Here is a 50195-nt window from a genome sequence, read left to right on the forward strand (position 1 = left end):
GCTGGCGATTGCGATGGAGATTTCGCAGCGGGTGTACGTGATGGGGCATGGCTCGATCGTGTTCGAGGGTACGCCCGACGATCTGCGGGGCAATGCGGCCATTCGCAAGGAATGGCTGGAAGTCTGAGGTAAGAAGTACAGGGAAGGGTGGCTATGTCCACCCTTTCTTTTTGTCCTTCCATTTAATCCAAACAACGAAGCGAGCTCCTTTCATGCCCTTCATCGGACCTGATGTCACTCTGAACAACCCTGCCTATGTCCACGACAGTGCTCTCCTGTACGGAAAGGTCACTGTGGGCAACCATGCGTCGATCTGGATGAACGTCGTTGCCCGCGCCGAACACAAGGAGATCGTGATCGGCGAATACACCAATATCCAGGACTTTGTGATGCTGCACATCGGGGATAAAACGTCGACCGTTATCGGCAGCCATTGTTCTATCACGCACCACTGCACCATCCATGGCTGCACGATCGGTGATAACTGCCTGATCGGTATCACCACGACAATCATGGACGGCTGCGTGATTGGCGAGAACAGCATCGTTGCAGGACACAGTTTTCTGAAAGAAGGCACAGTCATTCCACCCAATTCGATCGTGATGGGAACACCAGGCAAGGTGATACGCACACAAAACAACTTCGTACGTAACCGCCTGAATTCCTACATGTATTACCGTAACGCGCTCGCCTACGCGTCCGGCGATTATCGGGCATGGTCGACTGAGTCGTTTCCACATGAAGTAGCTGAAGAAGTCCGCCGCCTGTCAGCCTTGGCGGAAGCCGGGGCTAGCTAAAATAGCTTTGATCTTTTAGTGGCTATCCAGGTGACAATTGTCACTGAAGAGCGTTACCAGAAGAAAGGCGCGCAACTGCAGATGAAAGCGCACGAAACCTAGCAGGCGCGAAGGTAAAGTGCTTGTCATACCAGGCGAATGGTAGCTGCGCCAGTGCTGCAACTCGCTTCACCGAACCGGGTCTACTGACGACCCGGTTTTTTTTCTTGAAAATAATACGGCCGTGCTTTTTTGCGGTATAGTTGTGGCGTCAAAAAATAAGAAAGTGGTTCCGAGCTTGGGTATAGCTTGCGATTCATCGAAGCCGATGCTGTGAGGTTGCAGTACGGTCGGTGGATCGGCAATCTCGTAGACATCTAATTTAAAAAGGAAGAGATATGACTGCCGAATACAAGGTCAATGGCGCGGTTGCCGTCATTACGCTCAACAATCCCCCGGTGAACGGCCTTGGCCATTCCACCCGCAGCGCCATCGTCGACGGCATGAAGCAAGCTTTGAACGACGACGCTGTCAAGGCGATTGTGATCACCGGCGCCGGCAAGGCATTTTCTGGCGGCGCGGACATCAAGGAATTCAATTCGCCAAAGGCGCTTGCGGAACCCACGCTGCACACGGTCATCAACGTCGTAGAAAGCTCAACTAAGCCGGTTGTCGCCGCAATCCACACCGTCTGCATGGGCGGCGGCCTTGAACTGGCCCTCGGCTGTAACTACCGTCTCGTGTCGCCTGGTGCGCAAATCGCGCTGCCGGAAGTCAAGCTCGGTATTCTGCCGGGTGCTGGCGGCACACAGCGCCTGCCGCGCGTACTTGGCCTCGAAATGGCCCTCAACATGATCGTCTCCGGCAACCCGGTTCCTTCCGACAAGCTGGCAAAGACCGGCCTGTTCAATGAACTGGTGCAAGGTGACCTGATGGAAGCCGCTATTGCGTTCGCCAACAAGGTTGCCGAAGTGCGTCCGTTGCCGAAAGTACGTGATATCAAGATCGACTATCCGAATTACGAAGGCTTCCTGCAGTTTTCGCGCAATACCGTGCGCGCAATGGCCGGTCCGTTCCCGGCACCGCTCAAGTGCGTCGACGCTGTCGGTGCCGCTGTCACGATGAAGTTTGAAGACGGCTTGAAGTATGAGCGCGAACTGTTCCTCGACCTGGTCCAGACCACCGAATCCAAAGCACTACGTCACGCCTTCTTCGGCGAGCGCGCAGCGAGCAAGGTGCCTGACGTTCCGGAAGACACCCCAACCCGTCCGATCAAGTCGGCCGCAGTAGTTGGCGCGGGCACCATGGGCGGTGGCATTGCAATGAACTTCGCCAATGCCGGCATCCCGGTCAAGATTCTGGAAATGAAACAGGAAGCGCTCGACAAGGGCCTCGCGACCATCCGCAAGAACTACGAGAACACGCTGAAGAAGGGCAAGCTGACCCAGGAAAAATTCGACCAGCGCGTCGGCCTGATCACCGGCACACTGTCCTATGATGAGATCGGCCAGGCCGACATCGTTGTCGAAGCGGTGTTTGAAGAAATCGGCGTCAAGGAACAGGTCTTCAAGAAGCTCGACGAAGTCATGAAGCCCGGCGCAATCCTCGCGTCGAACACTTCGACACTCGACGTCAACAAGATCGCCAGCTTCACCAAGCGCCCACAGGACGTGATCGGTCTGCACTTCTTCAGCCCGGCCAACGTCATGAAGCTGCTGGAAATCGTTCGTGGCGAAAAGACTGGCAAGGATGTGCTCGCCACATCGCTGCAACTATCCAAGAAGATCAAGAAGACCGGCGTTGTTTCCGGCGTCTGCGATGGCTTCATTGGTAACCGCATGATCGAGCAGTACAGCCGCCAGGCAGGCTTCCTGCTGGAAGAGGGCGCACTGCCGGAACAGGTCGACAAGGCTATCGAGAAGTTCGGTTTTGCGATGGGTCCGTTCCGCATGGGCGACCTCGCGGGCAACGACATCGGCTGGGCCATCCGCAAGCGTCGCTATGTCGAAAAGCCGGAAGTCACTTACTCCAAGACGGCCGACCTGTTGTGCGAGATGGGCCGCTACGGTCAGAAGACCAGTGCAGGCTGGTACGACTACAAGCCGGGCGACCGCAAGCCATATCCGTCGCAAGTCGTCAATGACATGATCGTCAAGCATTCGGCTGACCTCGGTATCGAGCGTCGCAAGATCAGCGACCAGGAAATCGTTGAGCGCCTAGTGTACGCACTGGTCAATGAAGCTGCCTACATCCTGGAAGAAGGCATCGCCCAGCGCGCATCCGACATCGACATGGTTTATCTGACCGGCTACGGCTTCCCGCTGTTCCGTGGCGGCCCGATGTTCTATGCTGATACGGTAGGCCTGCCAAACGTCGTCATGGCGATGGAGAAGTACGCAAAGGGTCGCCATGGCGAGGCATGGAAGCCGGCGCCGCTGCTGGCCAGGCTTGCTGCCGAAGGCAAAACTTTCAACTGATGTTCTGATGCGTTGATATTTACAAGCTGCTGGCCGAATCCTTCAGTCAGCGAAGTATCAAGAGAAAAGCCCGGACCGGCATGGTCCGGGCTTTTTGTTTTCTATCCTCTTGTGCTCACAATCTCGGGAGGCGCACCCGAATAGTCCTTCGCTTGACGAATATCAAAACAGATAAGTTGTCTTGGAGCAACATTGAGCCAAGAAGGATTTTCCTTCCATGGATATGGGATACCGGATGCGCCTTGTCCCGGTTATAGTCAAAACGTTGCGCGGGCCGAATTTTTGAAGCTTGCATTCTTGAGCGGAAGCGCGCGCAAGACGGTAATTGAAAGCAGTGTCATGGAACATCCCCGTAAATCGACGATTCTCATCGTCGATGATGAAGAACGCAATCGCAAGCTTCTTGAAGTATTTGCGCAAGCCGACGGTTACCACACCCTTGTGGCGGCAAGCGGCGAAGCCGGATTGGCCATCGCCATCGAACAGCAGCCTGATTTGGTCTTGCTGGACCTGATGATGCCTGTAATGGACGGATTTGAAGTCGCACGCGCATTGAAAAGCAATATGAGGACGCAGCATATTCCGGTCCTGATCGTGTCTTCACTCGATGATCCGGCATCACGCAACAGGCTGCTTGCATCGGGCGCCGATAAACTGATCGTCAAACCAATCGATCGCTGGCAACTCTCTCGCGGTATTGCAGATCTGATGAAGGGCAATAGCGGCGGATGAAGAAAAAAAACATCGCCAGCCTGGATCGCGCCAACCGTGTGCTGACCATGCTCAGTCGCATCAATCGCACCATCATTCGTGCCGAGTCCCCCGATACCCTATACCGCGAAGCATGCCGGATCGCGGTGGAATGTGGCATGTTTCGTTTTGCCTGGATCGGGATGGTGGATTCAGTCAGCGGCGATATTCGCCTCATGACTTCCCATGGCGATCCCTGTGGCGACGAAGCCAGTCTTGTGGCCAGTGGCGGCCTGGCGGATGTCGTCCGTCAGAGCGGTCGCCTGTGCATTTACAACGATCTCATGACGCTGCCAGACCACATGGGGCGTATGGAACTGTTCAAACGTGGCTTCCATGCGATGGCCGGTCTTCCGCTATCCGAGGACGGCAAGGCTATCGGCGTTTTCCTGCTCTATACAGACCAGACGGAATGCTTTGATGACACTGTGGTTGAGTTGATGCACGAGGTCGCCGACGATATTGGTTTTTCGCTTAGCCATATTTTGAATGACCAGCGCAGGCTGGCCGCCGAATCGAAGCTGTATTATCTCGCATTCTACGACGCGCAAACCGGCATGCCGAACCGGGCGCTGCTCGATGAGCGTCTGCCGGTCCTTGCGCGACGCCTCGGTGACATGCTCGTTCTCGATATCCGCGTGCACCGTGTCGATAAGGTGGCCGAGGCGTTCAGCCGCCCGATAGCGGAAGGTGTGTTGCGCTCCTTAGCCTCAAGGTTGGACGCCTTTCGCGGCAACGAAGGCTTTCTGGCCACGCTCGCGCAGGATGAATTTGTTCTGGTGGTTCCAACCCCGGCTGGAGATGCCGGCGTTGACGTCCTTGCACAGGATATCTTGCATCTGGTGGAACAGCCGCTGACCTTCAGTGGCGGAGAGATCTTCCTGCATGCGTCGGTTGGCGTGGTGCGATATCCGGATCAGGAAACGAACCCGGCGCAGCTTTTACGGCGTGCGCGTGTCGCTGCGGACAGTACCGGCGCCGGCTACGGCTACCGCTTGTACAGTTCCGAACTGGACCATGGATCCGAGCAGCGCGTACAGATGGAGATTGAGCTGCACAAGGCACTCGAACGGGGGGAGTTCCGCTTGTATTATCAACCGCAGCTCAACATCAATTCCGGTCACATGGTTGGCATGGAAGCGCTATTGCAATGGCAGCATCCCGAGCGCGGCATGTTGTCGCCCGGCGTCTTCATCCCCTTGCTGGAAGAATGCGGCCTGATGCCCCAGGTCGGCACATGGGTATTGCAAACGGCCTGCGCCCAAGCCAGGGAGTGGCAAGACAGTGGCCTGCCATCGGTGCGGATGGCGGTGAATGTGTCAGCCTTGCAGTTCAGGATGGCGAACCTGACATCCGTAGTGTGCTCGGCGTTGAAGTCGACCGGACTTGATGCCCGATGGCTGGAACTCGAACTGACCGAAAGCCTCATCCTGGAAAATGCCGAAGCCACGATTGGTGCGATGCATGAACTCAAGGCGCTTGGCGTCACCCTGTCACTGGATGATTTTGGGACCGGCTATTGTTCGCTCAGCTATTTGCGCCGCTATCCAATGGACCGGCTCAAGATTGATCGCTCATTTGTCAATGACATGATCGAGCACGCAGGGAGCGCCGAGCTGGTGCGTGCGATACTTGCCATGGCCAAGGCATTGCGACTCAATACCATCGCGGAAGGAGTGGAGACCGAAGAGCAGTTACACTATCTGCTTGAGCAGGGTTGCGACGAGATGCAGGGTTATTTTTTCAGCAAGCCCGTTCCGCCGGAAGATGTGCGCATTCTGCTGTCGAATAGCGCAGCCCTGCCAGTGACAAGGAAGTCGCCGGGCGACTGAAGGCATTAGGACGGCCGTCTGGACGTCAGCGCTTGCCGCATCGCAGGCGGGCACCAAACAGGAAAACGATCAGTCAGTAGCAAAGTAGGCGGGTAGGCAGGTAAGCAGTAAACTGACATTACATGAATACGACGGCATGCACGAAGAATTGACTGAGATACTCATTGCGGAAGACAGTCCCACACAGGCGGGGAAATTAAGGTATTTGCTGGAGGGCAAGGGATATGTGGCGCGGGTGGCAGGTAATGGACGCCTCGCCCTTGAGGCAATCCGACAGCGAAAGCCCCATCTGGTGCTGTCCGATATAGTCATGCCCGAACTTGATGGCTACGGCTTGTGCCATGCACTCAAGTCCGACCCGGCATTGCGTGATATCCCTGTTATTCTCGTTACCTCGCTGATCGATCCCGAAGATATCATGCGCGGTCTGGAATGTGGCGCCGACAACTTCATACGCAAGCCGTATGCCGATGACTACCTGCTGGCGCGGATCGAACAGGTCCTGATGAACCGAAGGTTGCGTCAGAACCGCGAGGCAGGCGAGGGCATAGTCGTCTACCTGAATGGTGCACAACACCACATCACCGCGGAAAAGCAGCAGATCCTGGATTTGCTGGTATCCACTTATGAGCAAGCCGTACTGGTCAATGAGCAATTGCAGGCGCGCGAGCGCCAGGTCAATGAATTGAACGTACGCCTGGCACAACATGCCGCTCAACTCGAAGCCACCAACCGGGAAATCGCCCACCAGAATCTGCAGCTGGAGCAAGCGAGCCGCATGAAGTCGGAGTTCCTCGCCAACATGTCGCATGAGTTACGCACGCCGCTCAACGCGATCATCGGTTTTTCCGAGGCGCTGAAAACGGGACTGCTGGGACCGCTCGAATCCGCCCAGGAAGAGGCTGTGGGTGATGTCTTTGACAGCGGGAAACACTTGCTCTCGCTGATCAATGACATTCTCGACCTGTCGAAAATCGAGGCCGGAAAAATGGAACTCGAACTGGAGCCGACCGATATCCAGCGATTGTTGCAAGGAACGATGACGGTCTTCAGGGAAAAGGCGGCGATCGGACAGATTCACTTGCGGCTCGAACTGGAAAACCTCGGATGGACCATGCTCGACCAGCGCAAGACGCGTCAGATTGTCTTCAATCTTGTTTCGAACGCGGTCAAGTTCACTCCGGCCAGCGGAAGCGTCACGTTGCGCATGTGTCGCATGGACCGCGAACACCTGGCGGGTCGGCGCCTCGTCGGCGACGAATCCACCATCGCGCCCGATGCAAGGCAATTCATTACGATTTGTGTGATCGACACCGGCATCGGCATCAACGATGAGGATCTCGGCCGCTTGTTCCAGCCCTTCGTGCAACTGGACAGTGGGATGGCCCGTAAGTACGAAGGCACTGGACTTGGGCTGGCACTCGTCAAGCAATTAGTCGATTTGCACGGCGGGGCAATGACGGTCGCCAGCGTGCCTGGGCGCGGTTCAGAATTCATGGTGTGGATACCCTATCTTGAGGCAAACGCACCGGCACTGCTGGCAACGAGCTAACGCGATGTCGAGTTGGCGCGAACCCTATCTGTTCTTGTATTGCTGCTACGCAGGTAAACAAATTTCGCTGTTCTACCAATAGTTCTCGGTCACAAACTGTCCTGGCGTCGCACGGCGGTCCGGTCGCATGCCACGCTGGTGCAAAAGGGCGCGCATGTCGTCGATCATCTCCGGATTGCCACACATCATGATACGGGAGGTTTCTGCAGAGAGTGGCAGTCCCGCCGCCTTTTCCAGCCTCCCATCCTCGAGCAGGGTCGTGATTCGACCTTGCAGATAAGCTGCATTTGCCGGAAGATCCGCTTCTCGTGTCACCGAACGAACTACGTGGAGTTGCGCCGAGGCCCGAAAAGCTGGTTCACGGCACAGGCGTTCAAGTTCTTCCGTATAAGCAAATTCATCGGCATGTCGCACGCAGTGTACGAGAACCAGATTGCGGAAATGCTGCCAGACATAGGGATCGCGCAGCATTGAGATATACGGGCCGATCCCTGTTCCGGTCGACAGCATCCACAGATCGCTTCCGTCTTTGAACCGGTCCGGGGTCATGAAGCCGTAACGCTGTTTTTCTACGAGAATAGGGGCGCCCGTACGTAGACCCTTCAGTCGCGTAGTGAACAAGCCATTGGCAACAATGATGCCGTAGAACTCCAGGGTCGCTGTCTCCGCAGGCGCGGAGACCATTGAAAAAGCACGCCATATGATTCCGTTTTCGTCACGCAGGCCAAGGCGTGCATACTGGCCTGCGACGAAGGAATAATTTGCAGGACGTGTGGTCGTAAAGGTGAGCAGCCTGTCGTTCCACCATTTCATCCCGGTGATCGATTCGGTCGTCGCTTTCGAGGCAATGAGTTCTTCATTCAGCATTTGTATCTGGCGTGACAGGCAACGCGACAAGAATATTTAAGATATATTGTACGTGAATCTTTATGCAAGGGCAGGCAATGGCAAAAATCGTCTTACTCGAAAAAATCCATCAAAGCGCAGTGGAACATCTTCAAGCGGAAGGCTTCACGGATATCGTCCAGATGCCCACTGCACTCAAGCCGGATGAACTCAAAAGGGTACTTGCCGACGTCGATGTGGTTGGCATCCGTTCGGCTACCCACGTGTCGGCCGATACCTTGCAACAGTTGCCGCGTCTGAAAGCGATCGGGTGCTTTTGTATCGGTACCAATCAGGTCGACCTGACGGCTGCTGCCGCGCAAGGTATTCCGGTCTTTAACGCACCATTTTCCAATACCCGTTCAGTCGCCGAGCTGATTATCGCCCAGGCGATTCTCCTGCTGCGTCGCATCCCTGAAAAGAATGCAAAGACCCATCGCGGCCAATGGGATAAAAGCGCACAGGGCGCCTATGAAGTACGGAACAAGGTGCTCGGCATCATTGGCTATGGCAACATCGGCGCCCAGGTCGGCATCCTCGCGGAAAGCGTCGGCATGCGGGTCAACTATTACGACGTGGAGAGCAAGCTGCCTCTGGGTAACGCTCGTCCGATGCCTACACTTGATGACTTGCTGGCAACGGCCGACGTCGTCACTTTGCATGTGCCGGGCGGCAGCACAACGGAAAACCTGATGACAGCGGAGCGCATTGGCCGAATGAAACCGACCGCGGTACTGATCAATGCGTCACGCGGTGGTGTGGTCGACATTGATGGCCTGAATACAGCCTTGCGCGAAAAGCGATTAGCGGGCGCAGCGCTCGATGTTTTTCCGGCAGAACCGAAAAATGAAAAGGAGGAGTTTATTTCTCCTTTACGTGGGCTGGACAATGTCATCCTGACGCCACATATCGGTGGCAGTACCGAAGAAGCTCAGGAAAACATTGGCCGGGAGGTAGCGGACAAGCTGGCGCGTTTCCTCAAGGCGGGCACGACGCGCTGGGCTGTTAATTTCCCGGAAATTCGCCATCTTGTAAAAGAAGCCAAGAGCCGCGTACTTCACGTGCACAGAAATGAGCCGGGTGTCATCGCTCGCATGAACGCCGATTTTGCAGCGAGTGGAATGAACATTGTCGCGCAGCACCTGCAGACACGTGGACCGATTGGTTATGTGATGACGGACGTTGATGCGGTGATTCCCGCTGACTTACTGCAAAAGTTGCGCAGCGAACCGGCGACGATCCGCTGTGAGCTGATCTGAAGTTTGCCTATTGCGAAAGACTGGTCAGTGGCAGCGAGGGCCGCGGCTCAGGCCGTGGCCTTTTCTTTTTCCCGACTATGAAACTGGATAATCTGGCGCTTGCGCAGGCTGCTGCTGCCCTTGAGTATGTCGGCGAGCGTCAATTCGCTGAGCACCATCAGATAGGCCTTTGTCGCCTTGGCCAGTGCGCTCTGCAACTGGCACGAAGGTGAAAGCACGCATGCGTTGGCATCCGTGTCGAAGCATTCCACCATTTTGAAATCCGGCTCGGTCAGTGTCACGACGTCGCCGATATTGATTGCTGCCGGTTCTTTGCCCAGACGCAATCCGCCACTACGGCCGCGGGTCGTTTCGACCAGTCCCGCAAGACCAAGTTGATGAACGATTTTCATCAGGTGGCTCTTGGAGATATCGTAGGCATCTGCAATGTCCTGAATTGTGACCACGCGATCACGATGCATGCCGAGATACATCAGCACGCGCAGGGAATAGTCGGTGTAATCGGTAAGACGCATTGGAAAGGCCAATCGTGCAAGGCAGGATTGGCCCATTATATATGCGATGTTCTTCGCAGAACCAGCCATCCCGGCGCTGCTGCTCAACTGCCAATATATCGTCTTTATTTAACGTCTTTCAGATGCGCTTGCTGGTCACTACCCGTGCCTCGCCGCGATCGCCAATGGTGTGGAGCGTGACCGGCCGACGCCAGATGCGCCCGATGTATTCGAGTACCCGTTCCGCACGCGCAAGATCGATACCGCGTCCGTCGCTCTGGTGATCATGCAGCAATTGCAGACTGCCATCCACGTGGAGGTTGTTGGCCGCGATACGTGGGGCGCCGTAGTTGAATTTCGGCGACAGGATGGCTTCATGCACGGCATGGACTTCATTGTCCGCGATACGAATGTCGCCATCGTTACGTGCCTCGTAAACAAACAGCTCCAGTTTTTCAATCAGTTCCTTGGTCAGGTAGTTACGTACGAAGCCGAAGTCATCTTCTTCTTTCATGATGCGGCGCGCATTGTCCAGCCCATGCTTTTCAATAATGTCTTCCCACATCGAAAAGCCGAGGTGATACGGATTGACCGCCAAGGCGAGCTGCCGCTCTGCTGCATACGGGCGCACGACGTCGGAGTGCGCCTTGATCGCCGACAGGTACAGGTCATGCGGCAGGAAGTCCGCTTCCCGTAACAACCGCGCGTGCCAGTACGATGCCCAGCCTTCGTTCATGATCTGGCAGGCAAATACTGGGTAGAAATAAAACGACTCTTCCCTGACCGCAAGGAAAATATCGCGCTCCCAGCCTTCCAGATCCGGCGCGTAGTTGGCGATGAACCATAGCAAGTCGTATTCCGGCTGCGGTGGAATAGTTGCACGTTTGCCAGTTGCATGATGATCCGTCGGTGCCTTCTCGCCGGGCAAGCTGCGAAAACGCTTCAGGAAGGGATCTACTTGCGGTTGCGGTTCGACCTTGTGTCCCGGGGTCGTATAGAGCGGGCGATGCAGCTCACGGTTGATGTCGATGTGCGGCTCCAGCGCAAGCGCCGCATCCAGCACCGCTTCGACGCGTTCCTGTCCGTGTTCTTGAATCGCCGTTTCGATCCGGTGCGCGCGGGCTGCGGCTTGCTCGAGAATGTGACCACCGGCCATTTCCATGAACTTGGCGAACAGATGGTTATTCTTGGAAAAATCGGCATGCCCGAGCACATGAGCGGTGACCAGCGTGTTTTCCGGCAGCGTATTGCCATTGACCAGATAGGCGCGACATGGATCGCCGGGAAACATCACTTCAAAAATGCGCGAGTGGCCCATCCCCTGGCGGATCAGCTGGTGGATGTAGCGCACACCGAATGACCAGTGATGCATGCGTACAGGCAAGCCGTACACCGCAATTTCCATCATGAAATTATTCGGTACCAGTTCAAAGTCGACCGGGTAATAATCCAGTCCAAGATCCCGTGCAAGTTGCTCGATCTGGCCCGAGTATTTCTTCAGCGCCTCGATGGTTTCAGGCGAGTTCGTCGTTGTGCACATGTGTCCGCCTATCCTTATTCACTTTTGCGCTTATTCCGATTCCTGTTGCACGAAGAACTTACGAATTGCTTTCCATACGTCTTCGTGGCGAGTCAGAATGCTGCTACCGATCGGCGCGCCGGTACGCTCGATTTCCCCGCAAAGCATTTTCATTTCCGTTTCGCTGGTTCGCGGCGAACCTGGCACCGTTTCGACATACCCGATGAAATTAAGCAACTTGCCCAGCTTCGCCAGGTACTCGGTCGCCGCAGCACGATCTTCAGTGAAGTTTTCGCCATCCGACGCGTAGAACATGTAACCGTTATATTGCGACGGGTCGTATTCAGCCTCCACCATTTCATGGACCAATTTGAACGCTGTGGAAGCGCCTGTACCGCCGGTACCGGTGACATTGAAGAATTCGCTTTCCGAGAATTCCCACGCCTGCGTCGTATGAGCAACAAATCGTGTTTCTACCTTTGCGTAACGACGCCGGATGCCCTGCAGCACGAAGAAGAAGAAGCTTTTCGCCAATTTGCGTTCAGCGTCGGTCATGCTGGCCGAGACATCAAGCGCAAAAATCACCACGGCGTTGGTGGCCGGCTTGCGCCGGTGCACCAATTGCTTGAAACGCAAGTCTTCGTTGGTGAATGCCACCGGATTTTCCTGCGTCGCGCGCCGCTTGACCGCTTCCTTGACGGTACGCCGACGGTCAAGACGGGCACGTGCGCCATGTTTGTCCCAGCCTTCACGCACATACTCATCGTCGGTCACGGCGGTGTTGCGCTTGGGCTGCAGATCCGGCAGTTGCAATTCTTCCCACAGCCAGTCGATGATGTCATCAACCTTGAACTCCAGCATCAGTTTGACTTCACCTTCATCATTCCCTCCCTGACCGTCGTCGTCACCCATGTCGGGCTGCGCTTGCCGCAGGATGTCGCCTGGCTTGCCCTGACCCTGGCCTGCGCTCGAATGGGTTTGCGAAGGCGATTCGTTGAGGCGGAACCGTGCATGTTCCAGCAGTTTGACCGGGACCTGCACGGTTCTTTCCTGGGAGCCGGTGATGACATCCGGCCCCGCTACCAGGTTGGGAAGGTTCTCCTTGACGGCCTCGCGCACTTTCTCATTATGGCGGAGCCAGTCGCGCGAGCCCCGGGAGAACAGGTCATACCAGGGTGTTTCAGCAGAGATCGTGATGAGATCGTTCATAGTTGAACCTTAAGATGCGCTAAGCGCGTCATTCCTGCGCCATCAACGTGGTCACATAGTTCAGTGCCTCGCGTGCGCTGTGGCTGTCGTACCCATATTCGTCGACAAGCCGTTTCTCCACCACGGAAATCTTCTGACGCACTTCTTCGTCAGGACGTGTAGTGGAGCTGACAAGCCGCAATACATCACGGCGCTGTTCAAACAGGTACTGCTGGACCGCGTTATGCAACTGCGCATGACTGTCGAGCGTGAACTTCTCGCCACGCTTGTACGCGCCCATGGCTTTGCGGACCACCTCCTGGCGGAAAGACTGTTTGCCGGAATCGGAGATATGGATCTTTTCCTCGACCGCGCGCAGGAAGCGTTCATCCGGTTTGCGTTCTTCGTTCGTGATCGGGTCCTTGATGTGGCGGTTGTCGAGCATCGCTTCCACTTCATCAAGGTATTTGTCGAGAAGATCCTGTGCTTCCTGTTCGAAGGAGACGAACAAGGCCTTGTGCACATCTTCCTTGACCCAGCGGTTGTAGAAGTCCTTGCGCGCCAGCACAAGATAATCAATCCATTTGCGTTTGCGTTTCGGATCGATACGTGCATCGTTTTCAATCGAGTCCTTCAGTGCGAGCAGCACGTCCATCGTGGTCAGGCTCTTTGCATTCGACTGGATGATGGCGTTCGACAGCGCGTTGATGACAAAGCGCGGCGAAATACCTGCAAGGCCTTCATCGGGCATACGCTGCTTGAGCTTCTCCGTTTCCGCATGTGCATAGCCCTCGACCTCTTCACTGGCGTAGAGGCGCACTTTTTTGCTTAGTTCCAGTTCCTTGTCTTCTCCTTCATGCAAGCGGGTCAGGATGGCAAACACCGCAGCCGCATGCAACACGTGCGGGTCGAGGTGTACTTCACGGAAGGCCGGTGCGGCGGACGAAATCAATTTCTTGTAAATTCGCGCCTCATCCTTGTAATTCAGCGTATAGGGCACCTGGATAATAACCATGCGGTCAAGCAGGGCTTCATTCTCGCTCTCCTGCAAAAACTTGCGGAATTCTGCGAGGTTTGTGTGAGCGAGAATCGTTTCGTCCAGATAGATCAGCGGGAAGCGTGACACCTTGACGTTCTTTTCCTGGGTCAGCGTCAACAGCAGGTAAAGGAATTCGCGCTTGACCTTCAGAATCTCGATCATCTCCAGCATGCCACGGCTCGCTGCGTAGACAGCGCCGGACCACGACCATGCACGCGGATCGCCTTCGTCGCCGTACTCGGCTACCTTGGACAAATCCACAGAGCCGACAAGGTCGGCAAGGTCGGCGGTCGTCGGGTCGTGCGGCGCATAGGTGCCGATACCTACGCGTCCTGCTTCGGAAATAAAAATCCGCTCAACCGGCATGCGCAGGAAATCGCCATCGTAGTCGTTTTCAAGACGGGTACGGCAATGCGGGCAGACTTCGCCGCTGATTTCGACGCCATACGTCTCGCGGAAGCGTGCGCGCAAGGAATGGGGCACTAGATGCAATGGCGATTCATGCACCGGGCAGCCCTGGATACCATATACCGCGCCCGCTTCCGTGCGGCTGTATTCTTCCAGCCCCCGTTTGAGAAGGATCACCAGCGTTGATTTGCCGCCCGATGGCGGGCCAAGCAACAGCAGCAGGCGACGTCCGACTTCCGACCCCGCGGCCGCGGCCTTGAAGTAGTCGACGACACGCTCGATCGATTCGTCGACGCCAAACAGTTCCTGGTCAAACAACTTGCATCGGAAGTTGCCGGTTTCATCTTCGCCGCCCATCCAGCGAATCATGTCCCACATGTACTGGTGGGACGTACGCGCAGCACCACGCGGGTCTGCAGTCATTATGCGATCGAGGAAATCCGAGAGCGTCCCGGACCAATACACTGCGCGATGGTCCTTGGTAAAGGCGACCAGGCTTTTCAGAAGGTCTTCTTGCTGCTCGGTACGGTTGACATCACTTTGAGTGGTCATTGCATCTGCTCCCCGCAAGTTTGCCGTGTATTCAGGATGGACACACGAAATCGGTTTACGTTTCTGTCGCTCTCAAGTTAAGTATAGGGCGGGCTGAAAACATTAAATGATGAGACTCGTCAATGAATCCACATTGCCTCGCGTCTGTATTTGCTTGAGGTGCATGTGCACGCCTACGTTAGTAGCAAGATGCATGCAAGCACATGAGCTGACATGACCCTGCAATAATCGCGGCAAGCCAAGCTGCGTCGCCCCTTTTCAGCATTAAAAAATAGCCGGACTGGCTTTTATCTTTTCGTTGTCGCATTCCCCTCCCACTAGTTCACAATGGAAAAGATGCACACGGTAAAAATTACATGCATGTTCGGAAGAATGCGCACAGCCAACCTTGCTATGGATCAACTGACGTGTCGCATAAGTGCTTACCGTAGCGCTAAAGAAGCGCGGTCTGCGCTGGCGCATAGATTGGTATAGGCGGATGTGTACATTGAATCCATTCGGAACTAAATAGAGGTCGAGCCATGATGCCGGTGCTGTTTGCGTTGCCAGGCAACGAAGAGGCAGGAAAGCGCCTTGCCCACGCAATCGGATGTGAAGTCGGACGGATCGAGAGCCGTCGCTTTCCCGATGGCGAGTCATATCTCCGTTTGCTGTCGGCAGTCGAGGGCAGGGATGTCATGCTCGTCTGCACGCTACACAAGCCGGACGAGAAGCTCGTGCAGCTTTATCTCGCGGCAAATATCGCCCGTGAGCTTGGCGCACGCAGTGTCGGGCTGATCGCACCCTATCTGGCCTATATGCGCCAGGATTCCAGATTCAAACCTGGCGAAGGGCAAACTTCGTCTCATATTGCGCGGCTCATTTCTTCTTGCTGTGACTGGCTGGTAACGGTAGATCCGCATCTGCACAGGCACAACAGCCTATCGGAGATCTATTCCATTCCTACCCGCGTCGTACAGTCCGCATTATCAATCGCCACCTGGATCAAGGCCAATATACCTGATCCGGTCATCATTGGTCCGGATGCGGAAAGCGAACAATGGGCTGCGAAGGTTGCAGCCGCTGCCGGCTGTCAGCATGCCATTCTGCAAAAGACTCGCTATGGTGATCGCGAAGTGGAAGTGTCCATGCCCGACACCGCTGGATGGAATGGCGCAACGCCCGTCGTGGTTGACGACATTGCATCCAGTGGCAAAACCATGCTTGCCGCCGTGCTTCATCTCCGCAGCACAAACCTGCCAGCACCGGTATGTATTGCTGTCCATGGGGTTTTTGCTGGCAGCGCTTGCCAGGAATTAACCGAGGCCGGGGTAGCACGGATCGTCAGCTGCAACACGATCACACATGAGACCAACGAAATCGATGTTTCTGACGCGATTGCCGTCGCAGCGGCCGAGATGCTGAGTCGCACGGCTTTAGCGGCATAACGCCTTTTGCCAGGGCCTCTGTTTAAAGGCGGCGGAGCAGCAGTATCAGATACTGTACGCCTGCATTGGCTTTTCATGGCTCTCTATCCTCGAAATGCAGTTGTCGGTGCGGCGCGACAGCCACATTTCTTCTGCGTTTGCAGCATGCAATTGACATGGTCCAGCAATTTAGGTGGAATAAGGTTAACGATGAATGGCGGAAACCTTTGCCTTGGAACAGAGTTTGCATGGTGAATAATAAAGGCGTGGAAAAGTTAGCCCATGCCAAACGCTATAACTTACCAGCTAGCAGACTTTTTAAAGGACAACGTTAATTGTAGTTTTTGCATAGCCGACATACGGCGACGCATTCCGGAGCCTCAGGAGTTTCAGACATGACGATTACACTCGCTCGCTCTCATCCGATCTATAGCATGAAGGAAGTTGAGTCTGCCCAGGAAAGGGCACGCGCATTGAAATCGCCAGAGCTTGAAGCGTTTTACGAAAATATGCTTGAGCTTGGTGCAGAGCGTTTCGTGACCACGCCTTCCTCGACCAGCGCGCTGGAACCGCTTTACGAAGATTGCCCTAATTTCAGCGACGTGCTTGATGACCTGAAGCGTTATCTTGGGTTGTCGATTGCAGGCGGTGCAAGTTTTAACGTGATGCCGGTTCTGTTACTGGGGGACCCCGGTGTCGGCAAGACGCATTTTGGAAAAAAACTTGCAGCTGTGCTCGGCACAGAGTTTGAGTTCATCAGCATGAATGCATTGTCGGCCGGCTTCGTGATTACCGGCAGTTCATCGACCTGGAAAGGCGCAAAATGCGGCAAGGTCGCCGAGCGCCTGGTACGCGGCAAGTTCGCCAACCCTGTTGTCCTGCTTGATGAAGTTGAAAAGGCGACAGGCTCAACCCAGTCTGACCCGATGGCTGCCCTCTACCAGTTGCTTGAGCCTGAAACTTCGCGTGCTTTCCATGATGAATTCATCGATGTCGACCTGGACGCCAGCCAGGTATTCTGGGTGCTGACTGCCAACAGTATCGATGGCATACCGGAAGCGCTGCTGTCGCGCATGGCCGTGTACGAAGTGCCGTCGCCGACCCCTGATCAGGCTGCAGGCATTGCACAGCGTGTATATGCGGGCCTGCTGCGCGAACTGCGTCTCAAGCATGTCGACGAGGAATTGTCGGATAACGTGCTCGACAAGTTATCCGAAGTCTCTCCAAGAGAAATGCGCAAGGCGCTGCTCGACGGGCTAGGCTATGCCGTTGCTGCCGGTCGCACTTCTCTGACCCCGGAAGATGTTCGACTCAAGACAGAAACGGGTAAACGCCGGATCGGGTTCTGACGCAATGGCAACGGCGATTGCGGATGTTCTTGCGTTCACTGCTTAAATGCGCCATCGCGGGACGCGTCGCACCGGCAGGCGGCTCTTGCGATCTCTCTGCTTTTTTGACGGCGCTCAATATCGCATCTTTTTTTGTGCAACATCGCTACGCATGCACTCTCAATACAACATCAACATAAGGAGCGTCATGGGTAAATTGCTTGGCGGGTTCATGCTGGCGATAGTGGCTTTTCTGACTGTCGGCTGCGATAAGCAGGGAAAGCCGCTCCAGGAGTTCGGTTTGGATAAACTGGAAAAAGGAATTTCGTCCGAATCGGACGTACGCATGGTGATGGGACAGCCGGAAACCGTGTGGGAAGAAGATGACGGCGGACGTGCGTTGCAATATCCCAAAGGGCCGGAAGGAGTGCGCACCTGGGAATTCATCATCGACAAACAGGGAAAACTCAAGGACTACCGGCAACTGCTGACCGAAGAAACCTTCGCCCGGATCAAGACCGGTATGACAAAAGATACCGTGCGCCGCATGCTCGGCAAGCCGCGCACGGTCCAGCAATACAAGCTGAAGAACGAAGAAGCTTGGGATTGGCGCTATCTGACCGGCACCACTGAACGTTTCTTTAACGTGCATTTCGATATGACCACAGGCCGTGTCACTGGCACATCGAGTTCAGACGCATCCAATTATTGATCGCGCTGCTTGTTCATTGCATTTTTACCGATGTTGACGAAACTGAAACAGTAGCGCGCAGTCGTATGAATAGCAGCTTGGCGCAACATTTTCACAAGACAGGCTGAATGAAAAATGCGCATCAGGTCTACGGCACGCACTGTCACGATCCCGAGCGTTTGTTCCGGTTTTATTATGGAGGTAACAATGAAGAAAACATCGATGGCAATGCTGATTTCCCTGCTGTCTGTTACGGGCGTAGCGTTCGCCCAGTCCCAGGCACCGTCGACAGAGATACGTGAGAGCACTGATCCGGCCAAAGTCGCCGATGTCGAGCAGCGCGCCGCTGATATTCAAGCGCGGCAGCAGGCATCTGCATCCAGCCAGGATATGAGTTCGGGTTCGAGCGAATCGACCACGACCAAATCTCGTAGCGGTCACAGCGGTAAAGGGCATGGCAAGATGCATTCCCGTTCCCAGTCACGCGGCGGCAGCAATACCGGCAATTCCTCCGGCGCAGGCGCAGAGGTTTCAGGCAGCAAGTAAGCGCTGCGTTGAAGAACGACATCAAAAGCCCGCGCAAGCGGGCTTTCTCATGCTGTTGACTCTGTTGATTCGGTTGAGACAAGACCGGGCACAACGTCAATGCGTGTTGCCATGCGCCTTCGGCAACCACGCCAGTATTTCTGGCCAAAGCTTTCTATGCGCGCTTTCTCCCACGAGCGCGCCGACATGAGCGAGCGCGACACCGGTATCTCCCTGATAGGCATAGAAGCGTCTGTCGCTACTGGATGTCGCTTCTACAAAACCGGTCACTGATAGGGGAGGAATAATGCGGCTGCGTGGATCATACACAGCGTATATCGGACAAGCGACCGCAGGTGGAGCCAACCGGTGGCCGTCAATCTCCAGCGTGCCACGCATAAAGGCGTCTCCGTGGTACAGACGGTCGATCACGTCCTGAAACAGTGCGGTTGACATCGGCGCCTCATCAAGCGTCCAGCGTTCGACCAGGAAGTGTGTGCGAAGGTCTTCGGACGAGCCCATGCACGCCAACAGATCTGCATAGCGCTCCGCGCCGAAGGTGGACGGAGCCGCGAGTACGCTGGCGAGGTTAAGGACCGTGCCAGGAACTCGGTCAAACTCTGCGGTGATTGTGTGAGCACGCGGTCCGGCAGCGAGAAGCGGACCGAAGGCGCCTGTGTCCCCGGTGAACTTGAGCGGCGCTTCGACAAGCACCAGGCTGGCGACGCGCTCGGGACGCATGGCCGCATAAATGGCAGCGAGGACTCCCCCAAGAGAATGACTGAGCAACGAGATGCAGGTGTCTTTGTGTGGTGAATTTTCTCGTTCTATCGTATCGACGCATGCATCGAGCAAGCGATATCCATAGTGCTCCAGGCCAAAGCCGGCTTCCGCCTTGCCCGGTTCGGTCCATTCGATGAGATAGACCTGCAAGCCGTTGTTAAGCGCATCTCTTACCACGCTGCGCTCAGGGGCGAGATCCCAGATGTACGCCTGTTTGATCGGTGCCGGGACAATCAAAGCGATATCCCTGGATGTATGGTTGCCCGAAAAGCGCCGCAGACGCAAACCTTGCGTGTTCAAAGCAACTTCAGACTCGGTTTCGTTCGGCACATAGCCGAGGTGCTCCATCGCAATACCGCGGCGTCTTCTTGCTTGGTCAAGAAGCTCAAAGTACCACTGAATACCAGCGGACATCTGCTGCATATAAGTTCCTTCGATATTAGGTATGCGTATCTCGCAGACAGAAAAAATCGTTATATAACTAAGACATCAACGAACTACATCAGGGAGTTATATAACTTTGTCCAATGGCTAACGAACTCCTTGTTGATCATTAAGACGACGAGATTGTTCCTTAACGTGCGGCATGCCATTAACCTGTATGCCGCACGGTAGTGAGCGCGACGGCCTATTATGTGACCAGTCTTTAATAAGGAATATCGATACAAAACAAGGCCTTAAGAATCATTGATGCATATGGTCAAAGGGCAGATCCGGTAAGGAACGAAGCGACGACCAAATCGTCCTTACCTTAGGTAAATAATTGTTGGAGCCCAGTCTTTTTGGGATGAATATAACGGACGGTACAGCACGGTTCTTTGCGTAACCGCCGTGCCTTTGTTTAAGAGCAACATAAGAACTGCAAATAGCCGACTATAATGCAAGCTCCAACGCAGCTGGAACGGCTTTACCCATGTGTTGGCCGAACCTTGCCTGCAAGGCGGTAGCGCGATGCGCTAACTTATCAGACGAGTTGCATGATCTTGTCTTCCTAACGCAATATATTTTTCGACTTTCCACTCTATCCGATGCGTGTATTGGTAATCGAAGACAATCAGGACCTGGCAAAACTGTTTTGTGACCTTCTTGAAGTCATGGGTTGCGTCACTAGCGTTGCTTTCAATGCGCGTACCGCACTTGAGCTGGCACGCGCCACCATGCCGGATCTGATTTTTTGCGACCTGCGTTTGCCGGGTGAAAAAAGCGGATTTGATGTCGCTTCCTCACTTCGCGCCGATGCTGCGTTCGAGCATATTCCCTTGATTGCAGTCACGGGCTTCGATGACGCCATCGAACATCAGCGCGCGCGCGATGCCGGTTTCGACCGGGTGTTTGAAAAGCCGGTAAAGTTTGCACAAATTCAGGAAGTGCTCAATACCTATCGCAAAAGCTAGCGATGCGACGCAACCAGCCATGCCGAGCCTTGCTGATGTCGTTGGTGACATGGGTAGCGTCCGGCTTGATGGCGGGAAGCGCGAACGCTGATGAAGCCGCATGGCGCGCCCTGCAAAGCGGACGCGCCATTGTCCTGTTGCGTCACGCGGTGACGGAAGCCGGCATCGGTGATCCTCCTGGGTTTACGATCGGAAAATGTGAAACACAGCGCAATCTGTCTGAACAGGGACGGCGTGACGCCATACGTATCGGCGAGGCGTTTAAAGCTCGAAGGATCCCAGTTTCCGATGTCTTGAGCAGCCGCTGGTGCCGTTGCGTCGATACCGCGACCCTTGCATTTGGACGGGCAACGCCGATGCCGATGCTGGACTCCATGTTCAATGAAGAAAGCAAGGCACGTGTTCGCAAGGTAAAACTGGTGAAGGACGCCATCATGCAACGTCAGCGTGCAGGGCAAACTTCAGGCAACCTGATGCTGGTCACCCATCAGCAGAATATCCTCGCCATCGCCGATGTGTCACCCGCCTCCGGGGAAATGATTGTGACCGAGGCAGACGGCGAAGGAAATCTGCATGTTGTTGGACGCATCGGACCCGGTGAATATTGATGACTGTGCTACCGCTGGATAGAGCGCAGCGGTATTACCTGCAAAGCACGAGCAAAAGACCGGCAAAAGCGAACAGGTTCCGGTCAGGCAAGCACACATACCCGCGCCGGCCCATCGACAATCTCGCCGACCACCTTTGCATCCTCAAAACCTTCCGCACGGAACAGTGCCAATACCTCCTCGACGGATTCTGCGGTGCAGGATACGAGCAGCCCTCCCGATGTCTGAGGATCGGTTAACAGCGCTTGCTGTACCGGCGTTACTGCTTCCGCCAGGACGACATCATGGCCGTAGCCCGCCCAGTTTCGCCCCGATGCACCTGTGATATAGCCTTTCGCAGCCAATTCTTCCACGTTGGGCAGCAATGGAACGTCGGGCATATTGATACGAACCTCGACGCCCGCACCGCGCGCCAATTCCAGTGCATGGCCGAGCAGGCCAAAGCCGGTGACATCTGTCAGGGCGTGGACGCCGCTCAGGCCTGATAGCGACTTGCCGGGTTTGTTGAGCTTGGTGGTATTGGCGATCATGGCACGGTATCCGGCATCATCCAGCGCTTCTTTCTTCAGGGCCGCGGAGAGTACGCCGACGCCAAGCGGCTTGCCCAGCACTAGTTTGTCGCCCGCTTTCGCATCGGCGTTTCGCTTGATCCTGGACGGATGCACCAGGCCCATGACGACGAGGCCGTAGATAGGCTCTACCGAATCGATCGTATGTCCGCCAGCGATCGGAATGCCGGCTTCAGCGCAAATCGATTCGCCGCCCTGGATGATGCGGCCGATAACGTCGACCGGCAATTGGTTAATCGGCATCGCGACCAGCGCCAGCGCCATGATTGGGGTCCCACCCATCGCATAGACGTCGGAAATGGCATTGGTCGCTGCAATACGCCCAAAGTCGTAAGGGTCGTCCACGATTGGCATGAAGAAATCGGTCGTCGCAATCAGTGCCTGTTCGTCGTTCAGCTTGTAGACCGCCGCGTCGTCCGCGGTTTCGATGCCGACCATCAGTTCCTTCGGAACCGGGAAACCTGTTGATTTCTTGAGAATGTCTGCGAGTACGCCGGGCGCGATCTTGCAGCCGCAGCCGCCGCCATGCGAAAACGATGTCAGCCTGATGTTGAGGTCGGCGGAGGTCGCAGGAGCGTTAGAGGCTGTAGAGGTCGCAGAGGCGGGGGCAGGAACAGTGGAAGAAGTCATCTTAGTATGGGCAGGTCCGAAAGCGGTGGAGGGAAACCAATGGAAACCCGTAGTAACCAATGGAGTCAATACTGCCAGGCCGTCATTGACCGGGCGAAGTCGAAGATTATCGCCCAACTGGCCGGCGCTTGCTGACTTCCCGCCCAAAGGCCTTACAATGGCGGGCTATGTACGATTTCAATTCTTATGACCTGATCATCGACGCGCGCAGTCCGCGTGAATTCGCCGAGGATCATATTCCCGGCGCGGTCAACCTGCCGGTCGTCGACAATGCCGAGTTTGCAGAAGTCGGGACTCTGCATCGCACCAACCCTCTTGCCGCCTACCAGCTCGGTGCACGGTATTCCCTGCTCAATATTTCGCGCCATATCGAAACGCATATTTCGCATGTCGAGGCAAAGAGCCGCATTCTCGTCTACTGCTTCCGCGGCGGTAAGCGCAGCAAGGTCTGGCAGGACGTGCTGGAAACCATTGGCTACCGTGTCGAGCGGGTCAAGGGTGGCTGGAAAGCGTATCGTCGCTGGGTCAATGAACAACTGTTAACTGCTCCGGCAAACTTTCGCTACATTGTGGTCTCCGGTCCAACCGGTTGTGGCAAGACCCGGCTGTTGTCGGCTTTGCATGAATGCGGTGCGCAAGTGCTTGATCTGGAAGGGATCGCGTCGCATCGAGGCTCCATCATCGGAGCAGTGCCCGGCAAGCCGCAGCCAACCCAGAAGCTGTTCGATAGCTGCCTGCTAGAGCGCCTGTCGCAATTTGATCCGTCACGCCCGGTATGGGTGGAATCAGAGAGCAAGAAAATAGGGCAGGTTCAGTTGCCCGAGGCGCTGCTCGTCAAGATGCGGGAAGGCCAGGTGCTTGCGGTCGATGCACCGATGGCGCAGCGCGTGCAATTGCTGCGGGAGGATTACCAGCATTTTGAAGAAGACCCGCAAGTCCTGATCGATCGCCTGCGGAATCTTCGGCCGCTGATCGGTGGTGAAGAATTCGAAAAATGGGAAGCACTGGCTGCCGCCCGGCAAGTTCCTGAGTTGTTCGAGCGCCTGATGCGCTATCACTACGATCCTACTTATCGACGTTCCATATTGCGTAATTACCCGGGAATCGATTCGTCGCCGCAGATTCCGCTGCAGGATTTGTCACCCGCAGGCTTATTGTCTGTCGCCAGAGAATTGCGGGAGCGCTTCGACCGGAATGTCGATTGAAGCGATAGAACATAAGGCGCGCTCCTAATCAGGTATCGCACCCGCAGGAAAGCAAAAAGCCCCGTCTGTCAGGACGGGGCTTTTTTACGTTACTGTACTAACCGGTTCAGGCAGCCTTGCGCGGTGTTTCAGTCAGTTCGGCCAGCAGCGCAAACACTTCATCTTTTGACAAGACATAGCGTTCCAGCAGAGTGCCGGTGAGGGCGCTGATCAGCTCCTTGTAGTCCTGCATTGCTTCGAGCGTACGGGTATACAATTCATCTGCCTTGGCTTCCACCTGCTTCAGTGCGTCCTCCGGCGAGCCCTCACGCTTCAGCTGGCTGTAGTCCAGCTTCGAGCGGGAATACATGGACAGGCGATTCACCATCAGGTCGAGCATCCCGGTGACCTTCTGGATATCATTCTGGCTGCCGGTCGAAATCCCGCGTGCGCCGTAGAACAACTCTTCCGCGGCAACGCCGCCATAAAGCTGGATCACATCCTGTTCCATTTCTTCGAGCGTGCGCAGGGATACGTCGCTGGCCGATGACAGCACATAGCCAAGGGCGCCGATCTTCGATACGGATTCGGTGCTGATCTTCAGCAAATGCGATTTTGCCTTGATGTCATCCCATGCCAGACCCTGACGGACGTAGGGATCAATCTGCATGAAGAAGTGGCCGAGTTCATGCAATGCAACGCGCTCGCGTTCCTTATCCTTTTCGGCCGTGGTCGCACGATCGGTCAGGCCAATGGAGGCGCGTTCGAAAGCGCGGAACAGCACATCGGTCGTGATCAGTGTCTTTTCCTGAATCGCGATCATGCTGGCACGATCGACAACGGTTTCTAACAATGCTGGACTGAGATTGGCGGTAATTTCGGCGACGTAGTCGAGATTCAGATTGCTCCAGTCTACGCATTCCACTTCCTTGCGGGACAGGAATACGTTCAGCAACTCACGGCGTTCCGACTTGTTCGGCAGACGGAAATTGATTTTCACGGCGAAACGACGCAGCATCGCTTCGTCCATCTCGGAGTTAGCATCGTCGAAGTTTGAGGCAACGACCCAGATCACACCCGCGCCTTCATCGCTCTTGATGCCGTCCAGCAAGCCAAGCAGGGTATTGGCAGTGTCATCATCCCAGCGCTTGTCACCGCGTCCACGCGGCATGAACAGGCTTTGCGCCTCGTCGAGGAAGATAATGCAGCGGCCTTGGGCAGCAGCCTTTTTGTAGATGGCGTTCAATGCCTTCGAGCCACCACCCACGAAGCCGGATTCAAGTCCTGAACCAGAAGCCTGGATCAGCGGAATGTCGAGTTTTTTCGCAAGATAGCCGGCCAACTTGGTTTTACCAGTACCCGCGGGTCCGGTCAGCATGACATTAAAGGGCTTATCGATGTTATGTGAGCGATACAACTCGCGATTGACGATCATTTCTTCCAGGTGAGCTACTTCCTGCTTGATATCTTCCATACCAACCAGATCGTCCATGCTGCCTTTCAGGTTTTCCGGTTTGACCACGGAAGCGCTATTGCCCATCATGCCCGGGATGCCCTTGCGCATACCGATGAAAAGAAAGGCAAGCAGAGCAATACCGATGGCATTGCGCGCAAGAAAACCGCCGGCTTCTGCCATCGCACTGCGTTGAGCTTCGGCGTCCTGCAACACGGCACTGTTGGCATTGAGAAAGTCATCCTTCGCGATCGCATAAGGAATGGCATTCTTGAGCAGAACTTCGCGTTCCAGGTTGGCATGTGAAGTGCTTGGCACTTTTACCACGTGAATCTCGTCCGCGTCCTTGTACTTAAAGACGTAGCGCGGAAAGTCGGAAAGGGGCAGAGCTACGAGCAGGTATTCAAGTCGATGCTTGTTGTTCGCCAGCTTGGTGATTTCGGAAATGTCCTGCGACTGCACGACTGGATTGGAGTGGGTTGTCAGCGGTTTGTATACCACGGCGGCCACAGTAAGGAAGGCGAGCAAAACGGACACCGCGGCGACGACGTATCCATTTTTGAACGACTCGTAAAGTTTGGAAATGCTTGGCATGCGTAATCCTATAGACGGTCATTATTGCGGTCTGGAGACAGTCTGGGGGTGCTGTTGGCCGCAACGTTTCTGGTAAGCAGTGATAGGACAGAGCAAGCGCATTTTGGTTGCCCCGAACAAAAATTAATTCACGCCTTTTTTTCTATTATGCTCATAGGAGAAGATGACATTGCAAGCCTTTTAACAGATATTTAAAAAGAAGTTGTCGAGGTGAATTACACACGGCAATAGATTGACCATTCGCAATTGGACAATGCACTGCGGTGCTTTAATGAAGTATCAACACCGGATGATCGTAAGGGTCCAGACGGAGGTCTAAATGGTTTCAGCAATCATCATGTTATTGGCGCTGTTGACTGCAGGTCTGGTCATCGGGGTTTTTGCGATGGCACTCATCGAACTGAATCAGATTGATGAAATTGCATCGGGAAAGTTTGGCTACTGCGCGGGTAGTGACACTTTGCCGTTACAGACTGGGCCGACTGCTCCATCCCAGGTTTGAACCAGAATAGCTGGCACACGACTGCGTGAAGGAAGCGAAGGAGCTCCTGTGTTGCCATACTCACTGTATTGAAAGTGAGACATGTATAACGTCTCCGCGCGAATTGCTTTATTGGAATTTCTACAACATTCCACAAGGAAAACGGTCCGCAGTGGTAACATTGCCGTCCATGCGGAAACGTTTCGTCCTTACCTCTAAAATCCCGGTCGCTCATGCTGACCGTGCAGGAAATCCCGACATCATGCGGCGCCTTGCGGATCACGCGCGCGTCGTTGTCTGGGAAGCGAAACCTGATGGGACCTGTGTCTACATTGGCTCTACGGTAACAGGACGTACACAGCACAATCCTGACTTATCGGAGTGGTACGCCTGTGTTCATTCAGAGGACAGTGCAAGGGTTGCCACCTTTATTGATGACGCCAGGGAACACGGTCGCGAATACCAGCTTGAGTATCGCATCGTACGTTCGGACGGGAGCATCCGGTGGATCGCCGAAACCGCGGCGCCCAAGCTGGCTCCCAATGGCACGGTCGATCTGTTTGTCGGCACATTTGCCGATGTGACCGACAGTCATGAGACACGGACCAAACTAATACGCAGTGAAACGGAACACAGGCTGCTGACGGAAAATGCCTGTGACATGATTTCGCATTGCGACGCGAATAATGTTTATGTGTACGTTTCTCCTTCACACAAGGACACGCTCGGCTATGAGGCACATGAGCTGATTGGCACGCCGTTGTATGACTACATTCATCCCGACGATCTCAAGGCTGACGCGAGCGTCGTCCGGCCTCCCGGTACAAAGCGACGTGGGCTGGTAAATATCCGGTTTCGGCATAAGGACGGATCATGGGTCTGGCTAGGCGCGACGACGCGTACGCTGCGCGACCCGAACACCGGGGCCAAGCTGGGCATGGTGTCGGTGGCACGCGAAATCACGATGCAGATAGAGGCAGATCGCGAACTTGCACGACGCGAGGAAAGATTCCGCAGCCTGATTTCCCTTTCGTCCGACTGGTACTGGGAAACGGATGCGGACCTGCGCTTCACCTTCTTTTCGGAAGGCATCTACAGCAAATTGCGGGTCCAACCGGAACGGCTCCTTGGTTCCCGCTTCGAAGACCATGCACAGGACAAGCATGCGCAAGGATTAATGGTCTGCCTTGAAAGCATCCGTGCGCGGCGTCCTTTCCATGACGTGATCTTCCCGGCGGCCTCCAGTGACGACCCGGAAGTAGTGCGATTCCTGCGCATCTCCGGCGAGCCATTCAGCGAGAACGGCGAGTTCCGCGGCTACCGCGGCGTCAGTCGCGACGTCACGCGTGAAGTCCGTACCGCCAAGGCATTGGAGCGCCTCGCCACACGTGACATTCTGACCGAGTTACCTAACCGCGCCTTGCTGCAGACACGCTTGCGTCAGCGACTCGAGAAGCGTGAAAACAATATTTCCCATGCAGTGTTCTTTATCGATCTCGACGATTTCAAGGAGGTCAACGATTCCTTTGGCCACGCTGCGGGTGACGTCCTTCTCAAGGAAATCGCATTACGCCTGAGCCAATGCGTTCGTCCGGACGATACCGTGGCGCGGTTGGGTGGAGACGAGTTTGTCGTCGTGGCCGAGTGCCTTAATGGCAATGCGTCCGCGATCAGCCTTGCAGAAAAGCTGTGCAAGATGCTCGACCATCCGATCATCATCGAAGGCCACGAAATCAAGACCAGCGCATCGATCGGCATCAGCATGTATCCAGCTGATGGCGACAGTAGCGAGTCGTTGCTGCAAAGCGCGGATACCGCCTTATATCGGGCCAAGGCGCTGGGCGGAAATACGTTCTGCTTCTTCACGCCCGAAATGGGAGAAGCGTCACGCTCGCGCATGGTGATGCAGGCAGCGCTGCGCCATGCGATTGCGCGCAACGAACTACAGGTATATTACCAGCCGCGTGTACAGCTAAAGTCTTTCACGGTCACCGGGGTCGAAGCTTTGCTGCGCTGGATGCATCCTGAACTGGGCACCGTCTCGCCGAGTGAATTCATTCCGCTGGCTGAAGAAATCGGACTGATCGATGAAATCGGTGATTGGGTTTTGCAGCAAGCGACACTTCAGGCCCAGCAATGGAGTCTGCGCTTCGGCAAACCGCTGAAGGTCTCGGTGAACCTGTCGGCACGACAGATCCGCACCAAGAAATTGCTGACTTCGGTAGAGAAGGCTTTGCAGGACAGCGGCCTGCCGGCGCATCAGCTGGAACTGGAACTGACCGAATCAGCCTTGATGGAAGATGCAGACGTGGCGGCAGACCTGCTGACTGAACTCAAGGCGTTGGGCTTGCGACTGTCTGTCGACGATTTCGGCACCGGCTATTCTTCACTGGCCTATCTCTGTCGTTTTCCGCTAGACAGCCTGAAGCTCGATCGTTCCTTTCTGATGCAAGTCCAGGCGCATGACACCAGTCGCTGGAAACTGGCGGAAGCTGTCATCAAACTTGCACATACACTGGATTTGTCGGTCGTCGCCGAAGGCGTGGAAAGCGAAGAACATCTCGCCTTCCTGCGTACCACGTCCTGTGACGAAATTCAGGGTACCTGCATCAGCGAACCGCTAGGTCAGGTGAAAGCTGAAGCCTTGCTTCAAGCCGTGTTCGCCAACGGTACGCTGTTGGCACCAGCGGCACCTGTAACTTCCGCATTCCCCGCTGCACCCGACTCGGCACCGTAAATTCTTTCTCGCCAGGCCGGATGGGCGAGGGCGGAAGTCCAGACACTGAAATGCAGGCGCGATAGTGCGATCGGATCGTCGAGCAGGAGTCGACGCTGCGCTGCGCCCAACGCAGCAGGGCCGTCCTGCAGCGCTGCGTCGGCCAGCGTTGATCGATCGGCCTGCACTTGCGCGGGAAGATGCGGGTGGGGACGTGAGCCTCGGCACACCACGGCATTTAACAGAGGGTCCACAACCGCATCCACGAAGTCGGGTTTTTCGGCGGCGTTCTTCGCGTAAGCAAAGGTTTCGGTGAGCTCCACCGGCGGCGCGGTTTCCTCGGGAATCAGGAACAGCCCGGCGTTGCGAAAGCGGCGACCCAACGATACCCGGCTTGAGAATACCGACATCGGAATGGAGACGGCAAGCGCACCGGCAATCGGCAACAACCACCAGACAAACGACGGATTGAGGAAATACACACCAATTCCCCATGCCAGGCCGATCAGGCTGTGCAAGCCATGCTTGCGGAAAGCTTCTCCCCAAGTGGTTTCGGAGTCTTCCCTGGGCGGCGATTTCCAGCGCATTTCCCACCCTAGGAATGCTGCAACGACAAAGGCGGTATGGAACAGCATGCGAACCGGTGCCAGAAGTACTGAAAACACCAGTTCGATCAACATGCTGACGGTCACGCGGAATACGCCGCCAAACAGCTTTGCGCCGCGCAATATAATCAGCAGCACGCTGAGAATTTTCGGCAGGAATAATAAGGTCGCCGTCGCGCTGAACAGGGCCAGAGCCTCTTCGGGATGCCATTGCGGCCATATTGGAAACAGTTGTCTCGGTTTGATGAAGTACTGCGGTTCGACCAGTGTGTGTAACGCCAGCATGCCGGTCGACAACATCAGGAACAGGAACCACAAGGGCGCGGACAAGTACGCCATGACGCCCGTCACAAAGACTGCCCGGTGCACCCGGTGCATGCCACGAGCGGTAAACAACCTGAAGTTCATCAGGTTGCCATGACACCAGCGGCGGTCGCGCTTGAGCTCATCGAGAAGATTGGGCGGCATCTCTTCGTAACTACCTTCGAGATCGTAGGCAATCCAGACGCCCCAGCCGGCGCGTCGCATCAATGCTGCCTCAACAAAATCATGTGACAGGATTTCACCGGCAAGCGAACCGCGTCCGGGCAACGGCGCGAGTGCACAATGCCGGATGAAAGGAGCAACCCGGATGATGGCGTTATGGCCCCAGTAATGGGATTCGCCCAGTTGCCAGTAATGCAGGCCGGCAGTAAACAACGGGCCATAAACGCGAGTCGAAAATTGCTGGATGCGGGCATACAGGGTGTCGCGGCCGGCGGCTGTCGGCGCGGTCTGGATGATACCCGCACTGGGATTGGCTTCCATCATTCTGACCAAATTGGTCAGGCACTGTCCACTCATCACGCTGTCGGCGTCGAGGACCAGCATGTAGCGATAATTTGCGCCCCAACGTCTGCAGAAATCGTCGATATTGCCGCTCTTGCGCTTGACGCGACGGCGGCGACGTCGATAGAAAATACGACCGAATCCGTCAACAGCGCGGCATAGTTCCTTCCACGCATTGAGTTCGGCAACGCAAGTGTCGGGATCGCTGCTGTCGCTGAGAATAAAGAAGTCAAAACGATCCAGATCGCCGGTTCTCGCAACGGATTCATACGTCGCTCGCAATCCTGCAATCACGCGTGACACTTCCTCGTTGGCGATGGGCATCACGATGGCGGTGCGCGCGTCACATGGAATCGGGACATTGTCCATGCCGCGACGGGAAATGACGAAGCGGTCCGTGCCGCGCAGCATGACCATGAAGCCCGTCATGGCGGTCCAGAACCCGGCAGAGACCCAGCAAAACAAGATGGCGAACAGGATCAGGGTAGCGATTTCGAGCTTAGTAGTTCCCTGGTAAGGAAGGACCTTGGTCATAAACCAAGTCGCCACAGCGGTCTGACTCAGCATCAATACCAGCAACACGAGGCGTCGTATATTGCCCTGGTGCTGCCACTTACCGCGCGGATCCGGCGCATCGATGACGTCTTCCCCCGGAGTCGACGGTGTAGCGGCAGGCCAGGCTTTTCGCCCGGTTTCATCAGCGCGTCGCTCGACCCAGTGCCGGCGCCGGCGAACGAGCGCGATCGCCCATCGCTTGAGTGGATTAAGTGGCGTCCACGGATGCGGCACCATCGACGTGCGCTTCAGCGGTGGTGCAAGTGGTCCTGATGGTATGACGGACACGTCATGCTGCCCGGCTGGAGAGGCAGCATCAGTTGCTCCGGGCAAATCTGTGCCGGGCGCAGACGCCAGTGCGGCACGCACAGGCACTGAACCGAGGGCCGGATTGTCGGGAGTCAGCTCAGAGCCGGCAAGGGCAGCATGCAACGCGGAAAATGCCTCTGCCTCATTGGCAGCGCCGGCGGCGTCGATGGCATCGGAAGCATTCTTGCGCACAGCGGGAAGTGCCCGCAGACGATCAAGATAGCGCTCGCACAGAGGCGAGCTGCTATAGACACGTTTTAATCGGGCGGAAGAATGTAGCTCCACGTCTCTGACAAGGTTGTGTTGTTGTTTCGAAGGAAACCGCGCAATTCCACGGGTTTCTTATCGTCGTTGCGCTTGAAGCGGATGGCGGTTCGCCAGCCCCCGGTCATGTCATTGAAATACGTATTTGTTTCAAGCACCTTGGCGTTACCGTCGACCGTGATCGACGCTTCCGGCTTGGCGCCGTTCTCCAGCTTTTTCAGTGCCGGACCCTCAAAATCAATGAACAAAGCAATGCTGTCGTCCGGCTTTCTCAGATAGCCGTGGCCGCGCCGTGTCTGCGTCACCCAGGAAAGTGGCGGGCGCTTGTCGGTATCCTTCTGCCAATACATCCGGTACTCAAGATCAAGTGCCGCACCCGGCTTGGGCGGCACGTCTGGCACCCAATACGCGACGACATTGTCATTGGTTTCGTCTGGCGTCGGAATCTGGACCAGTTCAACACGTCCCGGTCCCCAGTTGCCACGCGGCTCTATCCATGCACTGGGACGACGTTGATAATGTGCTTCGAGGTCTTCGTAGCTGGAAAATTCCCGATCTCGTTGCATTAATCCAAAGCCTTGAGGATTATTAACCGCAAACGACGTAATCAGCAGCCGTTTCGGGTTAACCAAGGGGCGCCAGATCCATTCACCGGTACCCGATTGCACAGAGAGCCCGTCGGAGTCGTGTACTTCCGGACGGTAGTCATCTACATTGGGGCGGTGGTTCTCGCCAAAGAAAAACATGCTGGTGAGTGGCGCGATGCCCAGTTTGGAAACGTTTTCACGCAGAAACAGTTCTGCTTTCACGTCGACCACGGTATCCGTACCGGGCCTGATGACGAACTGATATGCACCTGTGACGCGCCGAGAATCCAGAAGCGCATAAATCGTGAGCTGTTTCGCCTTCGGATCCGGGCGCTCGACCCAGAATTCAACGAACTGTGGAAACTCTTCTCCGGACGTCAGGGCAGTATCGATTGCCAGTCCCCGTGCCGACAAGCCGTATAGCTGGCCCTTGCCAATCGCCCGGAAATAGCTGGCACCCAGAAAAACCAGCACTTCGTCCTTGTATTTATTGGTATTGATTGGATAGTGCACCCGAAAACCGGCAAAACCGAGGTTGACCAACTCCTTGGGATTGAGATCGTTTGCGCCGTAATTGAAGAGCTTGGGGTCAAAGCGTATTTCGTGCACCGTCTTGTTGCTGATTTCGTTGATCCGGACGGGGCTTTCAAAAAACAAACCCTGATGGAAGAACGCGAGTTCGAACGGCAGCTTGGCATTGCGCCAGTGCGATTTTTCGGGATTGAAGCGGATATCGCGATACTGATCGTAAGTCAGGGTCTCCAGACTTCTGGGCAGGTTCTTGGCCGGCTTGACGTAGGAAGCCGCAGCCAGGGTTTTCGCCTTGGCGGCAACCTCTGCAAAACCGAAGGCCAGCGCGCCTTGCGTCGGCAGTGCAAAAACGGCAATTGCCGCCGTGGCGGCAAGAAGCCGGCGTGGCATAGCAAGAGTGCGGAGCAGATTCAAAAGCATTGGGTTTGTGTTTTACCGAGTACCGTAACGGCCACCATGTTGCCATCTCTACACATGAGGCTTTTGACAACGGGCAATGGGTGTCGATCTTCTTGACAGCCTTGCTGTAGGAAGATGAAGAATGGGGGAATTGCTTATGCACAGGCCCAGGCGATTCCGCAAGGACGGTCAGCCTGTCAAGAGTGGAAGATCGGGAAGTAGATAGAAAATTGAAATGACCGGCGCAGCGCACGGTAATCTATCTGTTCGATGCCAGCTTAAGATCGTTGAGCCGGTAGAAGTGCAGAAGCGGGTGCAGAAGCCTTCCGCGCTGGGGACGACAACATCCCGGACCAGTGGAAAGGCTTCTGCATAAAAATCTGCTGACGATGAATAGAGATGGCCCCGGTTGCCGATGAGCTGGCAAACGCTTAATCCTTGAGAGGCACACGACGGGAGCGCCGAATCGCTGTTTTGCGTGCTTCCACGACTTCGCGCAGTGCCGCAGCGAGCATTTCCTGCCGTCGCTGTTGTGAAACCATATGTGTTGTGACGCTGTAAGCGCGCACGGTGCGTTCCAGGTTGCGAAGGGCACGCAGCTCTTCACTGTGTTGTTCGTCCAGCATCATGTTCAATTACTTTCCATAAAACCGATATATCCCCTAGACCGGCAAAGTGAAAAGTTGTTCCCTTGCAGCAAAAGTTCTCTGATGCATCACTGTCGGCGAACAGATCGAGCGCTCAATCCCGCACCGCCGAACACCGTTCCGGACGTCCTGCGTATCCATAAAATTTCGTCTATATTCTTGTCACCGCAACGCCATCCATTGGAGCAGAATAATGATCACACTGAATATCAACGGCCGCGACGTGCAAGTCGATGCTGATCCCACCACACCCATCTTGTGGGCGTTGCGAGATAACCTCAATATGACCGGCACCAAGTTCGGCTGTGGCGCCGCACTGTGCGGGGCTTGCACCGTCCATCTGAACGGCGAGGCAACCCGTTCCTGCGTGATGCCGATCTCGGCCGCTGTCGGACAAAAAATTACTACCATCGAGGCCATGGAAAACGACAAGGTTGGCAAGGCCGTGCAGGACGCCTGGGTCAAGCATGACGTTCCTCAATGCGGGTATTGCCAGAGCGGGCAGGTGATGAGCGCGACGGCCCTGCTCAGAGTCAAGACAAATCCGACCGATGCGGATATCGATGCCGCGATGAGCGGCAACATCTGCCGGTGTGGTACCTACCAACGCATTCGCGCCGCTATCAAAGACGCATCTAAAACTCTCGCCTGAGGAAAATGCCATGCGCACGGAATGGATGAATACACAAGTTGCACCGGAACCCGCCACGCTCAGTGGACAGGGCGGCATGTCGCGGCGCGGCTTCCTGAAGGCGACAGGCGCTGTCGGTGGCGGGCTGGTGCTCGGTTTTTTTGTGCCGGGCGCTGGCCGCCTCGCGCTGGCCCAACCGGACAAACCGGTCTCGGCGCCCAATGCCTTTTTACGGATCGCTCCTGACAATACCGTGACGGTATCAATCAACAGACTGGAATTTGGCCAGGGCGTGCATACCAGCCTGCCCATGCTGATTGCCGAAGAACTCGATGCGGACTGGACAGCCATGCAAGCCACGCTTGCACCAGCCGACAGCGCCTATAAGGATCCGGCTTTCGGCATGCAGATGACAGGCGGCTCCAATTCGGTCAAGAACTCGTTTGTCCAGTACCGTGAAATTGGTGCTCGGGCGCGCGCCATGCTGGTGGCCGCGGCCGCACAACAATGGAATGTCACCCCTGATCAATGCCGGACGGATAAGGGCATGGTGTACGGGCCGGGTGACCGCAAGGCCAGTTACGGCGAACTTGCCGAATCAGCGATGAAGCTGCCGGTGCCGGAAAAAGTCAGCCTGAAGGACCCCAAGGATTTCCGGATCATCGGCAAGCCGACGCCGCGCCTCGACGCTCGGGAAAAATCGAGCGGCAAGCAGCAATTCGGTATCGACGCCAGCGTACCTGGCATGAAGGTCGCAGTGGTGGCGCACCCGCCGGTGTTCGGTGCCAAGGTGGCGAAGTTTGATGCGGCGAAGGCCAGGGCGATCAAGGGCGTCGTCGATGTGCTCGAAGTGCCCACCGACCGCGGCGGTACCGGGATCGCCGTGATCGCCGACGGCTACTGGCCGGCAAAGCAGGGACGCGAAGCCCTTGGACTGGAGTGGGATACGTCTGCAGTCGAGAAGGTCAGCAGCGACAGGCAATTTGCCGCCTATCGTGAGCTCGCGAAGAAACCCGGCATCGTCGCCAGGGATGCCGACATCTCCAGACTGGCCAAGGCGCCAAAGAAAATCACCGCGGAATTCGAGTTCCCCTATCTTGCGCATGCGCCGATGGAGCCGTTGAATTGTGTGGTCGACCTCAAGGCCGACTCGTGCACGGTGTGGGCAGGGTCTCAGTTCCAGACCGTCGACCAAGGAGCCATTGCGAAGACTGCGGGACTTAAACCGGAGCAGGTTACGCTCAATACCATGATGGCCGGCGGCGGTTTCGGGCGTCGCGCAGTGCCGACTTCGGACTACATTGTCGAAGCGGTCAATGTGGCCAAGGCGTATCGCGCGACAGGCAAGAGCGGCCCGGTCAAACTGATCTGGAGTCGCGAGGACGATATCAAGGGCGGTTACTATCGCCCCGCCCATGTCCATCGCGCCGAGATCGGGCTTGATGCGAAGGGCAATATCCTCGCCTGGAATCACACCATCGTCGGGCAATCCATTCTGACGGGGACGCCGTTCGAACCCTTCATGGTCAAGAACGGTGTCGACGCTACCATGGTTGAAGGGATGGGAGAACCCTACGAGGTGCCGCTCAGGCTATCGGTTCACAATGCCAAGGCCAATGTGCCGGTGCTGTGGTGGCGTTCCGTCGGCTCCACCCATACCGCCTTCGTGATGGAAACCCTGATCGATGAAGCCGCAAAGATTGCTAACGTTGACCCGGTCGCCTACCGCAAAAAGCTGATCGGGGACAAACATCCGCGCCACCTGGCCGCGCTGGATCTTGCTGTTGCCCGGTCCGGCTATGGCAAGGCCAGTCTGCCCAAGGGCAGGGCCTGGGGCGTGGCGCTGCACGAGTCATTCCAGAGCGTGGTTGCCTATGTAGTCGAAGCATCGATCGAGAAGGGTGTGCCGAAGCTGCACAAGGTTACGGCAGCGGTCCACTGCAATCAGGCAGTCAATCCATTGTCGATCGAAGCGCAGGTCCAGGGCGCGGCGCTGATGGCCTTGGGCACGACCTTGCCAGGTGCGGCGATCACGCTGAAGGATGGCGTCGTCCAGCAACAGAATTTCAGCGACTATACGGTGGCCCGCATGCCCGATATGCCACAGATCGCAGTGCATATCGTGCCGTCCGGTGATGCGCCGACAGGGATGGGGGAACCGGGGCTTCCGCCGCTGGCGCCCGCGTTTGCCAATGCCGTCGCCAAACTGACCGGCAAGCGCTTGCGCAAGCTGCCCTTTGAATTGAACGCAGGTAGCAAGACAGTCTGAGGCTCGTATGGACAGCATTGACCTGGAAGTGCTCAAAAGCAGCGATGACTGGCTCAAGGCCGGCCATCGCTGCGAGCTTGTCACCGTAATCCGTACCTGGGGTTCCAGCCCGCGGCCGGAAGGCGCGATGCTGGCGATAAGGGATGACGGCATGGTCGTCGGCTCCGTTTCCGGCGGCTGTATCGAAGACGATCTGATTGCGCATGTTCGGCGCCACGGGATTGTCCGTAAACACCCGGAGATGGTGACCTATGGCATCACGGCAGACGAAGCGCATCGATTCGGCTTGCCATGTGGCGGGACCATACAACTGGCGATTGAACCGCTGTCGGTCCAGAGCCGGATTCCCGAATTGCTGGATCGCCTTGCTGCACAGCAGTTGGTCGCCCGTCGGCTGGATCTGCACACCGGTGCGGTGGTATACAGTGAGGCGCGTCCCGGTATGACGATGCAAGTCTCGGACACCATCCTGACGACCATCCATGGTCCGCGCTGGCGCCTGCTGATTATTGGCGCCGGCCAACTTTCCAGATTTCTCGCGCAGATCGCGGTCGGTATGGATTACCAGGTCACAGTCTGTGATCCACGGGAAGAATACCGGCAAGGATGGTTGGTGCCGGGGGTGAGTCTGGTACACGATATGCCGGATGACGTCGTGATTTCCATGCGTCCGGACAGCCGGTGTGCGGTGGTTGCCTTGACCCACGATCCCAAGCTGGACGATCTGGCCCTGATGGAGTCCCTGAAGTCAGGCGCTTTTTATGTTGGCGCGATCGGGTCGCGCGCCAACAATGCCAAACGGAGAGAGCGGCTTAAGCTGTTTGATCTCGACGATACCCAGCTTGCGCGCCTGCACGGTCCGATCGGCATCTACATCGGCAGCAAGACACCGGCCGAAATTGCCGTGTCCATTCTGGCTGAATTGACGGCGGCAAAAAATGGCATCGAACTTCCTCATGGTGTCCGGGTCGCTGAAGCCAAGTCGATACTACAGACGCCGCCCGGTACCGACTCCTGCACGATTCCGGGCACGGATTGACCGCATAGACTATCTTGGCGAGAGCCGGCTTGAGGCGGGGGACATGAAGCGTTTTGCGCTGAAGTGAATTATTTTCAAGCACCGCCCGCATGCCTGAATGTGGTTGCGTGGATTACACTTGCTCATCTCAGTGAGGAGTTGCCCCAATGCCCGTCATTACCACCATCGAAGACCTGCGCCGTCTCGCGCAAAAGCGCGTCCCGCGAATGTTTTACGATTACGCCGATTCCGGGTCATGGACCGAATCGACTTATCGTGCCAATAGCCTGGATTTCGAACGCATCAAATTTCGCCAGCGTGTCGCGGTCAATATGGAAAACCGTACGCTGCGCACTACCATGGTCGGTCAGGAAGTGGCCATGCCTGTGGCATTGGCACCGACCGGACTGACCGGCATGCAACATGCGGATGGCGAGATCCTGGCGGCCAAAGCGGCCGAAAAATTCGGCGTGCCGTTCACGCTGTCGACGATGAGCATCTGCTCGATCGAAGACATCGCGGCCAATACCAGCAAGCCGTTCTGGTTCCAGCTTTACGTCATGCGTGATCGCGAATTCATCAAGCGCCTGATTGCTCGTGCCAAGGCCGCGAACTGCTCGGCGCTCGTACTGACACTGGATCTGCAGGTGCTGGGCCAGCGTCACAAGGATCTGATCAACGGTTTGTCGGCACCACCGCGGCTGACCATTCCAAACATCCTCAACATGATGACCAAACCGCGCTGGTGCCTGGGCATGCTCGGCACCTCGCGTCGTTCGTTCGGCAACATCGTCGGCCACGCAAGCGATGTATCGGACATGTCGTCTCTCTCATCCTGGACCGCACAGCAGTTCGATCCGCGCCTGTCATGGGATGACGTGAAATGGATCAAGGACCAGTGGGGCGGCAAACTCATCATCAAGGGCATCATGGACGAAGAAGACGCGCGCCTTGCCGCCGCGAGCGGTGCCGACGCACTGATCGTCTCCAATCACGGAGGGCGTCAGCTGGACGGTGCGCCTTCATCAATCTGGGCATTACCGCGTATCGTCGAGGCCGTCGGCGACAAGATTGAGGTACACATGGACGGCGGGATCCGTTCGGGTCAGGATGTGATCAAGGCCCTTGCCCTGGGAGCAAAAGGTGTTTATATCGGCCGCGCCTTCCTGTTCGGACTTGGCGCCATGGGCGAAGAGGGCGTCAGCAAGTGCCTGGAGATCATTCAAAAGGAACTTGACCTGACCATGGCATTTTGCGGACTGACCGATGTCCGCAAGGTTGACAAGGGCATCCTGCTTCCCGGTACCTATTAGGACTGTTCAGGGCAGCTAGGTAACCGGCGTACAGCAAGGTCCTCCAGGGTGCCTCTTTAGATATCGGAACTATTGGCAGGCCGCGACTGACCAATGAAAACCGGGCACGGCGCCGCTTCCTGCGTGACGCCGGCCTCACTGGTTTCACCATGTCCCGAAAGGCGTTGCCATGCATGAATACATCATAAAAACCCCGGACGGCTATCTCTATCCCTTTGCCGGCGATCTATCGCTGACTGACGATGAAACTCAGGCGGGCCGATTTTCCAGTGTAGAAGAAGCCCGCGAAACGGCCGAGAGCCGAGGGTATTACGATGGTGGTTTCGAAATCATCCCCATCGATCTGCATGCTGCGAAACCCGCGCAACATTGAAAAACTGAGGCCATCCATACTGCGCTCCCGAAACGCCTGCTTTTGCATGGCAAGAAGGCCGCGAAACAGGAAGGATTAAAACGAATGTCCGTTTGCAAGGAATGTCTCGCGCTTGAAGGCGCGAATACCGTCGCGTCGCCCCATGCGAATTTGTTGCTCCACTCCGAAGCGCCGATCAACTTTGGGGCAACGGCCACCGGACGGGTCGAATACTACGTATGCAATGTGTGCGGTACGCAATGGGAACGCGAACGGGCGCGTAGCGAACCTGAGGCCACGTGGCAACATTCGCGTCGTGCGCTTGTCTAGCTGCGCGTTGAAATTTCTTCAAGTGGAAGCGCAAGATTACCGCTGCATTGCACCTGAATATGAATCACCCAACCGGTTCGGATGAAAGGCTGGGTGATGCGCTTGCCGCCGCAGTGACCGCGGTCTTACTGAGACTGAGTTGCTGGCTGGGGTGCTGGCGAGGCGGCAGGTTGCGCTGGCGGTGTGGCTGGCGTACCGGGTGTCGGCTGTGCAGCAGCTGATGGCGGAGCAGGCGGTTGGGATGCGGGAGTCGGTGTGCTTATGCCGGCAGCCGAGGTGCCTGTTGTTCCGCTGCTGCCGCTGCTAGTCGCAGGCTTTGCCTGTGCCTGTTTCTTCGCTTGGGCGATTGCAAGATCCTGCGTGGCTTTCGCTTCATTCTGGCAAGCTTTTTTGGCGTCGCCAACCTGATCGTCGCACTTTTCCTTCGCTACTTTGTACTGCGCTTCAGCCTTTGCCTGTTCAAGCTCGAGCCGGTTTTTTGGTGTATCGCGCTCAGTCACTTTGGCTTGAGCCTCTGCAACCTTTTGCTGTCCGTCAGCTTCCGCCTTGCAGATATCCTTGGCATTGTCTTTCATGCTGTTGCATTTTTCCATGACAGCCTTGTGTTGCTGCTCAGCTTGGTCCTTCGGCGATTGTTGACCCGATGCGCCACTTGCCGGCGCCTGTGCCTGCGCTGCGCCTGCAAAAACAAAGGCCAGTGTTGCCGCGATTGTAGTGAGTTTGATAGTCATGCCATTACTCCTGCGTTGCTATTGGAAGTGAGATCCGGGTGCAAACACTGTGCCTATTTATTTGGGCAACTCATACTCATGCCCGGAATCGGCACTACTTTTTTCGGCTTGCATAGCAGGAACGGAGATTGCAAAGAAAGGGCGTTAATGATCTGCTGTATTTTTAGCCGTCCTGAGACAAGAGTCTCGGCAGCAATGGCTCAGCAACCTGGACGTTGTTTTATAGCACGCTGTCATAACGCATTCACAATGCATTCACAATGTTTTACTGACCCCCTTACTATTATTTTGCCGTCCGAAATGAATTCATGAAAGTTCGCTCATATCTGTTACTGATGGCGCTCGCGACGCTGATTCCAGTCATTATTTTCTCCACAGTAGCTATTGGACAGCTGCTGGAGGCGGAGCGTAGCGCTGCCCTGCGCGGTATGCGTGAAACCGTTAATGCCATCACGCTTGCCATCGATGCTGAATTGTCGAGCGCTGAAGCTGCGTTAGCGGTATTGGCCCAATCAGAAGCGATCAAGTCGGGCGATTCCGACCTGGCGTACCAGCAGGCTGAAGCTGTCGGCAAAGGACACGACGAGTGGACGATTCTTACCGCGCTCAACGGCCAGCAACTGGTGAATACGTTTTTCCCGCGTGGCGCAACGCTACCGGTCTTGTCGCCGCGCAGCATGACACGTATTGAGAAAGTCGCGCGGGAGGGCGTGCCGCAGGTGTCCGACCTGGTAATCGGGACCGCTTCGATGGAGCATGCGATTGCAGTGGACTATCCAGTCAAGGTGGACGGGCGTGTACGTTATATCTTGACCAAGGCGTTCCGTGCAGATCATTTTGCCGGGGCTTTACTGGAACGTAACCTGCCAAAGAGCTGGGTTATCGGCATCTTCGACCGCTCTGGCATCAGTATTGTGCGCAGTCCTAGTCCCGAACGATTTGTCGGCCGCCCGGTCCGGGCCGAACTTTATGCCGCATCCCGTGCCAATGCAATCGGCGTGCTTCGGCACGAGACCCGTGACGGGGTGGACGTTTTTGATTCGTACACGCATTCGCGGAAGGCTGGCTGGACCATTGCGGTCGGCGTGCCGGTCGCCGAGATCGAACTGGCCGCGCGCCGCGCGGTCTGGCTATCGGTGCTGGGACTGGTGGCCGCCGTTCTGTGCGCGGCAACTGTCGCCGTATTTTTTGCCCGCCGCCTGGTCGGATCGATCGCCGGCGCCGTCGATGCGGCGGATACGCTGGCAAAAGGGGAAGCGCCCCCGCCTTTGAAAACCTCCGTCGGGGAAGTCGATCAGTTGCACCTGGCTCTCAATAATGCGGGAACGCTGATCCAGCGAGGCCAGCGTGAACGAGCCGAACTGCTGCTGAGGGAACAACAGGCGCGTCGACTCGCGGAAGAGCAGAACAAGGCCAAAGACGAGTTTCTTGCCATGCTCGGCCATGAACTTCGCAATCCGCTCAGCGCCATCACCTCCGCTATCGACGTCATCGAGGCGCCCGGCATGAAGCAGGCGACGGTGGAAAGAGCTCGATCCATCTTGCGTCAGCAAACCGAACACCTTGGCATGATTCTCGACGATTTGCTGGACCTGAGCCGCATCATGTCCGGAAAAATTTCGCTGAATATTGCACCGATCGACCTGGGCCGAACGGTGCAGATGTGTATCGACATCTTGCAGACGACCGGACGAATGACCGCGCATCGCCTGGTTCTTGATTTGCATCCGGTGCGGATAGCCGCCGACGCGACGCGTATCGAGCAGATCGTCAACAACCTCTTGATCAATGCGGTGAAGTACACGCCAGAAGACGGGCTTATCGACGTCAGTGTGCGGCACGAAGACGGGTCGGCTGTGCTGACCGTCAAGGACACCGGTATCGGTATCTCCGCTGATTTGCTTCCACACATTTTTGATGTTTTCGTGCAAGGCTCCACCGCCATCGATCGTGCCCAAGGCGGACTGGGAATCGGCCTGTCGCTGGTGCATCAGCTTGTGACCATGCATGGAGGCAGCGTGACGGCGAGCAGCAAGGGTGCAGGGCAGGGCAGCAGCTTCACGGTCAGGCTCCCGGTATCCATTGCTGCGTCCACGTCTGGGCCGTCGTCACCGAATGCCCTTGCTGGCGGCATCTCGCGCCGCATTTTGCTGGTCGAGGATAACGAACAGGCGCGTTTGATGGTTGCGTCCATGTTGGGCGCACATGGCCACAATGTGTATGAATCGGGCAATGGACTTGATGGCCTGAAAATCGCAGTAGAAGAACGGCCGGATATCGCCATCGTCGATATCGGCTTGCCCGGTATGGACGGCTATCAGTTTGCCCGGAGAGTCCGGGACACACGCGGTATCGCCGGCATGCCGCTGATTGCGCTTACCGGATATGGACAAGAAGCGGACCGGCATCGCGCGTTGCAAGCCGGCTTCAATGTGCATATGGTGAAACCGGTCAACATTCCGAAATTGCTTGATGAGATTGACCGCCTTGTCGTTCACGGCGATTCGGAAGCCGTACGGTCCTTATAAACTCATTGGCATCCCGGACTATTGCCGCTACCGTTGTGCCCATTTTGCCCAAGCCACGGTAGTCGTGCGATCACTTCAGGCGGAATCTTTGCTGCATCAAGGCTGGGGTCTTCAACCCACTCCGCCAAACCGTCAACGCCCTCATCGGCCAGTAGTTGTATATCGTCTAGCCAGCCCTTGCACACATCAACAACAAAGAGGGAAGAGTGGTCTTGCAGCCAGGGCTGAAAAAGCATGGACCCTTCACCCACATTGGTATCACCTCGTAACAGCAGGTACTTTACATCGTCAATACGATCTTGAAGAACAAACTCTGCTTCGACTTGTAGATCCCCCAGGTCTTGCTCCATGACGCTGACCACATCATGTCCGTAATTTTCCGGCTCAAACTTTCCGGACCAGGCGTTATCATCCAATGCAAATGCTTCTTGAAACGCTTTGTCCGCCGCTTCCTCCTCGTTGTCTGCTTCAACTTCAATGATGGTGGACTGGATGACCGGGCGGCTTACAGCGACATAGTATTTTTTCCGGACTGGCGACATGAGGGCTCCCTTGGGAAAGGCTTTATCAAACTTATACAGCATCTGCCAGGAAAAAGATTTGTGATTAAACATCCCATGCTGCGGGTTTGTTGAGTGGCCTCTATGACGATTACGCTTTACCTCCCGTGATGTGGCAGTTTGGTACATGGCACCGTATGTCATTGCCCGGCGAATGGCTCATTCGGCTATCCAACAATCTGGCGTCATCCGGGTAACTTCAAATCGAATCTTACTGCCGCCATTCTCGTGGCAACGGTAACTAGAATACCCGTCGCTAAACTGAGCGTTTCAGGAAACGAAAGCCAGTCCAGCAGCAGATAGACCCAGCAGCCAAGAAAAGAACAGGTCGCGTAAAGCTGTCCACGCCGGAAAACCATGGGAATTTCATTGCAGATGACATCCCGCAGAACGCCGCCAAAGATGCCGGTAATGACACCCATCATTACACAGACAAAAGGAGGCATCCCTGTGCGGACCGCTAGGGATGCGCCAAGGACACTGAACAAGCCCAAGCCAAAGGCATCGGCTGTCACGAGAAGTTTTTCCGAGAAGGCAGAACGAAGATGACGCATGAACGGTGTAATCACCAATGCCAGGATAAAGACCAGCAAGGTATATTCCTGATGCTCGACCCAGAACAGCGGGCGTCGATCGAGTAGCAAGTCTCGCAACGTTCCTCCGCCAAAGGCGGTAATGAATGCGACTGTAAAAACGCCTACCAGATCCATGTCCTTTCTGCGTGCTTCGATGAACCCGGAGAAAGCGAAGGCAAGAAGACCCAGTACCTCGACTACTTGGATTAACGTATTAAAACCTTGCATATAAAAGTCACCACACATCAAATAGATATAACGCGATATTGTCCTGCATAAATTGTGTGCGTGTTGCTCAATGCGAGTTCATATACGGTTGCGCCGTGGTATGGCAATATTGGCAAGTAAAGCAAAGCCAAGTTTTTTAGGTTAAGTGGGAGGAGAGCGCAAGAGCAAAGAGGAAAACCATGAAAGACAATTGATCCCAACTGGCCCTATATTCATGGAACAAGATGGTGGACAAAATAATTCGCGCAACTTCAATACGGCCTGCGGCATCGGATGCTAACGGGAATGGGCCCGGCCGAACGGTGGCACTGGCAGGAGCAACCGGTCTGGTCGGCAGGGAAATTCTGCTTGGTCTGCTGGCAGATAACTCGGTCGCGTCGGTTCATTCGCTAGGACGCCGTCCATTGGACGTCCAACATCCCAAACTGGTCTCGCATGTGGTCGATTTCACAGCACTGCCAACGCTTCAGGCATTTGATGAAACCTATCTCGCGCTCGGGACCACGATCAAGATAGCCGGTAGCCAGGCCGCGTTCAGGGCTGTGGATTTTGACGCTAATCTGGCGGTGGCACGAGCAATCCTGGCAGCAGGCTGTCGCCGTCTCGGTCTGGTAAGCGCAATGGGTGCGGATGCGCAATCGTCTGTATTTTACAATCGAGTAAAGGGTGAACTCGAGCAGGCGCTGGCGACGCTTGACTTCGAAGCACTTGTTATAGCGCGCCCATCGCTTTTAATAGGCGACCGCAACGTATTGGGTCAGCCTAGTCGAGCCGGCGAGACTATCGGAAAGTATGTCAGTACGATGTTGCGACCGCTCATACCTTCGAACTTCCGTGCAATCGCCGCCATTGACGTCGCTCAGGCTTTACTTGCACGCGTGCCAGTTGCGCAAGGCCGCGAGGTGCTGCTTTCGGGTGCCATGCAAGGCAAGGGGTCCCACGCCGGAAAACTACGCTAGCGGCTATGCGACTGCCGATTTATTGACAGTGCAAGTTATTTATGGCGTAGATCGACGCGGCATGCCGAACGGTGAGGGAGTGTGCATTTTCATGGGGCCCCTGGGCCGTCTACTGAAATCAGCATCGTTTCAAACTTATTGATTTAATTTAACATAACGCAAATTATGAGGATTTATTGTGTATAGGAAATTTTATCCTAGCCACTTCCTGCATCGGCCTCTAGCCGGGAGAACTAATTCCTACGCAAACGTTGAACTAAATCCACCGCATCATTAGCTAATGGGTTCGCGTAGAAATTAGTTCAATAAACTTCCGGCACAAAGTCCGGTGGCTTGAAAAGTGTTTTAACCAAACGACCGGTCACATCGTTGGAATGCATCAAACATATTCCGTGGAGAGGCCACATTTTCTGCGATTTCACATACCTCGCGCCATGAGCGTCCGGCAATTTCTGCCGCGGTATGCAAATCGACGCCTAGTGCAATTAAATTGTAGGTATGCGTGTTTCTTAATAAGCGCGGTGACAGCTGGCTAGCTATCGCGGCTTCAGACTCATGCCCCAGCATGTTGAGACGGCATGCTACTTTTTCTCCAAGTGCTTTAACATTTCGGTAAAGCGCTTGATCAGACATCGGTTGCTTGCCTTTGCCAATAACAAGCGATGTGTTTGCATTGAGTTCTGTATCCGGCAGAAGCTCTGCGCTATACCGATGATATCGACGCAGCTCGTCAAGCAGCATACCTGGCAAAGGTACCAGTCTTAGCTTCCTGTTTATCCCAGGTACCGAAAGACACCAGCCTTTAATGCTTAAATCGCTGTTAGGGTCCTGAAAAATTTCTTCTTTCATCATCCCGCAGGTCAAGCCCGTTAATCCAGTGACTCTGGACCCTGAAATCTCCGTTCTCGTTACCCCAGTGAGAAGAAATAGCCAAAATATCCAGCGCTGCAATGCGTAGTGTGAATCTGCAGTGCTTTCCAATTGTCGAACCGCCTGAATTATTAATTTTAATTCTTTTCGCTCAAGAAATTTTGTAGACGTTTCCTCTTCGTCGTCAATATCGCTTGCAGTTTGTACGCCGAGTGCTGAGGGGATAGCCCCCTCAACCGGATTGACTTTCACGCGGCCCGTCATGATTGCCCACCGGTACATAGAAAGCAGGACAAATCCGGCGTAGTTTGCTTTTTTGATCGACATTGTAGAGAAATATTCCCTGCAGTCATTGCGAGTGACTGATGCAAGATCCGGAATCGATTTATTCAGGATCCAGGATACGAAACCTTTAATTTCTCGCTTATATGCCCGTAACGTATGGCCTTGATAGTTGCTTAACCATCTCTCAACGTCTTCCCATGTTTGGGCCTTACTTGCGTCGAGGATATTCGTCCCCTCTCCTTCCACTTGCCTCGGCATCGTTTTGGGGTTTGTTAATTCCTCGTCGTGCATGTGCGCTCCGTTGAATGTGCCAGTTTCACTGAAACTAACCTATGTGCAGGTACGCGTCGAAATTACTTCGGATGCGAGTTTGCGCACGATTTGACGCTTTCAAAAAGGAACAACCCTCGCTCACCCACGCCATGCCAGACCGTTCTAGGATATTGAATATCGATATGCTGATGACCGTGAAAAGCCGCCCGGACGCCCATGTTTTCTGCAAGCGAGGTTATCGCGGCGTATCCAAATTCATGATAGCTAGGCGCTTCGTGCGTAACAAGAATGTCCGCTCGTTGGGTCATTAGCCTCTTATATTGGTCTGGAAAAATGCTTGACCTTTGCTTAAGGGGCGCGCCACCGCGCCACAAGTTGCCTTTTCCGCAGTGAGCGCGATAGTCTTCTAGCGAGTCGTATCGCGCCCCTTCAGGGTCTGTGGGCATCCAAATACTTCTTCGAAAGACACCCCCCAGGCCCGCGACCCGGAGTCCAGCAACATCTGCCACGCGACCGTGCAGATTTCGGTTCGCTAGGGACGATCCAAATAAATTGTCGTAGAAGTATTCTTTGTCTGTGTCGTGATTTCCTGGGATCCACCAGATCTCCGTTCTATCCAAAATCGTCTCAAGTTCTTCGTGTAAAGGACGAAGACATTCCATGTCACCGAGCAGAATCACAGCATCCGGTCGATTTTTAAGAGTCGAGTCGACGATATGACTGAACGCGCGGTGCGGGTCTCCGCAGATAAGCATCATTGTCATTTTGGCATTTAATTCTTTAGCGATATCTGTGATATGTATCTAGGTGCGCCGGACTGATCCTCTCCCGGCTTATCGGGTTTGGTCGAAACTCGCTACTATGATTTCACATTTTGCGCTACGCGCGACGAAGAGCCTACTTGTCCGTTCGTATTTGCGCCTCGAAATAGGAGCGATCCTTACAGAATTGTCCGACCCAACCTCGAAGATCGCCTGAATATGGCGTAATCTTTGGCATGATCCAATGCAGCCTAGCATTAACACACTATGGTCACGAAACTGATAATTTTCGATCTCGATGAGACGCTCGTTCATGCGACCATGAATAAGCTCTCGTACGCACCAGACTTCGAGGTTTCGCCATACGTTGTTTATATCCGACCCTTCGCCGCGGAGCTCTTAGAATTTACCGCCACACATTTTGACATTGCTATCTGGTCCTCGTCGAGCGCAGTGTACGTTGAAGCTGTCACGGAGCGTCTCTTTCGTCCGTTGTATTTACCGCGCTTTTCCTGGGCCGTCGAGAAATGCGTACAAAAGGTCGATCCGCGAACAAACGGATATGTGTACATCAAGGATTTACGGTGGGTACGCAAGCATGGTTATGACGTCGACGAAATCATTATCATTGACGACAGTCCTGAAAAGATTCAGCGCCAACCAAGAAGTCACCTTCATGTCGCGCCATTTACCGAAAGCCCTTCAGATCAGGAGCCTTTGGCCTGTGATTCATCGGCTGAAAGAATTACGCGGCCCGACCAACGATTGAACTGAGTTATTCAACTGTTCTGCGTAAACACGGGCGTTATACTGATTTCGTAACATCTGGTTTTCAGGAGGTATGTTGAGAACGATATTTACCGATTATGACGGAGTCTTTCACCCCATAAGCGCACTCCATTGGTTCAATTTGCGTTTGCCGGTCGACGTATGTATTGAGCGCGGGCGGCTATTTCGATGGACATGGATATTGAGTGAAATTCTGGAGCCTCATCCCGACGTTCGTATTGTCGTACATTCAAGCTGGCGCCTATTGCATCCAGAATACAAGGTAAGAGAATTACTGGGGCCATTGGCAGCCCGGTATATTGGTGCGATCTCTCGCGAATATGATCGAGCTGACGGCATCGTTGCTTATGTTGAAAAACATCACATCAGTGATTATCGTATTCTGGACGATCACCCTGAATGCTTTCCGAATGGGACAACTACCCTTATCCACTGTGACTCAGAAACTGGAGTATATGGTTCGCAGGTTAGGATCCAGCTAAAGAACTGGCTTGGAAAACCATGACAATGCCTTCGGTGTGAAAAACAATTAAATGCAATTAAATTGCACACTCTGTATTTAGCATAAGCCGGCCTATGGATTCCGCGCAAACTGCGCTCACCGTCGATCTACCAGCCGCGCAACCGGCGTCATTGTGTCGGCGAGCTGATCCAGATTGATGGCAGCGACCACCGCTGGTTCGAGGACCGGGCGCCTACCTGCACGCTTCTTGTGTTCATTGATGACGCCACCAGCCGGTTGATGCACCTGCATTTCACCTATAGCGAGTCGACATTCAGTTATTTCGAAGCCACGCGGGCCTATGTGGAGCGCCATGGCAAGCCGCAGGCGTTCTATAGCGATAAGGCCTCGTTCTTTCGGGTCAACCGCAAGCAGGTCGACAAGGAACATGGTGTGACGCCGTTCGGGCGGGTGCTGTACCAGCTCAATATCGAGAGCCTGTGTGCCAACAGTAGCCAAGCCAAAGGACGTGTCGAGCGGGCCAACCTGACGCTGCAGGACCGGCTGGTCAAGGAATTGCGGCTGGATGGCATTTCCACCATGGCGGCGGCCAATGCGTATGCGCCCTCCTTCATTGCTGACTATAATCGGCGCTTTGCCAAGCCGCCCAGGAATGACTGGGATGTGCATCGGCCGGTCCCCCAGGATGAGGATCTGGACCTGATCTTTACGATACGCGAGCCGCGCAAGGTGTGTAAGCGCCAGGTCTTGTCCGTCTGGACGAGGTAATCCAACCAGTCGATGATGAGAAGCGGGGCACTCATCCGGTTTGTGCCCACAAATGCCATCGTGGACACAATGATCCGACCAGTCAAATCCGCCTCAATCCGTACGCATCGTCGTCATTCCGGGCAGGTCCATCTCCAGCACCGATTTATAGAGAAACAACAATGCACACAGGGCTTGTGTATGAGTGGAACCGGAAATATGACGTTCGTTGACGAGAAACGACATAAAACCCTGTATTTCAGGTCCTCCCATTTCCTTGGGATGGCGAAGTCCATGGAATCGAATGTACCATCGAGCCCAATAGACGTAGGCGCGCTCGGTCCGCAAGTTGTAATGTTTCTCGCGGATACGAATGCGCATTTGATCAAGCAATTTAGGAGGACGGTCTGGTATGGTTTCGGATGAGCCTTGTTTCACGGGGAATTATAACTGTATGGATATACAGTATACTGCCGAGGCTAGTACTAACGCGGTTTGCGGAGGATCAAGCCAAAGTGCTTATCAGCCTATGTCCATGCTTACCGGCAGAACGAGCCATCTAAGTACCCGTTGCACTAGTCCTGCTCCGCAGGAGGAAGATGGTGCTGCAGTAGCCAGTTAATGCAGACGATGGAGGAAGCGTGTCACGCACCGTACAGCGCATCGTTCAACAGCACTTCCCCGCGATCGCCGAA

The 50195-nt window shown here is 55.3% G+C and carries 41 protein-coding genes and 2 pseudogenes; 26 read left to right on the top strand and 17 right to left on the bottom strand.

Annotated elements, in window-relative coordinates:
- The 6 genes and pseudogenes from ACFQUU_RS24855 to ACFQUU_RS24880 all read left to right on the top strand — a co-directional run.
- A pseudogene (locus ACFQUU_RS24855) lies at window positions 1-127 on the top strand (ABC transporter ATP-binding protein); the annotation flags it as partial.
- A gap of 85 nt (window positions 128-212) precedes the next feature.
- On the top strand, window positions 213-797 hold the full coding sequence (locus tag ACFQUU_RS24860) for a gamma carbonic anhydrase family protein (RefSeq protein WP_382250812.1): 585 nt from the start codon (window positions 213-215) through the stop codon (window positions 795-797).
- A 377-nt stretch (window positions 798-1174) separates the two neighbouring features.
- On the top strand, window positions 1175-3253 hold the full coding sequence (locus ACFQUU_RS24865; protein WP_382250813.1) for a 3-hydroxyacyl-CoA dehydrogenase NAD-binding domain-containing protein: 2079 nt from the start codon (window positions 1175-1177) through the stop codon (window positions 3251-3253).
- A gap of 339 nt (window positions 3254-3592) precedes the next feature.
- Complete coding sequence (locus ACFQUU_RS24870) at window positions 3593-3985, top strand: response regulator (RefSeq protein WP_382250814.1); 393 nt, start codon at window positions 3593-3595, stop codon at window positions 3983-3985.
- Window positions 3982-5835: a putative bifunctional diguanylate cyclase/phosphodiesterase gene (locus ACFQUU_RS24875; protein ID WP_382250815.1), complete on the top strand. Its 1854-nt coding sequence runs from the start codon at window positions 3982-3984 to the stop codon at window positions 5833-5835. Before ACFQUU_RS24870 ends, ACFQUU_RS24875 begins: the two co-directional genes overlap by 4 nt.
- Window positions 5836-5971: 136 nt before the next feature.
- Complete coding sequence (locus ACFQUU_RS24880; protein ID WP_382250816.1) at window positions 5972-7387, top strand: hybrid sensor histidine kinase/response regulator; 1416 nt, start codon at window positions 5972-5974, stop codon at window positions 7385-7387.
- Window positions 7388-7459: 72 nt separating this feature from the next.
- On the opposite strand, the gene ACFQUU_RS24885 is transcribed toward ACFQUU_RS24880, so the two are convergent.
- Window positions 7460-8254, bottom strand: coding sequence for a ferredoxin--NADP reductase (locus ACFQUU_RS24885; RefSeq protein WP_382250817.1), 795 nt, complete (start codon window positions 8252-8254; stop codon window positions 7460-7462).
- A 77-nt stretch (window positions 8255-8331) separates the two neighbouring features.
- On the opposite strand from ACFQUU_RS24885, the gene serA reads away from it, so the two are divergent.
- On the top strand, window positions 8332-9531 hold the full coding sequence (gene serA / locus ACFQUU_RS24890; RefSeq protein ID WP_382250818.1) for a phosphoglycerate dehydrogenase: 1200 nt from the start codon (window positions 8332-8334) through the stop codon (window positions 9529-9531).
- A 47-nt stretch (window positions 9532-9578) separates the two neighbouring features.
- On the opposite strand, the gene ACFQUU_RS24895 is transcribed toward serA, so the two are convergent.
- From ACFQUU_RS24895 to ACFQUU_RS24910, 4 genes are all read right to left on the bottom strand, one after another.
- Window positions 9579-10046, bottom strand: coding sequence for an RrF2 family transcriptional regulator (locus tag ACFQUU_RS24895; RefSeq protein ID WP_382250819.1), 468 nt, complete (start codon window positions 10044-10046; stop codon window positions 9579-9581).
- 118 nt (window positions 10047-10164) lie between these two features.
- A complete protein-coding gene (locus ACFQUU_RS24900) occupies window positions 10165-11565 on the bottom strand; it encodes a SpoVR family protein (RefSeq protein ID WP_382250820.1) in 1401 nt (466 codons plus the stop codon).
- 30 nt (window positions 11566-11595) lie between these two features.
- Window positions 11596-12753 (bottom strand): DUF444 family protein, encoded by a 1158-nt coding sequence (locus ACFQUU_RS24905; RefSeq protein ID WP_382250821.1) that lies wholly within the window; start codon window positions 12751-12753, stop codon window positions 11596-11598.
- A 28-nt stretch (window positions 12754-12781) separates the two neighbouring features.
- A complete protein-coding gene (locus ACFQUU_RS24910; protein WP_382250822.1) occupies window positions 12782-14731 on the bottom strand; it encodes a serine protein kinase in 1950 nt (649 codons plus the stop codon).
- A gap of 521 nt (window positions 14732-15252) precedes the next feature.
- Between ACFQUU_RS24910 and ACFQUU_RS24915 the strand changes: the two genes are divergently transcribed.
- The 4 genes from ACFQUU_RS24915 (at window position 15253) to ACFQUU_RS24930 (ending at window position 18702) form a co-directional block, all read left to right on the top strand.
- On the top strand, window positions 15253-16158 hold the full coding sequence (locus ACFQUU_RS24915) for a ribose-phosphate pyrophosphokinase (RefSeq protein WP_382250823.1): 906 nt from the start codon (window positions 15253-15255) through the stop codon (window positions 16156-16158).
- 374 nt (window positions 16159-16532) lie between these two features.
- A complete protein-coding gene (locus ACFQUU_RS24920; RefSeq protein ID WP_382250824.1) occupies window positions 16533-17486 on the top strand; it encodes an AAA family ATPase in 954 nt (317 codons plus the stop codon).
- A 187-nt stretch (window positions 17487-17673) separates the two neighbouring features.
- Window positions 17674-18177 carry an outer membrane protein assembly factor BamE gene (bamE, locus tag ACFQUU_RS24925; RefSeq protein WP_382250825.1) on the top strand — a complete coding sequence of 168 codons (504 nt, stop codon included), beginning with the start codon at window positions 17674-17676 and terminating at the stop codon, window positions 18175-18177.
- Between the two features lie 186 nt (window positions 18178-18363).
- Window positions 18364-18702, top strand: a complete 339-nt coding sequence (locus ACFQUU_RS24930) for a hypothetical protein (protein WP_382250826.1) — start codon at window positions 18364-18366, stop codon at window positions 18700-18702.
- A 96-nt stretch (window positions 18703-18798) separates the two neighbouring features.
- Here ACFQUU_RS24930 and ACFQUU_RS24935 read toward each other — a convergent pair whose 3' ends face one another.
- Entirely contained in the window at window positions 18799-19887 is a 1089-nt protein-coding gene (locus tag ACFQUU_RS24935; protein ID WP_382250827.1) for an alpha/beta fold hydrolase, read from the bottom strand.
- Window positions 19888-20492: 605 nt separating this feature from the next.
- Here ACFQUU_RS24935 and ACFQUU_RS24940 point away from each other — a divergent pair.
- Window positions 20493-20858, top strand: coding sequence for a response regulator (locus ACFQUU_RS24940; protein WP_382250828.1), 366 nt, complete (start codon window positions 20493-20495; stop codon window positions 20856-20858).
- A gap of 35 nt (window positions 20859-20893) precedes the next feature.
- A complete protein-coding gene (locus ACFQUU_RS24945) occupies window positions 20894-21466 on the top strand; it encodes a histidine phosphatase family protein (RefSeq protein ID WP_382250829.1) in 573 nt (190 codons plus the stop codon).
- A gap of 83 nt (window positions 21467-21549) precedes the next feature.
- On the opposite strand, the gene selD is transcribed toward ACFQUU_RS24945, so the two are convergent.
- A complete protein-coding gene (gene selD / locus ACFQUU_RS24950) occupies window positions 21550-22665 on the bottom strand; it encodes a selenide, water dikinase SelD (RefSeq protein ID WP_382250830.1) in 1116 nt (371 codons plus the stop codon).
- Window positions 22666-22832: 167 nt separating this feature from the next.
- Here selD and mnmH point away from each other — a divergent pair, with 167 nt between their 5' ends.
- The gene (mnmH, locus tag ACFQUU_RS24955) at window positions 22833-23870 is read left to right on the top strand and encodes a tRNA 2-selenouridine(34) synthase MnmH (RefSeq protein WP_382250831.1); all 1038 of its coding nucleotides are present in this window, start codon (window positions 22833-22835) and stop codon (window positions 23868-23870) included.
- 106 nt (window positions 23871-23976) lie between these two features.
- On the opposite strand, the gene ACFQUU_RS24960 is transcribed toward mnmH, so the two are convergent.
- Window positions 23977-25896, bottom strand: coding sequence for an AAA family ATPase (locus tag ACFQUU_RS24960; protein WP_382250832.1), 1920 nt, complete (start codon window positions 25894-25896; stop codon window positions 23977-23979).
- A gap of 319 nt (window positions 25897-26215) precedes the next feature.
- Here ACFQUU_RS24960 and ACFQUU_RS24965 point away from each other — a divergent pair, with 319 nt between their 5' ends.
- Both ACFQUU_RS24965 and ACFQUU_RS24970 read left to right on the top strand, forming a co-directional pair.
- The gene (locus ACFQUU_RS24965; RefSeq protein ID WP_382250833.1) at window positions 26216-26398 is read left to right on the top strand and encodes a hypothetical protein; all 183 of its coding nucleotides are present in this window, start codon (window positions 26216-26218) and stop codon (window positions 26396-26398) included.
- A gap of 241 nt (window positions 26399-26639) precedes the next feature.
- Window positions 26640-29114: an EAL domain-containing protein gene (locus tag ACFQUU_RS24970; protein ID WP_382250834.1), complete on the top strand. Its 2475-nt coding sequence runs from the start codon at window positions 26640-26642 to the stop codon at window positions 29112-29114.
- Here the strand turns inward: ACFQUU_RS24970 and mdoH are convergent.
- From mdoH to ACFQUU_RS24985, 3 genes are all read right to left on the bottom strand, one after another.
- On the bottom strand, window positions 29027-31675 hold the full coding sequence (gene mdoH / locus ACFQUU_RS24975) for a glucans biosynthesis glucosyltransferase MdoH (RefSeq protein WP_382250835.1): 2649 nt from the start codon (window positions 31673-31675) through the stop codon (window positions 29027-29029). The two genes, ACFQUU_RS24970 and mdoH, sit on opposite strands and share 88 nt — an antisense overlap.
- Window positions 31648-33162, bottom strand: coding sequence for a glucan biosynthesis protein G (locus ACFQUU_RS24980; RefSeq protein WP_382250836.1), 1515 nt, complete (start codon window positions 33160-33162; stop codon window positions 31648-31650). The genes mdoH and ACFQUU_RS24980 overlap by 28 nt, the downstream gene beginning before the upstream one ends.
- A 440-nt stretch (window positions 33163-33602) precedes the next feature.
- Window positions 33603-33806, bottom strand: coding sequence for a hypothetical protein (locus ACFQUU_RS24985; protein WP_156396946.1), 204 nt, complete (start codon window positions 33804-33806; stop codon window positions 33603-33605).
- A gap of 205 nt (window positions 33807-34011) precedes the next feature.
- On the opposite strand from ACFQUU_RS24985, the gene ACFQUU_RS24990 reads away from it, so the two are divergent.
- The 5 genes from ACFQUU_RS24990 (at window position 34012) to ACFQUU_RS25010 (ending at window position 39422) form a co-directional block, all read left to right on the top strand.
- Window positions 34012-34470 carry a (2Fe-2S)-binding protein gene (locus ACFQUU_RS24990; RefSeq protein ID WP_057293254.1) on the top strand — a complete coding sequence of 153 codons (459 nt, stop codon included), beginning with the start codon at window positions 34012-34014 and terminating at the stop codon, window positions 34468-34470.
- Between the two features lie 10 nt (window positions 34471-34480).
- The gene (locus ACFQUU_RS24995) at window positions 34481-36718 is read left to right on the top strand and encodes a molybdopterin cofactor-binding domain-containing protein (RefSeq protein ID WP_382250837.1); all 2238 of its coding nucleotides are present in this window, start codon (window positions 34481-34483) and stop codon (window positions 36716-36718) included.
- A gap of 7 nt (window positions 36719-36725) precedes the next feature.
- Window positions 36726-37757: an XdhC family protein gene (locus ACFQUU_RS25000; protein ID WP_382250838.1), complete on the top strand. Its 1032-nt coding sequence runs from the start codon at window positions 36726-36728 to the stop codon at window positions 37755-37757.
- Between the two features lie 146 nt (window positions 37758-37903).
- Entirely contained in the window at window positions 37904-39049 is a 1146-nt protein-coding gene (locus ACFQUU_RS25005; RefSeq protein ID WP_382250839.1) for an L-lactate dehydrogenase, read from the top strand.
- A gap of 169 nt (window positions 39050-39218) precedes the next feature.
- Entirely contained in the window at window positions 39219-39422 is a 204-nt protein-coding gene (locus tag ACFQUU_RS25010) for a hypothetical protein (RefSeq protein ID WP_382250840.1), read from the top strand.
- 434 nt (window positions 39423-39856) lie between these two features.
- On the opposite strand, the gene ACFQUU_RS25015 is transcribed toward ACFQUU_RS25010, so the two are convergent.
- Window positions 39857-40462, bottom strand: coding sequence for a hypothetical protein (locus ACFQUU_RS25015; protein ID WP_382250841.1), 606 nt, complete (start codon window positions 40460-40462; stop codon window positions 39857-39859).
- 308 nt (window positions 40463-40770) lie between these two features.
- Here ACFQUU_RS25015 and ACFQUU_RS25020 point away from each other — a divergent pair, with 308 nt between their 5' ends.
- Window positions 40771-42990, top strand: coding sequence for an ATP-binding protein (locus tag ACFQUU_RS25020; RefSeq protein WP_382250842.1), 2220 nt, complete (start codon window positions 40771-40773; stop codon window positions 42988-42990).
- A 2-nt stretch (window positions 42991-42992) separates the two neighbouring features.
- Here ACFQUU_RS25020 and ACFQUU_RS25025 read toward each other — a convergent pair whose 3' ends face one another.
- Together ACFQUU_RS25025 and ACFQUU_RS25030 are read right to left on the bottom strand one after the other, a co-directional pair.
- A complete protein-coding gene (locus ACFQUU_RS25025; protein ID WP_382250843.1) occupies window positions 42993-43604 on the bottom strand; it encodes a hypothetical protein in 612 nt (203 codons plus the stop codon).
- A gap of 131 nt (window positions 43605-43735) precedes the next feature.
- Window positions 43736-44353, bottom strand: a complete 618-nt coding sequence (locus ACFQUU_RS25030; protein ID WP_382250844.1) for a trimeric intracellular cation channel family protein — start codon at window positions 44351-44353, stop codon at window positions 43736-43738.
- A gap of 224 nt (window positions 44354-44577) precedes the next feature.
- Here ACFQUU_RS25030 and ACFQUU_RS25035 point away from each other — a divergent pair, with 224 nt between their 5' ends.
- On the top strand, window positions 44578-45312 hold the full coding sequence (locus tag ACFQUU_RS25035; RefSeq protein WP_382250845.1) for a nucleoside-diphosphate sugar epimerase: 735 nt from the start codon (window positions 44578-44580) through the stop codon (window positions 45310-45312).
- A 345-nt stretch (window positions 45313-45657) separates the two neighbouring features.
- Here ACFQUU_RS25035 and ACFQUU_RS25040 read toward each other — a convergent pair whose 3' ends face one another.
- Both ACFQUU_RS25040 and ACFQUU_RS25045 read right to left on the bottom strand, forming a co-directional pair.
- Entirely contained in the window at window positions 45658-46758 is a 1101-nt protein-coding gene (locus ACFQUU_RS25040) for a tyrosine-type recombinase/integrase (protein WP_382250846.1), read from the bottom strand.
- Between the two features lie 62 nt (window positions 46759-46820).
- Window positions 46821-47504, bottom strand: coding sequence for a metallophosphoesterase (locus ACFQUU_RS25045; RefSeq protein WP_382250847.1), 684 nt, complete (start codon window positions 47502-47504; stop codon window positions 46821-46823).
- A gap of 264 nt (window positions 47505-47768) precedes the next feature.
- On the opposite strand from ACFQUU_RS25045, the gene ACFQUU_RS25050 reads away from it, so the two are divergent.
- The 3 genes and pseudogenes from ACFQUU_RS25050 to ACFQUU_RS25060 all read left to right on the top strand — a co-directional run.
- Complete coding sequence (locus tag ACFQUU_RS25050; RefSeq protein WP_382250848.1) at window positions 47769-48275, top strand: HAD family hydrolase; 507 nt, start codon at window positions 47769-47771, stop codon at window positions 48273-48275.
- A gap of 67 nt (window positions 48276-48342) precedes the next feature.
- Window positions 48343-48795: an HAD domain-containing protein gene (locus tag ACFQUU_RS25055; RefSeq protein WP_382250849.1), complete on the top strand. Its 453-nt coding sequence runs from the start codon at window positions 48343-48345 to the stop codon at window positions 48793-48795.
- Window positions 48796-48858: 63 nt separating this feature from the next.
- A pseudogene (locus ACFQUU_RS25060) lies at window positions 48859-49485 on the top strand (ISNCY family transposase); the annotation flags it as partial.
- 129 nt (window positions 49486-49614) lie between these two features.
- Here ACFQUU_RS25060 and ACFQUU_RS25065 read toward each other — a convergent pair.
- Entirely contained in the window at window positions 49615-49881 is a 267-nt protein-coding gene (locus tag ACFQUU_RS25065) for a phage integrase N-terminal SAM-like domain-containing protein (protein ID WP_382250850.1), read from the bottom strand.
- Between the last annotated feature and the right edge of the window lie 314 nt (window positions 49882-50195).

The sequence above is a fragment of the Herbaspirillum sp. GCM10030257 genome (assembly GCF_042666555.1).
GTDB lineage: Bacteria > Pseudomonadota > Gammaproteobacteria > Burkholderiales > Burkholderiaceae_D > Noviherbaspirillum.

Bases quoted from the DNA above. Each gene is read 5' to 3' on its own strand.
- ACFQUU_RS24930 (WP_382250826.1), top strand. From the start codon at position 18,364: ATGAAGAAAACATCGATGGCAATGCTGATTTCCCTGCTGTCTGTTACG.
- ACFQUU_RS24915 (WP_382250823.1), top strand. From the start codon at position 15,253: ATGATGCCGGTGCTGTTTGCGTTGCCAGGCAACGAAGAGGCAGGAAAG.
- bamE (WP_382250825.1), top strand. From the start codon at position 17,674: ATGGGTAAATTGCTTGGCGGGTTCATGCTGGCGATAGTGGCTTTTCTG.
- ACFQUU_RS24860 (WP_382250812.1), top strand. From the start codon at position 213: ATGCCCTTCATCGGACCTGATGTCACTCTGAACAACCCTGCCTATGTC.
- ACFQUU_RS24940 (WP_382250828.1), top strand. From the start codon at position 20,493: ATGCGTGTATTGGTAATCGAAGACAATCAGGACCTGGCAAAACTGTTT.
- ACFQUU_RS25015 (WP_382250841.1), bottom strand. From the start codon at position 40,462: ATGACTATCAAACTCACTACAATCGCGGCAACACTGGCCTTTGTTTTT.
- ACFQUU_RS25065 (WP_382250850.1), bottom strand. From the start codon at position 49,881: ATGCGCATTCGTATCCGCGAGAAACATTACAACTTGCGGACCGAGCGC.
- ACFQUU_RS24965 (WP_382250833.1), top strand. From the start codon at position 26,216: ATGGTTTCAGCAATCATCATGTTATTGGCGCTGTTGACTGCAGGTCTG.
- ACFQUU_RS25010 (WP_382250840.1), top strand. From the start codon at position 39,219: ATGCATGAATACATCATAAAAACCCCGGACGGCTATCTCTATCCCTTT.
- ACFQUU_RS25000 (WP_382250838.1), top strand. From the start codon at position 36,726: ATGGACAGCATTGACCTGGAAGTGCTCAAAAGCAGCGATGACTGGCTC.
- ACFQUU_RS24980 (WP_382250836.1), bottom strand. From the start codon at position 33,162: ATGCCACGCCGGCTTCTTGCCGCCACGGCGGCAATTGCCGTTTTTGCA.
- ACFQUU_RS24960 (WP_382250832.1), bottom strand. From the start codon at position 25,896: ATGCCAAGCATTTCCAAACTTTACGAGTCGTTCAAAAATGGATACGTC.
- ACFQUU_RS25050 (WP_382250848.1), top strand. From the start codon at position 47,769: ATGGTCACGAAACTGATAATTTTCGATCTCGATGAGACGCTCGTTCAT.
- ACFQUU_RS25020 (WP_382250842.1), top strand. From the start codon at position 40,771: ATGAAAGTTCGCTCATATCTGTTACTGATGGCGCTCGCGACGCTGATT.
- ACFQUU_RS25045 (WP_382250847.1), bottom strand. From the start codon at position 47,504: ATGACAATGATGCTTATCTGCGGAGACCCGCACCGCGCGTTCAGTCAT.
- ACFQUU_RS25030 (WP_382250844.1), bottom strand. From the start codon at position 44,353: ATGCAAGGTTTTAATACGTTAATCCAAGTAGTCGAGGTACTGGGTCTT.
- serA (WP_382250818.1), top strand. From the start codon at position 8,332: ATGGCAAAAATCGTCTTACTCGAAAAAATCCATCAAAGCGCAGTGGAA.
- ACFQUU_RS24870 (WP_382250814.1), top strand. From the start codon at position 3,593: ATGGAACATCCCCGTAAATCGACGATTCTCATCGTCGATGATGAAGAA.
- ACFQUU_RS24970 (WP_382250834.1), top strand. From the start codon at position 26,640: ATGCGGCGCCTTGCGGATCACGCGCGCGTCGTTGTCTGGGAAGCGAAA.
- ACFQUU_RS25040 (WP_382250846.1), bottom strand. From the start codon at position 46,758: ATGCACGACGAGGAATTAACAAACCCCAAAACGATGCCGAGGCAAGTG.
- ACFQUU_RS24875 (WP_382250815.1), top strand. From the start codon at position 3,982: ATGAAGAAAAAAAACATCGCCAGCCTGGATCGCGCCAACCGTGTGCTG.
- mnmH (WP_382250831.1), top strand. From the start codon at position 22,833: ATGTACGATTTCAATTCTTATGACCTGATCATCGACGCGCGCAGTCCG.
- ACFQUU_RS24865 (WP_382250813.1), top strand. From the start codon at position 1,175: ATGACTGCCGAATACAAGGTCAATGGCGCGGTTGCCGTCATTACGCTC.
- ACFQUU_RS24880 (WP_382250816.1), top strand. From the start codon at position 5,972: ATGCACGAAGAATTGACTGAGATACTCATTGCGGAAGACAGTCCCACA.
- ACFQUU_RS25005 (WP_382250839.1), top strand. From the start codon at position 37,904: ATGCCCGTCATTACCACCATCGAAGACCTGCGCCGTCTCGCGCAAAAG.
- ACFQUU_RS24995 (WP_382250837.1), top strand. From the start codon at position 34,481: ATGCGCACGGAATGGATGAATACACAAGTTGCACCGGAACCCGCCACG.
- ACFQUU_RS24945 (WP_382250829.1), top strand. From the start codon at position 20,894: ATGTCGTTGGTGACATGGGTAGCGTCCGGCTTGATGGCGGGAAGCGCG.
- ACFQUU_RS24885 (WP_382250817.1), bottom strand. From the start codon at position 8,254: ATGCTGAATGAAGAACTCATTGCCTCGAAAGCGACGACCGAATCGATC.
- ACFQUU_RS25035 (WP_382250845.1), top strand. From the start codon at position 44,578: ATGGTGGACAAAATAATTCGCGCAACTTCAATACGGCCTGCGGCATCG.
- ACFQUU_RS25025 (WP_382250843.1), bottom strand. From the start codon at position 43,604: ATGTTTAATCACAAATCTTTTTCCTGGCAGATGCTGTATAAGTTTGAT.
- ACFQUU_RS24895 (WP_382250819.1), bottom strand. From the start codon at position 10,046: ATGCGTCTTACCGATTACACCGACTATTCCCTGCGCGTGCTGATGTAT.
- ACFQUU_RS24900 (WP_382250820.1), bottom strand. From the start codon at position 11,565: ATGTGCACAACGACGAACTCGCCTGAAACCATCGAGGCGCTGAAGAAA.
- selD (WP_382250830.1), bottom strand. From the start codon at position 22,665: ATGACTTCTTCCACTGTTCCTGCCCCCGCCTCTGCGACCTCTACAGCC.
- ACFQUU_RS24935 (WP_382250827.1), bottom strand. From the start codon at position 19,887: ATGCAGCAGATGTCCGCTGGTATTCAGTGGTACTTTGAGCTTCTTGAC.
- ACFQUU_RS24905 (WP_382250821.1), bottom strand. From the start codon at position 12,753: ATGAACGATCTCATCACGATCTCTGCTGAAACACCCTGGTATGACCTG.
- ACFQUU_RS24910 (WP_382250822.1), bottom strand. From the start codon at position 14,731: ATGACCACTCAAAGTGATGTCAACCGTACCGAGCAGCAAGAAGACCTT.
- ACFQUU_RS25055 (WP_382250849.1), top strand. From the start codon at position 48,343: ATGTTGAGAACGATATTTACCGATTATGACGGAGTCTTTCACCCCATA.
- ACFQUU_RS24920 (WP_382250824.1), top strand. From the start codon at position 16,533: ATGACGATTACACTCGCTCGCTCTCATCCGATCTATAGCATGAAGGAA.
- ACFQUU_RS24990 (WP_057293254.1), top strand. From the start codon at position 34,012: ATGATCACACTGAATATCAACGGCCGCGACGTGCAAGTCGATGCTGAT.